The sequence below is a fragment of the Stenotrophomonas sp. SMYL41 genome (genome assembly GCF_036319965.1).
Lineage (GTDB): Bacteria > Pseudomonadota > Gammaproteobacteria > Xanthomonadales > Xanthomonadaceae > Stenotrophomonas > Stenotrophomonas maltophilia_R.
On record NZ_JAWIRX010000015.1, the window covers coordinates 1 to 54,181 of the forward strand.

59 protein-coding genes and 4 tRNA genes (1 of these 63 cut by a window edge) are annotated in these 54,181 nt (G+C 66.8%); 37 read left to right on the forward strand and 26 right to left on the reverse strand.

What is annotated here, in order from left to right; translation table 11 throughout:
- Positions 1 to 280: 280 nt before the first annotated feature.
- The 10 genes from V3B30_RS16320 to V3B30_RS16365 all read right to left on the reverse strand — a co-directional run bounded on the left by V3B30_RS16320 (position 281) and on the right by V3B30_RS16365 (position 6,200).
- A tRNA-Arg gene (locus V3B30_RS16320) sits at positions 281 to 357 on the reverse strand.
- Positions 358 to 389: 32 nt separating this feature from the next.
- A tRNA-Arg gene (locus tag V3B30_RS16325) sits at positions 390 to 466 on the reverse strand.
- Between the two features lie 69 nt (positions 467 to 535).
- Positions 536 to 612: transfer RNA gene (locus V3B30_RS16330), tRNA-Arg, on the reverse strand.
- Positions 603 to 1,529 carry an alpha/beta fold hydrolase gene (locus tag V3B30_RS16335; RefSeq protein ID WP_262083931.1) on the reverse strand — a complete coding sequence of 309 codons (927 nt, stop codon included), beginning with the start codon at positions 1,527 to 1,529 and terminating at the stop codon, positions 603 to 605. Before V3B30_RS16335 ends, V3B30_RS16330 begins: the two co-directional genes overlap by 10 nt.
- A complete protein-coding gene (gene thiD, locus V3B30_RS16340; RefSeq protein ID WP_262083930.1) occupies positions 1,526 to 2,335 on the reverse strand; it encodes a bifunctional hydroxymethylpyrimidine kinase/phosphomethylpyrimidine kinase in 810 nt (269 codons plus the stop codon). The genes V3B30_RS16335 and thiD overlap by 4 nt, the downstream gene beginning before the upstream one ends.
- A gap of 64 nt (positions 2,336 to 2,399) precedes the next feature.
- A complete protein-coding gene (locus V3B30_RS16345) occupies positions 2,400 to 3,068 on the reverse strand; it encodes a YoaK family protein (RefSeq protein WP_049447181.1) in 669 nt (222 codons plus the stop codon).
- A gap of 12 nt (positions 3,069 to 3,080) precedes the next feature.
- On the reverse strand, positions 3,081 to 3,587 hold the full coding sequence (locus V3B30_RS16350) for a hypothetical protein (protein ID WP_262083929.1): 507 nt from the start codon (positions 3,585 to 3,587) through the stop codon (positions 3,081 to 3,083).
- The gene (locus tag V3B30_RS16355; protein ID WP_014646742.1) at positions 3,584 to 4,984 is read right to left on the reverse strand and encodes a PhoH family protein; all 1,401 of its coding nucleotides are present in this window, start codon (positions 4,982 to 4,984) and stop codon (positions 3,584 to 3,586) included. The genes V3B30_RS16350 and V3B30_RS16355 overlap by 4 nt, the downstream gene beginning before the upstream one ends.
- Before the next feature lie 84 nt (positions 4,985 to 5,068).
- Entirely contained in the window at positions 5,069 to 5,548 is a 480-nt protein-coding gene (locus V3B30_RS16360; protein ID WP_100471945.1) for a peroxiredoxin, read from the reverse strand.
- A gap of 91 nt (positions 5,549 to 5,639) precedes the next feature.
- Positions 5,640 to 6,200: a glycine cleavage system protein R gene (locus V3B30_RS16365; protein ID WP_005409051.1), complete on the reverse strand. Its 561-nt coding sequence runs from the start codon at positions 6,198 to 6,200 to the stop codon at positions 5,640 to 5,642.
- A 163-nt stretch (positions 6,201 to 6,363) separates the two neighbouring features.
- On the opposite strand from V3B30_RS16365, the gene dapA reads away from it, so the two are divergent.
- Positions 6,364 to 7,257, forward strand: a complete 894-nt coding sequence (dapA, locus tag V3B30_RS16370; RefSeq protein ID WP_100471946.1) for a 4-hydroxy-tetrahydrodipicolinate synthase — start codon at positions 6,364 to 6,366, stop codon at positions 7,255 to 7,257.
- A 32-nt stretch (positions 7,258 to 7,289) separates the two neighbouring features.
- On the forward strand, positions 7,290 to 7,805 hold the full coding sequence (locus tag V3B30_RS16375; RefSeq protein WP_100471947.1) for a hypothetical protein: 516 nt from the start codon (positions 7,290 to 7,292) through the stop codon (positions 7,803 to 7,805).
- A gap of 119 nt (positions 7,806 to 7,924) precedes the next feature.
- On the opposite strand, the gene fdxA is transcribed toward V3B30_RS16375, so the two are convergent.
- On the reverse strand, positions 7,925 to 8,248 hold the full coding sequence (fdxA, locus tag V3B30_RS16380; RefSeq protein ID WP_005409054.1) for a ferredoxin FdxA: 324 nt from the start codon (positions 8,246 to 8,248) through the stop codon (positions 7,925 to 7,927).
- Between the two features lie 188 nt (positions 8,249 to 8,436).
- On the opposite strand from fdxA, the gene V3B30_RS16385 reads away from it, so the two are divergent.
- Positions 8,437 to 9,861 (forward strand): sugar porter family MFS transporter, encoded by a 1,425-nt coding sequence (locus tag V3B30_RS16385; RefSeq protein WP_100471948.1) that lies wholly within the window; start codon positions 8,437 to 8,439, stop codon positions 9,859 to 9,861.
- Positions 9,862 to 10,141: 280 nt separating this feature from the next.
- Here V3B30_RS16385 and V3B30_RS16390 read toward each other — a convergent pair.
- A tRNA-Glu gene (locus tag V3B30_RS16390) sits at positions 10,142 to 10,216 on the reverse strand.
- A gap of 52 nt (positions 10,217 to 10,268) precedes the next feature.
- On the opposite strand from V3B30_RS16390, the gene pcnB reads away from it, so the two are divergent.
- From pcnB to pgi, 8 genes are all read left to right on the forward strand, one after another.
- On the forward strand, positions 10,269 to 11,648 hold the full coding sequence (pcnB, locus tag V3B30_RS16395) for a polynucleotide adenylyltransferase PcnB (protein WP_262083952.1): 1,380 nt from the start codon (positions 10,269 to 10,271) through the stop codon (positions 11,646 to 11,648).
- 3 nt (positions 11,649 to 11,651) lie between these two features.
- Complete coding sequence (folK, locus tag V3B30_RS16400) at positions 11,652 to 12,137, forward strand: 2-amino-4-hydroxy-6-hydroxymethyldihydropteridine diphosphokinase (RefSeq protein WP_100471950.1); 486 nt, start codon at positions 11,652 to 11,654, stop codon at positions 12,135 to 12,137.
- 34 nt (positions 12,138 to 12,171) lie between these two features.
- A complete protein-coding gene (panB, locus tag V3B30_RS16405) occupies positions 12,172 to 12,987 on the forward strand; it encodes a 3-methyl-2-oxobutanoate hydroxymethyltransferase (RefSeq protein WP_004153072.1) in 816 nt (271 codons plus the stop codon).
- Complete coding sequence (panC, locus tag V3B30_RS16410) at positions 12,984 to 13,823, forward strand: pantoate--beta-alanine ligase (protein WP_087922225.1); 840 nt, start codon at positions 12,984 to 12,986, stop codon at positions 13,821 to 13,823. Before panB ends, panC begins: the two co-directional genes overlap by 4 nt.
- A gap of 66 nt (positions 13,824 to 13,889) precedes the next feature.
- Positions 13,890 to 14,123 (forward strand): hypothetical protein, encoded by a 234-nt coding sequence (locus V3B30_RS16415; protein WP_262083928.1) that lies wholly within the window; start codon positions 13,890 to 13,892, stop codon positions 14,121 to 14,123.
- Positions 14,120 to 14,260, forward strand: coding sequence for a hypothetical protein (locus tag V3B30_RS16420; protein ID WP_262083927.1), 141 nt, complete (start codon positions 14,120 to 14,122; stop codon positions 14,258 to 14,260). The genes V3B30_RS16415 and V3B30_RS16420 overlap by 4 nt, the downstream gene beginning before the upstream one ends.
- 87 nt (positions 14,261 to 14,347) lie before the next feature.
- Positions 14,348 to 14,728, forward strand: coding sequence for an aspartate 1-decarboxylase (gene panD, locus V3B30_RS16425; RefSeq protein ID WP_006432456.1), 381 nt, complete (start codon positions 14,348 to 14,350; stop codon positions 14,726 to 14,728).
- On the forward strand, positions 14,725 to 16,239 hold the full coding sequence (pgi, locus tag V3B30_RS16430; protein ID WP_262083926.1) for a glucose-6-phosphate isomerase: 1,515 nt from the start codon (positions 14,725 to 14,727) through the stop codon (positions 16,237 to 16,239). The genes panD and pgi overlap by 4 nt, the downstream gene beginning before the upstream one ends.
- Positions 16,240 to 16,274: 35 nt before the next feature.
- On the opposite strand, the gene V3B30_RS16435 is transcribed toward pgi, so the two are convergent.
- Entirely contained in the window at positions 16,275 to 16,844 is a 570-nt protein-coding gene (locus tag V3B30_RS16435) for a response regulator transcription factor (protein WP_100471954.1), read from the reverse strand.
- The gene (locus V3B30_RS16440) at positions 16,841 to 18,067 is read right to left on the reverse strand and encodes an ATP-binding protein (protein WP_100471955.1); all 1,227 of its coding nucleotides are present in this window, start codon (positions 18,065 to 18,067) and stop codon (positions 16,841 to 16,843) included. The genes V3B30_RS16435 and V3B30_RS16440 overlap by 4 nt, the downstream gene beginning before the upstream one ends.
- Positions 18,068 to 18,181: 114 nt before the next feature.
- Here V3B30_RS16440 and ispG point away from each other — a divergent pair, with 114 nt between their 5' ends.
- The 3 genes from ispG to V3B30_RS16455 all read left to right on the forward strand — a co-directional run bounded on the left by ispG (position 18,182) and on the right by V3B30_RS16455 (position 21,026).
- Positions 18,182 to 19,447, forward strand: a complete 1,266-nt coding sequence (gene ispG / locus V3B30_RS16445) for a flavodoxin-dependent (E)-4-hydroxy-3-methylbut-2-enyl-diphosphate synthase (protein WP_087922229.1) — start codon at positions 18,182 to 18,184, stop codon at positions 19,445 to 19,447.
- A complete protein-coding gene (locus V3B30_RS16450; RefSeq protein ID WP_262083925.1) occupies positions 19,428 to 20,177 on the forward strand; it encodes a phosphatase PAP2 family protein in 750 nt (249 codons plus the stop codon). The genes ispG and V3B30_RS16450 overlap by 20 nt, the downstream gene beginning before the upstream one ends.
- A gap of 201 nt (positions 20,178 to 20,378) precedes the next feature.
- Positions 20,379 to 21,026 (forward strand): response regulator, encoded by a 648-nt coding sequence (locus tag V3B30_RS16455; RefSeq protein ID WP_005416124.1) that lies wholly within the window; start codon positions 20,379 to 20,381, stop codon positions 21,024 to 21,026.
- Between the two features lie 324 nt (positions 21,027 to 21,350).
- Here V3B30_RS16455 and V3B30_RS16460 read toward each other — a convergent pair whose 3' ends face one another.
- The 5 genes from V3B30_RS16460 to zwf form a co-directional block, all read right to left on the reverse strand.
- Positions 21,351 to 22,010: a bifunctional 4-hydroxy-2-oxoglutarate aldolase/2-dehydro-3-deoxy-phosphogluconate aldolase gene (locus tag V3B30_RS16460; RefSeq protein ID WP_100471957.1), complete on the reverse strand. Its 660-nt coding sequence runs from the start codon at positions 22,008 to 22,010 to the stop codon at positions 21,351 to 21,353.
- Positions 22,011 to 22,244: 234 nt separating this feature from the next.
- Complete coding sequence (edd, locus tag V3B30_RS16465; protein ID WP_262083924.1) at positions 22,245 to 24,161, reverse strand: phosphogluconate dehydratase; 1,917 nt, start codon at positions 24,159 to 24,161, stop codon at positions 22,245 to 22,247.
- 58 nt (positions 24,162 to 24,219) lie between these two features.
- Positions 24,220 to 24,945 (reverse strand): 6-phosphogluconolactonase, encoded by a 726-nt coding sequence (gene pgl / locus V3B30_RS16470; protein WP_100471959.1) that lies wholly within the window; start codon positions 24,943 to 24,945, stop codon positions 24,220 to 24,222.
- Positions 24,942 to 25,949, reverse strand: a complete 1,008-nt coding sequence (gene glk / locus V3B30_RS16475) for a glucokinase (RefSeq protein WP_100471960.1) — start codon at positions 25,947 to 25,949, stop codon at positions 24,942 to 24,944. Before glk ends, pgl begins: the two co-directional genes overlap by 4 nt.
- A complete protein-coding gene (gene zwf / locus V3B30_RS16480) occupies positions 25,946 to 27,382 on the reverse strand; it encodes a glucose-6-phosphate dehydrogenase (protein WP_049423530.1) in 1,437 nt (478 codons plus the stop codon). The genes glk and zwf overlap by 4 nt, the downstream gene beginning before the upstream one ends.
- Before the next feature lie 352 nt (positions 27,383 to 27,734).
- On the opposite strand from zwf, the gene ugpC reads away from it, so the two are divergent.
- A complete protein-coding gene (gene ugpC / locus V3B30_RS16485; RefSeq protein WP_100471961.1) occupies positions 27,735 to 28,817 on the forward strand; it encodes a sn-glycerol-3-phosphate ABC transporter ATP-binding protein UgpC in 1,083 nt (360 codons plus the stop codon).
- 119 nt (positions 28,818 to 28,936) lie between these two features.
- Here the strand turns inward: ugpC and V3B30_RS16490 are convergent, their stop codons facing one another.
- Positions 28,937 to 29,812: a folate-binding protein YgfZ gene (locus tag V3B30_RS16490; protein ID WP_100471962.1), complete on the reverse strand. Its 876-nt coding sequence runs from the start codon at positions 29,810 to 29,812 to the stop codon at positions 28,937 to 28,939.
- A gap of 39 nt (positions 29,813 to 29,851) precedes the next feature.
- Here V3B30_RS16490 and V3B30_RS16495 point away from each other — a divergent pair, with 39 nt between their 5' ends.
- From V3B30_RS16495 to V3B30_RS16540, 10 genes are all read left to right on the forward strand, one after another.
- Positions 29,852 to 30,022, forward strand: a complete 171-nt coding sequence (locus tag V3B30_RS16495; RefSeq protein ID WP_262083923.1) for a DUF1674 domain-containing protein — start codon at positions 29,852 to 29,854, stop codon at positions 30,020 to 30,022.
- Positions 30,023 to 30,078: 56 nt separating this feature from the next.
- On the forward strand, positions 30,079 to 30,471 hold the full coding sequence (gene sdhC / locus V3B30_RS16500; RefSeq protein WP_024958620.1) for a succinate dehydrogenase, cytochrome b556 subunit: 393 nt from the start codon (positions 30,079 to 30,081) through the stop codon (positions 30,469 to 30,471).
- On the forward strand, positions 30,468 to 30,854 hold the full coding sequence (gene sdhD / locus V3B30_RS16505; RefSeq protein ID WP_005409077.1) for a succinate dehydrogenase, hydrophobic membrane anchor protein: 387 nt from the start codon (positions 30,468 to 30,470) through the stop codon (positions 30,852 to 30,854). The genes sdhC and sdhD overlap by 4 nt, the downstream gene beginning before the upstream one ends.
- Before the next feature lie 31 nt (positions 30,855 to 30,885).
- On the forward strand, positions 30,886 to 32,676 hold the full coding sequence (sdhA, locus tag V3B30_RS16510) for a succinate dehydrogenase flavoprotein subunit (protein ID WP_087922237.1): 1,791 nt from the start codon (positions 30,886 to 30,888) through the stop codon (positions 32,674 to 32,676).
- Between the two features lie 66 nt (positions 32,677 to 32,742).
- Positions 32,743 to 33,528, forward strand: coding sequence for a succinate dehydrogenase iron-sulfur subunit (locus V3B30_RS16515; protein ID WP_005409079.1), 786 nt, complete (start codon positions 32,743 to 32,745; stop codon positions 33,526 to 33,528).
- A 98-nt stretch (positions 33,529 to 33,626) separates the two neighbouring features.
- Positions 33,627 to 33,875: a succinate dehydrogenase assembly factor 2 gene (locus V3B30_RS16520; RefSeq protein WP_005409080.1), complete on the forward strand. Its 249-nt coding sequence runs from the start codon at positions 33,627 to 33,629 to the stop codon at positions 33,873 to 33,875.
- Positions 33,826 to 34,275, forward strand: coding sequence for a hypothetical protein (locus tag V3B30_RS16525; protein ID WP_262083922.1), 450 nt, complete (start codon positions 33,826 to 33,828; stop codon positions 34,273 to 34,275). The genes V3B30_RS16520 and V3B30_RS16525 overlap by 50 nt, the downstream gene beginning before the upstream one ends.
- Positions 34,276 to 34,298: 23 nt before the next feature.
- Complete coding sequence (locus V3B30_RS16530; RefSeq protein ID WP_087922239.1) at positions 34,299 to 35,540, forward strand: lipoprotein-releasing ABC transporter permease subunit; 1,242 nt, start codon at positions 34,299 to 34,301, stop codon at positions 35,538 to 35,540.
- The gene (lolD, locus tag V3B30_RS16535) at positions 35,533 to 36,246 is read left to right on the forward strand and encodes a lipoprotein-releasing ABC transporter ATP-binding protein LolD (RefSeq protein WP_005409083.1); all 714 of its coding nucleotides are present in this window, start codon (positions 35,533 to 35,535) and stop codon (positions 36,244 to 36,246) included. Before V3B30_RS16530 ends, lolD begins: the two co-directional genes overlap by 8 nt.
- A gap of 107 nt (positions 36,247 to 36,353) precedes the next feature.
- Complete coding sequence (locus V3B30_RS16540; protein ID WP_100471966.1) at positions 36,354 to 36,812, forward strand: DUF6491 family protein; 459 nt, start codon at positions 36,354 to 36,356, stop codon at positions 36,810 to 36,812.
- A gap of 75 nt (positions 36,813 to 36,887) precedes the next feature.
- Here V3B30_RS16540 and V3B30_RS16545 read toward each other — a convergent pair whose 3' ends face one another.
- The 3 genes from V3B30_RS16545 to ftsY all read right to left on the reverse strand — a co-directional run bounded on the left by V3B30_RS16545 (position 36,888) and on the right by ftsY (position 39,683).
- Positions 36,888 to 37,157, reverse strand: a complete 270-nt coding sequence (locus tag V3B30_RS16545) for an oxidative damage protection protein (RefSeq protein WP_262083921.1) — start codon at positions 37,155 to 37,157, stop codon at positions 36,888 to 36,890.
- A gap of 5 nt (positions 37,158 to 37,162) precedes the next feature.
- Positions 37,163 to 38,287, reverse strand: a complete 1,125-nt coding sequence (mutY, locus tag V3B30_RS16550) for an A/G-specific adenine glycosylase (protein ID WP_262083920.1) — start codon at positions 38,285 to 38,287, stop codon at positions 37,163 to 37,165.
- Between the two features lie 82 nt (positions 38,288 to 38,369).
- Entirely contained in the window at positions 38,370 to 39,683 is a 1,314-nt protein-coding gene (ftsY, locus tag V3B30_RS16555) for a signal recognition particle-docking protein FtsY (protein WP_262083919.1), read from the reverse strand.
- A gap of 129 nt (positions 39,684 to 39,812) precedes the next feature.
- On the opposite strand from ftsY, the gene V3B30_RS16560 reads away from it, so the two are divergent.
- On the forward strand, positions 39,813 to 40,112 hold the full coding sequence (locus V3B30_RS16560; protein WP_262083918.1) for a flagellar basal body protein: 300 nt from the start codon (positions 39,813 to 39,815) through the stop codon (positions 40,110 to 40,112).
- Positions 40,113 to 40,252: 140 nt separating this feature from the next.
- Here V3B30_RS16560 and htpG read toward each other — a convergent pair whose 3' ends face one another.
- Positions 40,253 to 42,145: a molecular chaperone HtpG gene (htpG, locus tag V3B30_RS16565; protein ID WP_262083917.1), complete on the reverse strand. Its 1,893-nt coding sequence runs from the start codon at positions 42,143 to 42,145 to the stop codon at positions 40,253 to 40,255.
- A gap of 605 nt (positions 42,146 to 42,750) precedes the next feature.
- Between htpG and rsmD the strand changes: the two genes are divergently transcribed.
- The 6 genes from rsmD to V3B30_RS16595 all read left to right on the forward strand — a co-directional run bounded on the left by rsmD (position 42,751) and on the right by V3B30_RS16595 (position 47,563).
- Positions 42,751 to 43,329 (forward strand): 16S rRNA (guanine(966)-N(2))-methyltransferase RsmD, encoded by a 579-nt coding sequence (rsmD, locus tag V3B30_RS16570; protein WP_262083916.1) that lies wholly within the window; start codon positions 42,751 to 42,753, stop codon positions 43,327 to 43,329.
- A gap of 26 nt (positions 43,330 to 43,355) precedes the next feature.
- A complete protein-coding gene (gene coaD / locus V3B30_RS16575; protein ID WP_005416145.1) occupies positions 43,356 to 43,865 on the forward strand; it encodes a pantetheine-phosphate adenylyltransferase in 510 nt (169 codons plus the stop codon).
- Positions 43,866 to 43,924: 59 nt separating this feature from the next.
- Positions 43,925 to 44,416 (forward strand): hypothetical protein, encoded by a 492-nt coding sequence (locus V3B30_RS16580; protein WP_100471973.1) that lies wholly within the window; start codon positions 43,925 to 43,927, stop codon positions 44,414 to 44,416.
- Between the two features lie 132 nt (positions 44,417 to 44,548).
- Positions 44,549 to 44,830, forward strand: a complete 282-nt coding sequence (locus V3B30_RS16585; protein ID WP_004153175.1) for a YfhL family 4Fe-4S dicluster ferredoxin — start codon at positions 44,549 to 44,551, stop codon at positions 44,828 to 44,830.
- The gene (gene ggt, locus V3B30_RS16590; RefSeq protein WP_262083915.1) at positions 44,827 to 46,557 is read left to right on the forward strand and encodes a gamma-glutamyltransferase; all 1,731 of its coding nucleotides are present in this window, start codon (positions 44,827 to 44,829) and stop codon (positions 46,555 to 46,557) included. Before V3B30_RS16585 ends, ggt begins: the two co-directional genes overlap by 4 nt.
- Before the next feature lie 118 nt (positions 46,558 to 46,675).
- Positions 46,676 to 47,563, forward strand: coding sequence for an MBL fold metallo-hydrolase (locus tag V3B30_RS16595; protein WP_100471975.1), 888 nt, complete (start codon positions 46,676 to 46,678; stop codon positions 47,561 to 47,563).
- Positions 47,564 to 47,646: 83 nt separating this feature from the next.
- Here V3B30_RS16595 and V3B30_RS16600 read toward each other — a convergent pair whose 3' ends face one another.
- Complete coding sequence (locus V3B30_RS16600) at positions 47,647 to 47,940, reverse strand: PsiF family protein (protein ID WP_262083914.1); 294 nt, start codon at positions 47,938 to 47,940, stop codon at positions 47,647 to 47,649.
- 124 nt (positions 47,941 to 48,064) lie between these two features.
- Here V3B30_RS16600 and V3B30_RS16605 point away from each other — a divergent pair, with 124 nt between their 5' ends.
- Positions 48,065 to 48,433 carry a metalloregulator ArsR/SmtB family transcription factor gene (locus V3B30_RS16605; protein WP_315973635.1) on the forward strand — a complete coding sequence of 123 codons (369 nt, stop codon included), beginning with the start codon at positions 48,065 to 48,067 and terminating at the stop codon, positions 48,431 to 48,433.
- Positions 48,405 to 48,884: an SRPBCC family protein gene (locus V3B30_RS16610; protein WP_100471977.1), complete on the forward strand. Its 480-nt coding sequence runs from the start codon at positions 48,405 to 48,407 to the stop codon at positions 48,882 to 48,884. The genes V3B30_RS16605 and V3B30_RS16610 overlap by 29 nt, the downstream gene beginning before the upstream one ends.
- Positions 48,885 to 48,993: 109 nt before the next feature.
- Here the strand turns inward: V3B30_RS16610 and upp are convergent, their stop codons facing one another.
- Positions 48,994 to 49,626, reverse strand: a complete 633-nt coding sequence (upp, locus tag V3B30_RS16615; RefSeq protein ID WP_005409099.1) for a uracil phosphoribosyltransferase — start codon at positions 49,624 to 49,626, stop codon at positions 48,994 to 48,996.
- Between the two features lie 170 nt (positions 49,627 to 49,796).
- Here upp and V3B30_RS16620 point away from each other — a divergent pair, with 170 nt between their 5' ends.
- The 3 genes in view from V3B30_RS16620 to V3B30_RS16630 are tightly spaced (at most 14 nt apart) and all read left to right on the forward strand, a layout consistent with a single transcriptional unit that may run on beyond the window.
- A complete protein-coding gene (locus V3B30_RS16620) occupies positions 49,797 to 52,358 on the forward strand; it encodes a TonB-dependent receptor (protein ID WP_100471978.1) in 2,562 nt (853 codons plus the stop codon).
- Positions 52,358 to 53,473: a phytase gene (locus tag V3B30_RS16625; protein ID WP_262083912.1), complete on the forward strand. Its 1,116-nt coding sequence runs from the start codon at positions 52,358 to 52,360 to the stop codon at positions 53,471 to 53,473. The genes V3B30_RS16620 and V3B30_RS16625 overlap by 1 nt, the downstream gene beginning before the upstream one ends.
- A gap of 14 nt (positions 53,474 to 53,487) precedes the next feature.
- A protein-coding gene (locus V3B30_RS16630) for a metallophosphoesterase family protein (protein WP_262083951.1) crosses the window boundary here: on the forward strand, positions 53,488 to 54,181 show its 5' portion. 656 nt of this gene lie beyond the right edge of the window; the window shows 694 of its 1,350 coding nt (coding positions 1-694); its start codon is at positions 53,488 to 53,490; its stop codon lies off the right edge, out of view.

Consider the following 54,181-nt stretch of genomic DNA (forward strand, 5'->3'; position numbering starts at 1 on the left):
AGCCGCATGGGCCGGAGGCATGCCTCGGGCGGGTTGGGCAGGACGCCCAACCCCGGTCTTGCCGTGTGCGCAGGACTGCGCACACGAGCAAGCGGCTGCCAAGCCTACAGGGGCGTACTTGCGGCGTCCCCGCACTCCGACACCGCCCCACCAACCCACGGAATGCCAGCTTTTGCTGCTGCCGTTGCCTTGGCTTGAGGCATCTGCGGGTGCAGGGCGCAGCCCTGCCGAAAAACACACATAAAAAAACAGCAGGCCGGGGCCTGCTGTTTCGGTGTAATGGTGCGCCCGGAGAGATTCGAACTCCCGACCGCCTGGTTCGTAGCCAGGTACTCTATCCAACTGAGCTACGGGCGCCAATTACATAAACTTGTTGTGCTGACTGTGTATGGTGCGCCCGGAGAGATTCGAACTCCCGACCGCCTGGTTCGTAGCCAGGTACTCTATCCAACTGAGCTACGGGCGCGCGGTACACAATCAACGTGTTGCCAAATTTTACTGCATTCCCAGCGGCGGATGCTGGAAACCTGTCGAGTGGTGCGCCCGGAGAGATTCGAACTCCCGACCGCCTGGTTCGTAGCCAGGTACTCTATCCAACTGAGCTACGGGCGCCCTGCGACAGGAGCGGAATTATGCGGATGTCGGCGCGCATCGTCAACAGTTTTGTGAAAATTTTCATCCAACTGAATGAAAAAACTGTCAGCCACGGCGTCCGGGGCCTTCAGCCAGGCGAAATGATCCGCGCGCGTGCCCAGTTCCTGCGCGGACAGCACGCGCAGCTGCGCGTCCACATTCGGCAGCTTCGCCAGCAACGTCTGCATCGATCCGGTCGGTGCCAACCAGTCGTGCTCCATCAGCACCGCCTGCGCGCTGCCATGCACGCGCGCCATCTGCGCATCGAGGTCTTCGTCCATTCCGACTGCGGTGTAGTGATTGTTCAGGCCCACGCGCGCCCAGTCGGCGATCAGTCCGCGCGCTTCGGTGCCACCGAAGCCGAGGCGCCGACCATGCAGCACGCCCTGGCGCTGCGCGATCCACGGCAGGAAGCGGTAGACCAGCGGCAGCAGCCAGCCGCGCGGTGGCGGGAAGCCGCGCCAGAACGGTGAGCCGCTGGCCGCCAGCCACAGCCGGTTGAAATGCTGCGCATTGCGGCCGGCATGCACGCAGGCCAGCTGACCGCCGAGGCTGTGGCCACCGATGATCCAGGGCAGGGCGCCCGCCTCATCATCCGCCGCGGCAAGGACCGCCTGGCTGGCCGGCAGATCCTGTTCGAGTACTTCGCGATAGCCCCAGTCCTGCATGCGCGATGGGCGTAGCGAGCTGCTGCCATTGCCCCGCCACTCATGCAGGTACACCGCCACGCCTTTCGCCGCCAGCGCCAGCGCCAGCGGCAGGTAGTGGCGCGCGGCCACGCCCAGCGCCGGCAGCCACAGCAGGCGCGCGATGGGCTGTGCAGGCACGCACGCGATCACTTCGTAGCGATGGCCATCGTCGCACTGCACGGCAAGGAGGGTCGGTGCCAGGCTCATGCGTGCGGTGCCGCGCCGAAGTGATCGAGCACCAGCACCTCGCTGCGGCCGGGGGCATAGCCCTGCTGCAGGCCGCGTGCAACATAGTCGATGCCGGCTTCGCAGGCGTTGGCCAGGCTCAGGCCGTTGCACAGCTGCGCGGCGATGGCCGAGGCCAGCGTGCAGCCGGTGCCATGTGCATCCAGTGGCAGGCGGGCGTGGATGAATTCTTCGCTGCTGACGCCGTCGAAGTAGCGGTCGATCACACGGTTGCCTTCCTGCAGATGGCCACCTTTCAGCAGCACCGCACCGGCGCCCAGGTCGAGCAGGGCGGAAGCGGCGCGCTCCGCGTCATCGCCGTTGCCGATCTTCCGTCCAACCAGCAGCTCTGCTTCCGGCGTGTTCGGGGTGATCAGCGTGGCCAGCGGGATCAGGCGCTCGCGCATCGCCTGCAGGGCGCTGTCTTCCAGCAGGCGTGCGCCGCTGGTGGCGACCATCACCGGGTCCAGCACCACGTGCGGCGGACGATGGCGCTCCAGGACGTCGGCGACGGTGTTGATCACCTCGGCGTTGGCCAGCATGCCGAGCTTCACCGCGTGGATGTCGAAGTCGTCGAAGCAGGCGTCCAGTTGCGCGCGCAGGAAATCGATCGGCGGCACATGCACTGCGATGACGCCTCGGGTGTTCTGTGCAGTCAGCGCGGCGATCGCGGAGAGGCCGTGCACGCGATGTGCTGCAAACGCCTTCAGGTCGGCCTGGATGCCTGCGCCGCCGCCGGAGTCGGAGCCGGCGATGGTGAGGGCGGAGACGGGAGTGGTCGGGCTCATCCAGCGATTGTGCCGTGGTCCCGCTGGGGAAGGTAGATCCACGCCATGCGTGGATGTCCTTGATTCAATGCCGCCAACGCGCCCATTGCTGGTACAGCACATAGCCCAGCCCGGTCAGGCCGGTCAGCAGGGCCGGGGCGAGCAGGGCGTCGTACTGCCAGCGCATGAACAGCCAGGCACCGATCATGCCGCCGGCGAGGAAGCCGCTGATGATCAGGCCGCTGAGGGTCAGTCGTCGGACCTGCAGCGGCAGTCCGCGCAGCAGGTGGCCCAGGCCGATGCCGAGATCGGTGAACATGCCGCTGAGGTGGGTGGTGCGCACCACCGCGCCGCTGAAGGTGGTGGCCATCGCATTCTGCAGGCCGCAGGCCATGGCGGCGGCCAGTGCGCCCCAGATCTGGTGCCGTTCGAACAGCGGAATGGCCACCAGCAACAATGCCGATTCCAGCGCCAGCGCCACGCCGTAGCGGCGGCCCAGCTGCAGGGTGCTGTCCTGGATCAGCAGGCCGCTGAGCATCGCGCCCAGCGAGAACGCGATCAGCAGGCCCCACAGGTGGCCGACCGCGCGCCAGTCCCCCTGCGCCAGTGCCATGCCGAGCTGGCTGGTACTGCCGGTCATGTGGCTGACCGCCTGGTGCTCGAAACCGAGGAAGCCGACCACGTTGACCATGCCGGCCACGCACGAGAGCGCGACCGCGCCGATCCAGACCCAGGTGGGCAGGCGTATTCCCATCGGCGGGGCCCCTCAGGGCCCGCCGAAGCCGCCGTTGAACTGCAGCTCGCTGAAGGTGTTGCTGGCCGGGTCGAACACCGCGCCCCAGAACTGCGTGCCGCCATCGCAGACGCGGATCGCTTCCCGTGCTGGATTGATGCCGCTGTCGTCGGGTAGATGGAAGGCGTTGATGTAGATCAGCCGCTGGCCGGCGCTTTCGATACCGACGTACTGGCGGTCAAAGTCGAGCACCTTCGGCACCTGGGCTTCCAGCGAAGACAGTTTCGCTTCCAGTTGGTCGACCTGCTGCCGGCTGGGCGCCCAGTAGCCGCTGACCCGCCCGGCCTGGCGGCCGGGGCTGGGCCGCGAGCAGGTGTCGAGCACCTGCGCGGCGATGATCGGGCGGGTGACCACCCAGGACTGGCCGGTACGCTCGGCGGTCGGCACGCTGGCCGGGCCGCGCGTGGTGGTGCAGGCACCCAGGGCGGCTGCGAGCGCGATCGCAGCCGTGGGCAGCAGCAGGCGGGTGCAGCGGTTCACAACACCTCCGAAGCGTAATCGGCCAGGCGCGAGCGTTCGCCACGGCGCAGGGTGATATGCGCACTATGCGGCCAGTTCTTGAAGCGATCCACCGCGTAGGTCAGGCCCGAGGTGGTCTCGGTCAGGTAGGGGGTGTCGATCTGCTCGACGTTGCCCAGGCACACGATCTTGGTGCCTGGGCCGGCACGGGTGATCAGCGTCTTCATCTGCTTCGGGGTGAGGTTCTGTGCCTCGTCCAGGATCAGGTAGCGCGACAGGAACGTGCGGCCACGCATGAAGTTCATCGAACGGATCTTGATGCGGCTGGCAAGCAGGTCGTTGGTAGCCTGGCGCCCCCACGTGCCGCCTTCCTGATTGTGCGTGAGCACCTCCAGGTTGTCGGTCAATGCGCCCATCCACGGCGTCATCTTCTCTTCTTCGGTGCCGGGCAGGAAACCGATGTCCTCGCCGACGCTGACCGTGGCGCGGGTCATGATGATTTCGCGGTAGCGCTGCTGGTCCATCGTCTGCGCCAGGCCGGCGGCCAGCGCCAGCAGGGTCTTGCCGGTACCGGCGGTACCCAGCAGGGTCACGAAGTCGATCTCCGGATCCATCAGCGCGTTGAGCGCGAAGTTCTGCTCGCGGTTGCGTGCACTGATGCCCCACACGGCGTGGCTGCCATGGCGGAAATCATCGACCAGCGACAGCACCACCTTGCCGTCGCCGACCACACGGCTGACGCGCAGCTCGACTTCATCTTCGCCGGGCAGGTACACGTACTGGTTCGGGTACCACTCCTCACCGTCCTGCGCCTGGATCTCGTAATGGGTACGACCCTTGTCGCTCCAGCTGCGCAGGTCATCGCCGTGGCGCTTCCAGAAGTCTTCCGGCAGCTCGGTGGCACCGGTGTAGAGCAGGCTGAAATCGTCCAGCGCGCGGTCGTTCTCGTAGTCCTCGGACACGATGCCGGCGATGGCGGCCTTGATCCGCAGGTTGATGTCCTTGGAAACGAACACCACCGGCAGGTCCGGGGTTTCTTCCTTCAGCGCCAGGATCGCGCCAAGGATGGCGTTGTCCGGGATCACCTTGCCGAAGCTCTTGCCGGCGTCGAAATGGCTGGTCTGGAAGCGCAGCTTGCCGGCGCTCTGCTTGCCGCGCAGCTGCAGCCCATTGGGGCGCTGCAGCGGAATGCCGTCGGCAAGGTTGTCCAGGCCGGAGGCCTGCACCAGCTCGTTGAGGAAGCGGCTCACCTGGCGGGCGTTGCGGCTCGCTTCGGAGGTGCCCTTCTTGCCGTTGTCCAGCTCCTCGATCACCTGCATGGGCAGGTAAACGTCGTGCTCCTCGAATTTGAACAGCGCGGTGGGATCGTGCATCAGCACGTTGGTATCCAGCACGTAGATGCGCTTGCCTCGGGTCATCGTCGATTCCTGGTTACGGACAGGGAAAAACCACCACGGCCTGCTGCGGGGCAGGGTGATGGCAGACACAGTAGGCAGTGGGACTCACTTGGACTGGGAGGCCTTCAGTTCGGCGAGAACGGCATCGGCATGGCCGGCGACCTTGACCTTGCGCCAGGACTGCACGATGCGGCTGTCGGGGGAAATCAGGAAGGTGCTGCGTTCGATGCCACGTACCTGCTTGCCGTACATGTTCTTCATCTTGATCACGTCGAAGGCGGTGCACAGCGCTTCGTCGCCATCGCTGACCAGCGGGAAGCTGAAGCCCTGCTTGGCGCAGAAGTTGTCGTGCGACTTCACCGAATCGCGCGAGACGCCCAGCACGACCGCGCCGGCCTTCTTGAACTTCGGCAGCAGCGCGTTGAAGTCGATGCCCTCGGTGGTGCAGCCCGGGGTGCTGTCCTTGGGGTAGAAGTACAGCACCAGCCAGTGGCCGGCGTAGTCGCCGAGAGTGGCCTGGTCGCCACCGGACAGCGCCAGTGGCAGGGAAAGGGTGGTGCTGTCCAGGGTATCGCCGTTGTTCATGAGGTCCTTCTGTCGAGCCTGGGTTCTTTCCAAGACAATTGCATGAAACGCCACGCGCCCGTGAGAGGCGCGCGAAAAATCAGTAATTCATTCAGAACTTCATCGGGTCCATGATCGCGTCCAGGTTCAGGTGGTCGCAGAACTCAAGGAAATCGTCGCGCAGCGCGGCGATGTGCATGTTGGCCGGCACGCCGATGGTGACCTGTGCACTGAACATCTCCGCACCGGTCTGCATGGCGCGGTAGCGCGTGCTCTGCAGGTTCTCGATGGTGATGCCCTGGCGGTCGAAGAAATCGGCCAGCTGGAACAGGATGCCCGGCTTGTCGGCGGCGATCACTTCAACGATGTACGGCAGCAGGTTGGACTGCGCCTGCTTGGCGGCAGTGCGGTACCAGACCAGCTTCAGGCCTTCCTCGCGTTCCAGCCGGGTCAGCATCGCCTCGAGCTTGGCCACCGAGTCCCAGGAGCCGGTGGCCAGGGCGGTGACCGAGACATCGCGGCCGACCGTGGCCAGGCGTGCGTCCACCAAGTTGCAACCGCTGTCGGCGATGCGGCGGGTGACGGACAGCAGGGGGGACTCCGGATGCGTCGTATAGGCGTTGATCAGGAGGTGGTTTTCGCTCGGCGCGGGGCGCGGGGTGGTGTCGGTCAAGGCGATTCCGGGTAATGCATGCGTTAGTCTGAATGCCCGCCAGAGGCGGGGATCCACCGGTGTCCAGCATACTTGCCCGTGCTTTCGCGCCGCAAGTAACATTCAGGTCGCCCCCAGCCTTTCGTGGCGGGCGTTTCCCTTCCCAGCCAAGAGCAGCACGTCCTTGTCCCTTTCAGGCCTCATCACCGCGCTGGCGACCCCGTTCCGGGCCGACGGCGCCCTCGATCCCGATGGTTGGCAGCGCCTGCTGCACCTGCAACTGGAGGGTGGCGTCCATGGCGTTGTCGTGGCTGGCTCGACCGGCGAAGCGGCGACCCTGACCGATGCCGAGTACGACCTGCTGCTGGCCAGCGCGGTCGAACGCATCGGCGGCCGCATTCCGGTCATGGCCGGCACCGGCCTGTCCGGTACTGCCAAGACCATCGAACAGACCCGTCGTGCCGCTGTCCTTGGCGCCAGCCACGCGTTGGTGGTCACTCCGCCGTACGTGCGGCCGACCCAGGCCGGTCTGATCGCGCACTACCGCGCGGTTGCCGACCAGGGCGGGCTGCCGGTCGTGCTGTACAACGTGCCCGGCCGCACCGGCTGCGACATGCAGCCGGAGACCGTGGCCGAGCTGGCCAGCCATCCCAACATCGTCGGCATCAAGGAAGCGGTGGGCGACACCGGCCGGGTGCAGGCACTGCTGGCGCTGCGCAGCCCGCAGTTCGCGGTGCTCAGTGGTGACGACGGCACCGCCGCGCGTTCGATCCGGGCCGGTATCGATGGCCTGATCTCGGTCGGTTCCAACGTTCTTCCAGGCGCCTATCGCCGGATGTGCGAACTGGCCGCCGCGCAGGACCACGAAGCCACCGAGTCGTGGGATGCGCGCCTGCATCCGTTCCATGATTTCTGTGGCGTCGAACCCAACCCGATCCCGGTCAAGGCGCTGCTGCGCCGCATCGGCATCGGTCATGACCTGCGCCTGCCGCTGCTGCCGCTGTCGGCGGCACATCATCCGGCGGCCGACCATCTTGCCGGCGACATCGCCGCCCTCGAAGCCCTTTCCAGCCACTGACCTTCCGTCTTGGTCTGACCCAGGAGATTCACATGCGTCAATCCGTTTCCACCGTCCGCGTGCTGTCCTGCGCCCTGCTTGCCGTGGCCGTCGCCGCCGGTACCACCGGCTGCTTCAAGCGCGGCGTCAAGGGCGACTACGCTCTGGCCCCGGAAATGCGTCCGCTGGAAGTGCCGCCGGACCTGAACCTGCCCAACGCCACCACCGACAACAAGGTGCCGACACTGGCTTCGGCCACCAAGCCGGCAGCCCCGGTTGCTGCAGCGCCGGCGGCGGGCAACACCGGTTTCACCATTGCCGGTGGCAAGGATGAAGCCTTTGCCAAGGTGGGTACCGCGCTGGAAGGCATTGCGGGCGTGACCATCGCCAGTCGTGCTCAGCTGCTGGGCTCGTACGATGTGGCCTACGAAGGCAGCAACTTCCTGGTTCGCGTGGTCGCTGTTGATGCCGGTGCCTACATCTCCGCGGTCGACCCGCGTGGCCTGCCGGCCACCGCCGAAGCGCCGGTGAAGCTGATCGCCGCGCTGAAGGCGAAGCTGGCCCAGTAAGGACCGGTCGGGTAGAGGCCGACCTTTGTCGGCGCTTCTGTGCCAACCAAGGTTGGCACCTGCCGAAAACAGAAAAGGGCGCCGATGGCGCCCTTTTCCGTTGCCACAGCAGGTGCCTCTCAGCGCTCCAGCAGCTTCAGCTTGTCCGGCTTGCCGTCCCATTCGCCGGCGTCGGCGGGTGGGTCCTTGCGCACGGTCAGCACCGGCCATTCCTTCGCCAGCTCGGCATTGAGGGCGACGAAGCCTTCCTGGCCGGCGGGCACATCGTCCTCCGGGAAGATCGCATTGACCGGGCACTCCGGCTCGCAGAGGGTGCAGTCGATGCACTCATCCGGGTCGATCACCAGGAAGTTCGGGCCTTCGTGGAAGCAATCCACGGGGCACACTTCCACGCAATCGGTGTGTTTGCACTTGATGCAGTTTTCGGTGACGACAAAGGGCATGGGCTGGGGGTGGATCGATTCCTGAACCCGCCAATTCTAGAACAGGTTGGCCCCCGGTGTCGGCGCGGGGCGGAAATCGGGCGTCTGGCAGGCGCGGCCGTGCCGTCATTGGCGGCACGGCAGGGCCTGTGCGACGCTGCGGGGTAACCGGTCCTGATGGCCGGGCTCCCTTCCCAGCAGGATCATCCATGTCCCAAGCCCAGCCCGGTACCGTCTCTCGCGGCGGTGAAAACACGGTGTTCATTGTTCTGGTCAGCTGTGTGGCCACCCTTGGTGGATTCCTGTTCGGCTTCGACAGTGGTGTCATCAATGGCACGGTCGATGGCCTGCGCCAGGCGTTCAACTCCAGCGAGGCAGCGCTCGGTTTTGAAGTCGCGTCGATGCTGCTGGGCTGCGCGATCGGTGCCTTCCTCGCCGGCTGGCTGGGCGATCGCCTGGGCCGTCGCGGTGTGCTGATCGCTTCGGCATTGATGTTCCTGGTCTCGGCGCTGGGCGCCGGCGCCGCTCACGCCTCGTGGCTGTTCATCGCCGCACGCGTGCTCGGCGGCTTCGCGGTGGGTGCGGCCAGTGTGATGTCGCCGGCCTACATCGCCGAAGTTGCCTCGGCGCGGTATCGCGGACGGCTGGCCACAGTGCAGCAGATGGCGATCATCTGCGGCCTGTTCGCCGCCTTCCTCAGCAATTACCTGCTGGCCCGTGCCGCCGGGGCGTCTACCGAGCCGCTATGGCTGGGCCATGAGGCCTGGCGCTGGATGTTCTGGATGCAGGCGCTGCCGTCGGCGCTGTTCCTGCTCTTGTTGCTGGTGATCCCGGAAAGCCCGCGTTTCCTGGTGTTGAAGGGACGGCAGGGGCAGGCGAGGGCGGTGCTGGTGCGGCTGTACGGCGAGGCCGCAGCGACGGCCAAGCAGGCCGAAATCGAAGCCAGCCTGGCCCGGGACCAGCACAAGCCGCGCTTCAGTGATCTGCGCGACACGGTCAGCGGCAGGCTGCGCCCGATCCTGTGGGTGGGCATCGGCCTGGCCATGTTCCAGCAGCTGGTCGGCATCAACGTGGTGTTCTACTACGGCGCGGTGCTGTGGCAGGCGGTGGGCTTCTCTGAAGGCGACGCGCTGCTGATCAATGTGCTGTCCGGCGCGCTGAGCATCGGCGCCTGCCTGCTGACCGTACTGTTGATCGATCGCATCGGGCGCAAGCCGCTGCTGTGGGTCGGCTCAGTCGGCATGTCGGTGGCGCTGGTGCTGATGGTGGTCGCCTTTGCCAGTGGCAGCCTGGCCGACGGCCGCCTGCAGCTGTCCGATGGCATGGGGCGGTTGGCGCTGGTCGCGGCCAACGTCTACGTGGTGTTCTTCAACATGTCCTGGGGCCCGGTGATGTGGGTCATGCTGGGCGAGATGTTCCCCAACCAGATCCGTGGCCCGGCGCTGGCGGTGGCGGGTGCCGCGCAATGGACCTCGAACTTCGCGATCACCGTGACCTTCCCGATGCTGCTGGCCGGCATCGGCCTCGCGGGCGCCTATGGCATCTACACGGTCGCGGCGATCCTCTCGATCTTCTTCGTGGTGCGCTACGTACGCGAGACCAAGGGCAAGGAGCTGGAGCAGATGGAAGGCTGACGGCCGGCCTGTGTGTCTGCGCCTCCTTTCTTCGTGGGGAGGCGGCGGGCCAGCCGATCCAGGACACGTCGCAAGCCCATCCAAGGGGGCTTACGGCGCCAAGGATGGCGCCATGGAGCAGCATGGATGGGCTTTTGCGTGCCCAGGCCAGGGTGGCCCGCCCCCTCCCACGCAGGAACAGGAAGGCGCTGCTGCGACCAGGCCGACCGATGCCAATGCAAACCCCGGAAAACAGAAAAGCCCGCACAAGGCGGGCTTTTTCGGTTCCTGCTGCGGCGACTGGCGCTCCCTAGGGGACTCGAACCCCTGTTTTAGCCTTGAGAGGGCCACGTCCTAACCACTAGACGAAGGGAGCGTAACTGTGTCGCTGCCGAGGCAGGAGCGCTAGTATATGCACCTCGATGCCATTGGGCAATCCCGAAACTTCAACCGGAAGCGCCAACATCATTTCCTCTGCTACATCACCGTTCAGCCTGCGCGTCATCCCGCGCGACCAGCACACGATCTCCCGCAAGGACATCAGCCCTAACGCCCTGCGCGTGCTTTATCGCCTGCGCGATGCCGGCTTCGGCGCCTACCTTGTCGGCGGCGCGGTGCGTGATCTGCTGGTCAATGGCCAACCCAAGGATTTCGACGTGGCCACCGACGCCACGCCCGAGCAGGTCAAGCAGCTGTTCCGCAACTGCCGCCTGATCGGCCGCCGGTTCCGCCTCGCCCACGTTGTCTTCGGCCGCGAGGTCATCGAAGTCGCCACCTTCCGTGCCAACAGCGATGACGGCAGCGGCGACCGCGAGATGGAAAACGGCATGCTCGTGCGCGACAACGTGTACGGCACCATCGAAGACGACGCCATCCGCCGCGACTTCACCTGCAACGCCCTGTACTACGCCATCGAGGACTTCTCGGTGCGCGACTACACCGGTGGCTTCGAGGACGTGCAGGCGCGCCTGATGAAGCTGATCGGTGATCCCGAGCAGCGTTACCGCGAGGATCCGGTGCGCATGCTGCGTGCGGTGCGCCTGGCGGCCAAGCTTGGCTTCCAGATCGAAGAGGGCACCGCCGCGCCGATCCCGCATCTGGCCGGCCTGCTCAACGAAGCTGCGCCGGCACGCCTGTTCGAGGAAGTGCTCAAGCTGTTCCTGTCCGGGCACGGTGTGGCCAGCTTCGAAGGCCTGGAGCGCTACGGCCTGCTCGACGTCCTGTTCCCGGAAAGTGCCAGGGCGCTGAAGGCCAACCGCACCGGCGCGTTGCGCCGCATGCTGGTCGAGGGCCTGGCCAATACCGATGCGCGGGTGGCCAACGACGAACCGGTCTCGCCGGCGTTCCTGTTCGCGCTGCTGCTGTGGCCGGCGTTCTGCCGTGCTCAGGCGACCCTGCTCAAGCAGGGCGTGGCACCGGAAGAAGCGCAGCGCCGCGCCGCCGACCGCGTCACCGTGCAGCAGCTCAGCACCATCGCGCTGCCGCGCCGCTTCTCGCTGCCGATGCAGGAAATCTGGCTGCTGCAGTCGCGCTTCAGTTCGCGCCAGCGCAAGCGCGTGTTCCGCACCCTGACCCATCCGCGCTTCCGCGCCGCGTTCGATTTCCTCAGCCTGCGCCAGGTGGCCTCGTCCGAACACGCCGCCGATGTCGAGTTCTGGCGCGAAGCGCAGGCACAGTCCGGTCGCGAGCTGGAGTCGTCGCTGGATGCGATGCACGGCGAAGATGGCGAAGACGAGAGCGGGGCGCCGCGCAAGCGCCGCCGCCGCCGCCGTCGCCCGGGTGCCCCGGCCGGTGCAACGGGCGAGTAAGCAATGACCCTTGCCTGGATCGGCCTCGGCGCCAACCTCGGCGACGCGGCCGCCACCGTCGGCGCGGCGATTGCCGCGCTCGACGGCCTGCCTTCGACCCGTCTGCACCAGGCGTCGCGCCTGTATGCCACGCCGGCCTGGGGCAATGAAGACCAGCCGCCGTTCGTCAACGCGGTGGCATCGGTCGAAACCACCTTGCAGGCCGATGAGCTGTTGCAGGCCATGCTGGCGTTGGAGCAGCGCTTCGGCCGCGTGCGCGATCCGGCGGTGCACTGGGGCCCGCGCGCGCTGGACCTGGACCTGTTGCTGTATGGCACGCAGGAACTTGACCAGCCCGGGCTGCGGGTGCCGCATCCGTACCTGCACGAGCGTGCCTTCGTGCTGGTGCCGCTGGCTGAAATCGCGCCGGAACTGACAATTCCTGGCCATGGACGCGTGCAGGATGCAGTGATGCGGGTCGATGCCTGCGGGATCGCGCCGATAGGGTGATAATGCCCGGGTTATCTCCCCCGGTTATCAGCACATGAGCACCCACGCAGACAGCAAGCCCTGGACCGTTCCCGCCCTGGCCGAGGCCAAGCGCAATGGCCAGAAGCTGGTCATGTTGACCGCCTACGACGCCGGCTTCGCCCGCACCTTCGATGCCAACGGCGTCGACCTGATCCTGATCGGCGATTCGCTGGGCATGGTGGTGCAGGGCCATGATTCGACCCTGCCGGTGACCGTGGCCGACATGGTCTACCACACCCGCGCCGTGGCCCGCGTGCTGCAGCGTGCGCTGCTGGTGGCCGACCTGCCGTTCGGCGCCGATGCCACCCCGGAGCGCGCGCTGGATGCCTCGCTGCAGCTGCTGCAGGCCGGTGCCGAGATGGTCAAGATCGAAGGTGCCGGCTTCAAGGTCGACATCATCCGCTACCTGGTCGAGCGCGAGATTCCTGTCTGCGCGCATCTGGGCCTGACCCCGCAATCGGTGCTGCGCCTGGGGGGCTTCAAGATCCAGGGCCGTGGCGATGCCGCGCGCCAGCTGGTGGAGGACGCCAGGGCCGTGGCCGCCGCCGGCGCCAGCATCATGGTGCTCGAATGCGTGCCGACCCCGGTCGCCGCCGAAGTGACCGCCGCGGTCGATGTGCCGACCATCGGCATCGGTGCCGGCCCGCAGTGCGATGGCCAGGTGCTGGTGCTGCATGATTTCCTGGGCCTGGACAGCGGCCATCGCCGTCCCAAGTTCGTCAAGGATTTCCTTGCCGAAGGCGGTTCGGTGGCCGGTGCCACCCGCGCCTATGCCGACGCGGTGCGCGACGGCAGCTTCCCCGACGAACAGCACGCCTACGCCCAATGATCCAGACCTTCAACGAACTCGGCGCACTGCGCGAGCAGATCGCCCAGTGGAAGCGCGAGGGCCTGCGCGTGGCGCTGGTGCCGACCATGGGCAACCTGCATGGGGGTCACCATTCGCTGGTGACCCTGGCCCGCCAGTACGCGGACAAGGTGGTAGCGAGCATCTTCGTCAACCCCACCCAGTTCGGCCCCAACGAGGATTTCAGCCGCTACCCGCGCACGCCCGAGGCCGACGTGGCCGGGCTGGAGCAGGTCGGCTGCGATGCCGTGTGGCTACCCAGCGTGGAGGCGATGTATCCGCTGGGCGTGGACAGGACCACGCGCATGCACGCGCCGGGTGTCAGTGAAGTGCTGGAAGGCGCCAGCCGTCCGGGTCACTTCGATGGCGTGTGCACGGTGGTGGCGCGCCTGTTCCTGCAGGTGCAGCCGGACGTGGCCGTATTCGGCCGCAAGGACTACCAGCAGCTTGCCGTGATCAAGCAGATGGTGGCCGAGTTGTCGTTCCCGATCCAGATCGTCGGTGCGGAGATCGTGCGGGACGAGGATGGCCTGGCCAAGAGTTCGCGCAACCAGTACCTGAGCGCCGAACAGCGCCCGGTCGCGACCACCATCCACCGCACGCTGCTGGGCATGCGCGAGGGCTACGTCGCCGGGCAGGCGCGCGAGCGCATCGAGGCCGATGCCACCGCTGCGCTGCAGGCCGCTGGTTTCCAGGTCGACTATGCCGTGCTGCGCACGCCGGAACTGGCCGAGCCGACCTTCGACGGCGGTGGCCGCGTGGCGCTGATTGCCGCGCGCCTGGGCACCACCCGCCTGATCGACAACCTGGAGTTCTGAGCCGCATGCGGCTCCGGGGCGCCCGCATGCGGCGCCTCTCACCATCCCACGGACGGGAGACTGGACATGGTGCCCTCCGCCACTGACGCCGCCCGCCTTGCCCAGGCGTCGGTCTGCAATGCCATTGCCGTGCTGTTGCCGATGGCGCTGATCCTGCAGTCTCAGCAGCGCCTGCGCCGGGTCGGTTTCGTCCTTGTGGGGTTCGGCCTGGGCGGGCTGGCCATGGCGGCCTGCACCTGGCCGGGTGACGACGGCGGCCCGCTGCTGCGCGCCTGCGCTACGTCGACACTTTCGATGTGATCAGCTACGGCCTGTCAGTGCTGGCCGCAGGCGGTTTCGGTGCGGTGGCCGGCTGGGCGTTCCATGCGGTGTTCCGCCTATCGCTGGCAGGCATCGCTGGCCCAGCGCCGCCGGTGCTGCCGGGCGCACGCGCCTGAACGGCCTTCAGCGTCCTGCTGCAGCCCCCTGATGACGGCCAAGCGGGTGCTAGAATCCGCTCTTTCCTTTGCCGTTGCAGCGCCCCCATGCACCTGTCCCTGCTCAAGACCAAGATCCACCGCGCCACCGTCACCCATTCCGAGCTGAACTACGAAGGCTCGATCGCCATCGATGACAACCTGCTGGCTGCCACTGGCATCCGCGAGTTCGAGCAGGTGCACATCTGGGACGTGACCAATGGTGCGCGTTTCTCGACCTACGCCATCCGCGCCGAAGCCGGCAGCGGTGTTGTCTCGCTCAATGGTGGCGCCGCGCGCCACGTGCAGGTCGGTGACATCATCATCATCGCCGCGTTCGCCAGCATGACCGAGCAGGAAGCTGACAGCTTCAAGCCGAAGCTGGTGTACGTTGATGGCAACAACCAGATCACCCACACCAACGACACGATCCCGACCCAGGCCGCATGACAACGAACAACGGATTCGACTCGCTGCATTCCCACGCCCAGCGCCTGAAGGGCGCAAGCATTCCCAGCCTGCTCGCCGCCGAACCCGGCCGCGTCCAGGGCCTGGCGCTGCGGGTCGGTCCGTTGTATGTCAATTTCGCCCGGCAGAAATACGATGCCGCGGCGTTGCAGGCGTTGCTGGCGCTGGCTGCGGAGCGTGACGTCGGCGGTGCGATCATGCGCTTGTTCCGCGGCGAGCAGGTCAATCTGACCGAAGGCCGCGCCGCGCTGCATACCGCGCTGCGTGGCGACGTGGTGGACGCACCGGTGGCGGCCGAGGCCTATGCAACCGCGCGCGAAATCCGCCAGCGCATGGGCGTGCTGGTGCGCGCGCTGGAAGACAGTGGCGTGACCGATGTGGTCAGCGTCGGCATCGGTGGTTCCGACCTCGGCCCGCGCCTGGTCGCCGATGCGCTGCGTCCGGTCACCGGTGCACGCCTGCGCGTGCATTTCGTGTCGAACGTGGACGGCGCCGCCATGCAGCGCACGCTGGCCACGCTGGATCCGACGAAGACGGCCGGTATCCTGATTTCCAAGACCTTCGGTACCCAGGAAACCCTGCTCAACGGCCAGATCCTGCACGATTGGCTGGGCGGCAGCGAGCGCCTGTACGCGGTCAGTGCCAATCCGGAACGCGCCGGCAAGGCCTTCGCGATTGCCGCCGATCGCGTACTGCCGATGTGGGACTGGGTCGGCGGTCGTTATTCGTTGTGGTCGGCGGTCGGTTTCCCGATCGCGCTGGCGATCGGCTTCGAGCGTTTTGAACAACTGCTGGAAGGCGCGGCGCAGATGGATGCGCACGCGCTGGATGCGCCGCTGGAGCGCAACCTGCCGGTACTGCATGGCCTGACCGACATCTGGAACCGCAACCTGCTGGGCCATGCCACGCACGCGGTGATGACCTACGACCAGCGCCTGGCGCTGCTGCCGGCCTACCTGCAGCAGCTGGTGATGGAGAGCCTGGGCAAGCGCGTGCAGCGCGATGGCCAGCCGGTCACCACCGACACCGTGCCGGTGTGGTGGGGCGGGGCGGGCACCGACGTGCAGCACAGTTTCTTCCAGGCGCTGCACCAGGGCACCAGCATCGTTCCGGCCGACTTCATCGGCTGCGTGCACAACGACGATCCCTACACCGTCAATCACCAGGCGCTGCTGGCCAACCTGCTGGCGCAGACCGAGGCGCTGGCCAATGGCCAGAGCAGCGATGATCCGCACCGTGATTACCCCGGCGGCCGCCCGAGCACGCTGATCCTGCTCGACGCGCTGACCCCGCAGGCACTGGGTGCGCTGATCGCCATGTACGAACATGCCGTGTACGTGCAGTCGGTGATCTGGAACATCAACGCGTTCGACCAGTTCGGTGTCGAGCTGGGCAAGCAGCTGGCCAGTGGCCTGTTGCCGGCGCTGCAGGGCGAGGATGTGGCGATTGCCGATCCGATGACCCGTGAGATCCTGGCGCAGCTGAAGGGCTGAGGTTCTGGTGCCGGCCAGCGGCCGGCACTGCCGCGTCACCTGCTCGGGTCGCGCTCCGGGCTCGGCCGCTTGGCCAGCTTGCGTTGCAGCGAACGTCGGTGCATGCCGAGCAGGCGCGCCGCCGCCGAGACATTGCCGCCGGTCTCGTGCATCGCCTGCTGGATGTGTTCCCACTGCAGGCGGCTGATCGGCGTCATCGCATCGGGTACTTCCATTTCACTATCGTCTGCCGGGCCGTCATCCTCTTCGCCCAGTGCGCGCAGGATCATCGGCACGGTGGCCGGCTTGGGCAGGTAGTCGTCGGCCCCGAGCTTGATCGCCTCCACAGCGGTGGCGATGCTGGCGTATCCGGTCACCAGCAGGATGCGCATGTCCGCGCGCAGCGCGCGCAACGGCTGGATCAGGGCCAGGCCGGAATCGCTGCCCAGTTTCAGGTCGATCAGCGCGAAGGCCGGCGGATGCTGCCGGGCCAGTGCCAGTGCGCTGGCGGCATCCTGTGCGGTCTGCGTTTCAAGCCCCTTGCGAGCCAGGCTGCGTTGCAGGGTGCGCAGGTACAGCTCGTCGTCGTCGACCAGCAGGCCCAGGGTGGAGTGGTGAAGGCTCATGGGGTGTCCTCGCGTGGGGCCAGCGGCAGGCGGAAGCCGACGCGGCTGCCGGCCCCTTGGGCCGGGCGCATCCACATCTCGCCGTCGAGGCGTTCGATGGTGGCATGGGACAGGGCCAGGCCGACGCCCATGCCCTCGCTCTTGCTGCTGCCGAACAGCCTGCCCGGCAGCACCGCGGCACGGGCGTCGAAGCCGTGGCCGTAGTCGCGGACTTCGCCGATCAGGTCGTCGCCTTCGATGCGCAGGTCCAGGTCCACGCGCGGCCGGCCGGCCTGTTCGCCGGCATCGGCGGCATTGTTGAGCAGGACCATCAGCAGATGGCCCACGCCCGGGTCCAGTGGCAGCCGCAACGGTGCATCGTCGTTGCGATGCAGGTCGATGGTCGGCCGCACCAATCGCCATTGCTCCAGTACCTGCTGGGCGCTGGAGTGGCTGCGCCCCGGGGCGTCGGCCGAGGCCGGTGCGGCCAGCGCCAGCACACGCTCGCGGCACTGCACCAGCAGCTCGCGCAGGGTTTCCATGTCCTCGCGCACCTCCGGCTCTTCGCTGCGCTCGGCCACATCGTCGGCTAGCAGGGTCATGGTCGCCAGCGGTGTGTTCAGTTCATGCGCCACCGAGGCGGCATGGGTAGCCAGCGCGACGATGCCCTCGTTGCGGGCGAAGCGCTCGCGTAGTGCCGACAGTTCCAGTTCGCGCTCGCGCAGGGCAAGCGCCAGCCGGGTGGAGAAGGCCAGTACCACCGCGGCGGAAATCAGGAAGTTGGCGACCACGCCCCAGCGGTTGAGGTCCCGCGCGCGGAAATAGCCGTCCGGCAGTGGCTGCCCGAAGATGCCGCTGGCGGCGTAGCCGAGCAGGCAGGCCAGCGCGACCGCCAGCGCCCAGCGCAGGGGCAGGGCGAACGCGGCCAGCGCGATCAGGATCAGGAACAGCGAGCTGAACGGGTTGGCCATGCCGCCGCTCCATCCGACCATCCAGGTCAGGATGATCACGTCCACCAGGATGTGGCCGAACGCGGTCAGCGGCGCGGTGTCGGCCGCTTCCGGACGCAACTGGGTATAGATGTTGAACAGGGCCAGCACGGCCACGCCGGCCCATAGCGGCAGCTGCGGCAACGGCAGGCCCAGCACCCAGGTGGCAACCAGGATGGTGGCGGCCTGGCCGCCTACGGCAAGCCACCGCAGGCTGCACAGGGTACGGAGAAACGGGGCGTCGGGACCGGTCATTCACGCTCATCGTATGCGTTCACGGGCGGGTGTGCCTGCGACAATCGGCCGCAGCCGTGCCGCCGGCTGAATGCGAGTCACCCGGAATGCGGGGGCGGGCGGTAGAATGCGCCCATGCACGACGCCGTCACCCGCCCGACTCCTCCCTCCGATGCCACCTCCTGGCCCCGCCGCCAGACCCATGCCGTGCAGATCGGCGGGGTCACCGTAGGCGGAGGCAAGCCGGTGGTGGTGCAGTCGATGACCAACACCGACACGTCCGACGTGGCCTCCAGCGTGAAGCAGGTGGCCGAGCTGTGGCGGGCCGGTTCGGAAATGGTGCGCTTGACCGTCAACACCGTGGAAGCCGCTGCAGCGATCCCGCGCATCGTCGACAAGCTGGCGATGATGGGCATCGACGTGCCGCTGATCGGCGACTTCCATTACAACGGCCACCAGCTGCTGACCGCCGAACCGGCGTGTGCCGAGGCGCTGGCCAAGTACCGCATCAACCCGGGCAACGTCGGTTTCGGCAAGAAGAAGGACCTGCAGTTCGCCCAGTTGATCGAGTTCGCGATCCGCTACAACAAGCCGGTGCGCATCGGTGCCAACTGGGGTTCACTGGACCAGGCCCTGGCAGCGAAGCTGATGGACGAGAACAACCTGCGTGAGCAGCCCTGGGATGCCGGTCGCGTGCTGCGCGAGGCGCTGATCCGCTCGGCGCTGGATTCGGCCGAGCAGGCGGTGGAGCTCGGCCTGCCGCGTGATCGTATCGTGCTGTCGGCCAAGGTCAGTGGCGTGCAGGAGCTGATCGCGGTGTACCGTGACCTGGCCCAGCGTTCCGACTTTGCCCTGCACCTGGGCCTGACCGAGGCCGGTATCGGCAGCAAGGGCATCGTTGCCTCGTCGGCAGCACTGAGCGTGCTGCTGCAGGAAGGCATCGGTGACACCATCCGCATCTCGCTGACCCCGGAACCGGGCCAGTCGCGCACGCAGGAAGTGATCGTCGCCCAGGAACTGCTGCAGACCACCGGCCAGCGCGCCTTCACGCCGCTGGTCACGGCCTGTCCGGGGTGCGGCCGCACTACCTCCGAGTTCTTCCAGGAACTGGCCAAGGTGGTGCAGAACCACGTGCGCGAGAAGATGCCGCTGTGGAAGATCCACCACCCGGGTGCGGAAAACATGACCCTGGCGGTGATGGGCTGCATCGTCAACGGGCCGGGTGAGTCGCGGCACGCCAACATCGGTATTTCGTTGCCGGGCACCGGCGAAACCCCGGCTGCGCCCGTGTTCGTCGATGGCGAGAAGAAGGTGACCCTGCGTGGCGAGAACATCGCCCAGGAGTTCGTCGCCCTGATCGACGATTACGTCGAACACAAATATGTCCGAAGCGCCGGATAAGCCCGCGATCCTCGCTGCGCCGGAGTCCGCTTCCGGTTTCCGCCACTGGATGGCCCTCAATGCCTGGCGCCTGGTGCTGCTGTTCGGTGGCGTGCTGCTGCCGTTGGCCGGTTTCGTCGCCCTGGCCGACGAGGTGCACGAGTTTGAATCGTTCCATTTCGATGCGCCGCTGCTGTGGCAGATGCATGGCCTGCATTCGCCCCTGTTGGACCGCTTCTTCGTGCTCATTTCCAAACTGGGCTACGAATGGTTCCTGATTCCGGCCGATGTGCTGATCATTGGCGTGCTGCTGGGCTACCGGCGTTGGCGCGAGGCCACGTTCGTGGCGGTCAGCTTCGTCGGCTCGGCGTTGCTGAACATGGGCAGCAAGCAGTTCTTCCAGCGCCAGCGCCCCAACCTGTGGGAGTCGATCGCGCCGGAATCGACGTTCAGCTTTCCCAGCGGCCACGCGATGGGTTCGATGACCCTGGCCGTGACCCTGGTCCTGCTGGCCTGGAACACCCGCTGGCGCTGGCCGGTGCTGCTGCTGGCGCCCTCGTTCAGCCTGCTGGTCAGCGTCTCACGGGTCTATCTGGGCGTGCATTATCCCTCCGACATCCTGGCCGGATGGTGTGCCGCGCTGGTTTGGGTGGTAGGGTGCTATCTGGTCATGTTCAGTCGCCGGCATCCTTGGCGACGTCATGATTCGCCGCCAGCGACGGCCAGCGAAGCATCATCACAGGGGGATTGACGTGGATGACCCCTCCGGGGCGTCTACGTAATAGTTCAGTTGTTTCGTTGCAGCAGGTTCTGCAAGACAGGGGGCAAGCACAACGCGCGGTACTGTGATGCGCAAGGCAGAATGCCTGCGTCGCATCTCGAACGCGCTTGCAGGGGTACCGGCGCCCTGCCTAGCTTGACCTGCAATGGCCGCATTCGAAGAGGTACGTGAATGACGATTCGAGTCTACCTGGTGGATGACCACGCACTGGTCCGCACGGGGATGAAGATGATCCTGTCGGGGGAGACCGACATCGAGGTGGTGGGCGAAGCCGAGACCGGCGAAGATGCGCTGCGCGACGTCCGCCAGCTGCTGCCGGACGTGGTGCTGTGCGACCTGCACCTGCCCGGCGTGAGCGGCATGGAAGTGACCGAGCGCATCGTCCGCAGTCACCGCAACACCCGTGTGGTGATCGTGTCGGTGCTGGAAGACGGGCCGCTGCCGAAGCGGTTGCTGGAAGCGGGGGCTGCCGGCTACATCGGCAAGGGCTGTGATGCACAGGAGTTGCTGCGCGCGGTGCGCGACGTGGCCATGGGCCGGCGCTACCTGGGCACCAGCATCGCGCAGAACCTGGCCTTGTCGACCGTGGAAGGCAACGGTTCGCCGTTCGACAGCCTGTCGCCGCGCGAGCTGGAAGTGGCGTTGCTGCTGACCCAGGGCCTGCGCCAGGAGGACATCGCCCGGCGCCTGAGCCTGAGCGCGAAGACGGTGAACACGCACAAGGCGCGGCTGTTCGAGAAGATGGGGATCCACGACAACATCGCGCTGGCACGCATGGCCAGCCAGTACGGGCTGGTGGATCCGGCGCGGCCGCTGTAAGGGTTTCGGCCAACGGCTGAGCCCCTCACGGTGTGCGGCAGGATTCGTGGGGTTGGCCCTGCGGAGGGATTGCGCAGGGGACGCCGTGAATCCATCCCTGGAGGCTCGGGCGCGCCATCCATGGCGCTTACGCCCCTGTGCAATCCCTCCGCAGGGCCACGGACAGGTTCCGTGCGTCCACCGCGGAATGAAGAAGGAAGAGCAGGAGGGGGTCGCGCGCTGTGCGCGCTCTTAGCCTGGGATCGGATCCCTTTCCCTGCGGGAAAGGGCTCTGACCCCGTGTCGCGGAGCCGAGCATGGGCTCGGCTCTACACCTGCATCGGCTCAGTGGCCGCGCACGCGCTTGATGATCTTGGCGGCGTCGGCGGCGCTGGCGCGCACCTTGTCCCATTCGCCGTTGGCGATCCAGTTGCCCGGCACCATCCACGAACCGCCGATGCAGACCACGTTCTTCTGCTCGAGGTACTCGGCCGCGGTGTTTTCGGTGATGCCGCCGGTCGGGCACAGCTTGAGGTCGGCGATCGGGCCGGCCAGTCCCTTGATCATCGCCAGGCCACCCACGGCCGTGGCCGGGAACAGCTTGCAGACGCGGAAGCCGCGCGCATACAGCGACAGCAGCTCGGTCGGCGTGGCCGCGCCCGGCACCACCGGCAGCGGTGCGGCGGCCAGCGCATCGGCCAGCGCCGGCGGCGTACCCGGAGTCACCAGGAAGTCCGCACCCGCATCGATGGACTGCTGCATCTGCTCCACGGTCAGCACCGTGCCCGCGCCCACCACCACATCCGGCAGCTCGCGCTTGAGCATCGACAGCGCTTCCATCGCCACCGGCGTACGCAGCGTCAGCTCGATGGCCGGCAGGCCACCTTCCAGCAGCGCCGCACTGACCGCACGCGCCTGGTCCAGCGTATGAATCGTCACCACCGGCAGGATGCCCGCCGCACGCAACAGCTCCGCCGCCTTCACCTGATGTTGTTCGATACCCATAGCTCTGCTTCTGCCTTTGCTTTCGCTCTTGTTGTGCTTTTCAGTGATCACTTCGCGGCGTTGATGCGCCGGAGAGTGTGATACGGCGGAGGGCAGGCCGTCGTCAGGACCGTTCGCGCCATGGATGGCGCGACCGAGCCTACAGGGATGCATTTACGGCGTGTCCTGGCGACGGCCTGCCCTCCGCCGCCAGCAGACTCACCGCCGCAACAAGCCCGCAACGCTCTTCAACCCTCAGGCGTCCTTCGCCTCATGCGGCGCCGCCGCCGCAGCGGCATCGTGCCCCAGCTCATACTCCGCGTCGTACTCCCACGGCCCGCCATCGGCCGCCGCAGGCCCGCACGAAATCGAAATCGCACCCTGGTCGGCCGGGCCAACCACGCGACGGTTGATCGCGAACAGGTTGCGGCCCAGGTCATGCGCGGCAGGCGCGGTGTTCGGCGCCAGCGGGCGTGCGGCCCATTCGGCCGCGTCCACCAGCACTTGCAGCGTACCGGCCTCGCCATCAAGGCGGATCATGTCACCCTCGCGGACCTTGGCCAGCGGACCGCCGCGCGCCGCTTCCGGCGTCACATGGATCGCTGCCGGAATCTTGCCCGAAGCACCGGACAGGCGACCGTCGGTGACCAGCGCCACGCGCCGGCCCTGGTTCTGCAGCAGGCCCAGCAGCGGCGCCAGCGAATGCAGTTCCGGCATGCCGTTCGCGCGCGGGCCCTGGTAACGCACCACCGCGACGAAATGCTCGGGCAGCAGCCCACCGGCGTGCAGCTTGTTCAGCACCTGCGGCGCATCGACGACCACCGCCGGTGCTTCGATCGTGCGGTACTGCGGCTTCACCGCTGACAGCTTGATCAGCGACTTGCCCAGGTTGCCGCGCAGCAGGCGCAGGCCGCCCTGGTGCTCGAACGGGTTGTCGACGCCACGCACCACTTCGTCATCGGCGCTGCGTTCCAGGCCGGGCAGGTAGACCAGCTGACCATCGCGCAGCTGCGGTTCGCGTGCATAGTCGGCCATGCCGCCGCGCGCCACGCTGACCAGATCGCCGTGCATCAGGCCGGCCCTGATCAGCTCGCCGAACACGAAGGCCGGGCCGCCGGCGGCCGCGAAACGATTCACGTCGGCGTCGCCGTTCGGATAGACGCGGGCCAGCAGCGGAACCAGCTGCGACAGTTCGTCGAAGTCGTCCCAGGTCAGCACGATGCCGGCCGCACGCGCCACCGCGATCCAGTGGATGGTGTGGTTGGTCGAACCGCCGGTAGCCATCAGCGCGATGACCGCGTTGATGATCGCGCGCTCGTCGATGATCCGGCCCAACGGGCGGAAGTCGTCGCCGAGTGCGGTGATGTCGAGCGCTCGCTCGGTGGCTTCGCGGGTGAGGGCATCGCGCAGCGGCGTACCCGGATTAACGAACGATGCGCCCGGCAGCTGTACGCCCATTGCTTCCAGCAGTACCTGGTTGGAATTGGCGGTTCCGTAGAAGGTGCAGGTGCCGGCGCCGTGGTACGACGCGGACTCCGCTTCCAGCAGTTCCTCGCGGGTGGCTTCGCCGGCAGCGTAGCGCTCGCGCACTTCGGCCTTCTGCTTGTTCGGAATACCCGGGGTCATCGGACCGGCCGGCACGAACACCGCCGGCAGATGGCCGAAGGCCAGCGCACCGATCAGCAGGCCCGGCACGATCTTGTCGCACACGCCGAGGTAGACGGTGGTGTCGAACATGTCGTGGCTGAGCCCGATCGCGGTGGCCTGTGCAATCACATCGCGCGAGAACAGCGACAGTTCCATGCCGCCACGGCCCTGGGTGACGCCGTCGCACATCGCCGGCACGCCGCCGGCCACCTGTGCGGTGGCGCCCAGCTCGCGGGCGATCTCGCGGATCTGCTCGGGATAGGTCTCGAACGGCTGGTGCGCCGACAACATGTCGTTGTAGGCGGTGATGATGCCGAGATTCGGCGTCACGCCGCCGCGCAGGCGGCTCTTGTCGGTGCCGCCGCAGGCGGCGAATCCGTGGGCGAGGTTGCCGCAGCTCAGGCGGCTGCGGAACGGGCCCTCACGCAGGGAGGCGTCGATCGCGGCCAGGTAAGCGGCGCGCGAAGCGGCGCTGCGGCGGATGACGCGCTCAGTGATGGCTTGCAGTTGCGGATGGAGGCTCATTGGCTACCGGCGTTCGAGGTGGCGAGAGGCAAGCGGCGGCACGGCGCCGCCGCCGACATCAATCAGCCCAGTGGACGCGCAGGCGCGCGCCGTCCAGGTTGATCGCATTGAGGATCGGGTACTGCTGGGCATCGTTGCTGTCCAGCGCCTGGCGCAGCACCTGCAGCTTCTGCTTGCCGCGCAGCAGCAGCAGGCGCTGGCGGCACTGGCGCAGGCCGTGCGGGGTCAGGGTGATGCGCAGCGGCCACTGGTTCGCGCCTGGGCAGCCGGTGGCATCCAGCGCCGCGTAGGGCAGGGTGCTTTCCAGTGCACGGGCCAGGTCCTTCGAGCCCGGGAACAGCGAGGCGGTGTGGCCGTCGTTGCCCATGCCCAGTGCCACCAGGCTCGGCGGCTGGCTGTGCTGGGCCTGCAGGTTGGCGGTGTACACGCACTCGGGCAGTGGCTTGCCGATGCGCACCAGCGGATCGAAATGCGCACCTTCGGCGCGCTTGAGCAGGTGTTCGCGCACCAGCCAGGCGTTGCTGTCGCGATCCTGCGGCGACAGCCAGCGCTCATCGGCCAGGCTCACTTCCACGCGGTCCCAGTGCACGTCCAGTTCGGCCAGCGCCTGGTAGACCGGTGCCGGCGTGGTGCCGCCAGACAACAGGATGCGGGCGCGGCCCACTTCGTTGATGTCGTGGTTGAGGGTCTGCGCCATCTCGGCGGCCACCGCCTCGATCCAGCCATCGGCATCGCCGTGCTGGATGAACTCGATGCGGTCGTCGTGGAAAGTGGTGGGGCTCATGCGGCAACTCCTGGTGCGTCACGTTCGGCGTCGGCGGCATAGGCGGCGGCGCCCAGCAATCCAGCGTGGGGATGCATCACCGCCAACGATGGCACGCGCGCCATGATCGAAGAGAAGCGGCCCTTATGTTCGAAGCGCTGGCGGAAACCGGAGTGCTGCAGCGAATCGAGCATCTTCGGGGTCAGTCCGCCGGTCAGGAACACGCCGTCCCAGGCGCCCTGGGTCAGCACCAGGTCACCGGCGATGGCGCCGAACACAGCGCAGAACACGTCGACGGTGCGCATTGCCTGCGGGTCGCCATGCAGTGCTCGGGCCGTCACGTCCACCGGCTGCAGCTGGCCCGGGTCGATACCGGCCATTTCGCATACCGCACGATGGATGTTGACCAGGCCGGGGCCGCAGATCAGGCGCTCGTTGGAAACGCGACCGAACTGCTCGGACAGGATCTCCAGGATGCGGATCTCCTCCGGGGTCCCCGGCGGGAAGCTGACATGGCCGCCCTCTGTTTCCAGCGGATAGCAGCGGCCGTGACGCAGGATCAGGCCACCGACACCCAGGCCGGTACCGGGGCCGATCACCGCGTAGTTGCGCGGCTGGCCCGGCTTGCCCGGGACCCAGGCGGCACCACCGACCTGGACCACGTCCTCGGGCTGCAGCAGTGAAATGGCCATCGCCTGTGCGGCGAAGTCGTTGATCAGGTGCAGTTCGTCGAAACCGAGCATGGCGGCGGTGCGGCTGCGCGAGATCACCCACGGATGGTTGGTGATGCGTGCTTCGTCACCATCCACGCGACCGGCCACTGCGAACACGCCGCGGCTGGCCGTGGCGCCGATCTGTTCCAGATGGTGGCGCGCGGCATCACCCAGCGACGGGAACTCCGCCACCGCGTACTCACGGATGCTGTCCTTCTGCAGTGGCGCGTCCTGGGAGGTGTCCGCCAGGGCGAAGCGAGCGTTGGTGCCACCGATGTCGGCGACCAGCACCGGCTGCGAGCTGGCACTCATGCCGACGCTCCGCTGTCCGGCGCATCCACGCCCTGCGGCAGGAACTCGCCCGCGTTGGCCGGACCCCACTGGCCAGCGGGGTAGGGCTCCAGCGGCAGCTTGGCGTCCTTCCAGGCGTCGGCGACGCTGTCGATCCACGCCCAGGCGGCACGCACTTCATCGTCGCGCACGAACAGCGTGTGGTTGCCGTTGAAGGCATCCAGGAACAGGCGTTCGTAGGCGATGCGGCGGTGCAGGCCGGTCGGCACCGACAGTTCCAGTTCCAGCGGGTGCAGTTCCAGCGCGCCCCATTCCGGGCCGGCCAGGCTGCTCATCAGGCCCAGTTCGATGTTCTCCTGCGGCTGCAGCTGGAACACCAGGCGGTTCGGTGCGGCCTGCGCGCGCTGCGGGCGCTCGAACAGCCAGTGGGTGACCGGCTTCAGCGTGACCACCACGCGGGTGGTGCGTTCGGGCAGGCGCTTGCCGGTGACCAGGTGGAACGGCACGCCGCTCCAGCGCCAGTTGTCGATGTGCGCGGTGACACCGGCGAAGGTTTCCACGTCGCTGCCTTCCGGCGGCTGGTAGGCCTGCGCGGGCTGGCCATTGATGGTGCCAGCGGTGTAGCGGCCACGGATGCTGTCACGCGCGGCGTGCTTGGCATCGAGCGGGCGCAGGGCGCGCAGCACCTTGACCTTCTCGTCGCGGATGCGATCGGCTTCCAGCGAGGCCGGCGGTTCCATCGCCACCATGCACAGCAGCTGGAGGATGTGGCTCTGCACCATGTCGCGCAGCGCGCCGGAGCGGGCGTAATAGGCATCGCGGCCATCCACGCCTTCGCTTTCGGCCACCAGGATGTGCACCGATTCGATGTAGTTGCGGTTCCACACCGCTTCCAGCAGCGTGTTGCCGAAGCGCAGCGCGATCAGGTTCTGCACCGCTGCCTTGCCCAGATAATGGTCGAGGCGGAACACGCGGTCCTCGTCGATCCACTGGCCGATGGTGCTGATGATTTCCTCGGCGCTCTCGCTGTCGCTGCCGATCGGCTTTTCCAGCATCAGGCGTGCCGGTGCGGCGAGGGCGCCGCCCTTGGCCAGGCCTTCGCAGGTGGAGATGTACAGGCCCGGCGGAATGGCCAGGTAGCTGACGCACTTGCGGTGCACCAGGTCGGCGACCGCGGCGGCCACCGAGTCGACGTCGCGCAGGTCCACCGAACGGTAGTCGATGCGGCGCAGCAGGGCGCCGATGTCTTCCTGCGTGGCCATCGGCATGGCCTGTTGCAGTCGCGGCCGCAGGATGTCATGGAAGGCTTCGGTGTCATGCCCGGACAGGGCCAGCGCGCGGATGCGGAAATCCTCCGGCAGCAGGCCGTCGCCAAGCAGGCGAAGCAGCGAAGGGAACAGGTAGCGCTGGGCCAGATCACCTGTGGCACCGAACAGGAAAAGGGTGTCGTGCATCGCTCGAGTTTCAGATCCGGGTGACATCGTTGTCAATCGCTTCATGGCTGGGTTCGGGGGACATCCGCGCAACTGCCTGTCCGAGGTTCGTCAGGGGCGTTTTCCGGGGTGCCGGAAGACGGTTCCATTCGAAACCACTGCCTCGGCGGAACCTTCGTTCAACCGCCGACGCAGATCGGTGCGCACCGATCATCGGATAGTGCCACGTGAAAACGTTTACATGGCAGAATGGGCAACTGTATTCGATTGCAGTGCTCGCCGTCATGCGGCAGGCGCGCAATCATCACTGCCATCGGGAGGGCCGAGGCAGTCCCAAAAGACAGCCCGGCTTCGGGCGGACCGGATAGGTGATATGGCAAAAGTGCAGTTGCAGGGTGTGCGCAAGGTCTATGACAACGGCCAGGTCGCGGTGAAGGACGCCAGCTTCGAAGTCGCCGATGGCGAACTGATGGTGCTGGTCGGTCCATCCGGCTGTGGCAAGTCGACCCTGCTGCGGATGGTGGCTGGCCTGGAGGAGATCAGCGGCGGCACGCTGACCATCGGTGATCGCGTGGTCAACGACGTGGCGCCGAAGGATCGCGACATCGCGATGGTGTTCCAGAGCTACGCGCTGTACCCGCACATGACCGTGGCCGAGAACCTGGCCTTCGGGTTGAAGCTGCGTGGTCATGACAAGGCGACCATCGACAGGCGCATCGCTGAGGCGGCGCAGACGCTGGGCCTGACCGAGATGATGGACAAGCTGCCCAAGGCGATGTCCGGCGGCCAGCGCCAGCGTGTTGCGCTGGGCCGCGCACTGGTGCGCGAGCCGGCGGTGTTCCTGCTCGACGAGCCGCTGTCCAACCTCGACGCCAAGCTGCGCCACAGCGTGCGCACCGAGATCGCGCAGCTGCACCGCAAGCTCGGCACCACCATGATCTACGTGACGCACGACCAGGTCGAAGCGATGACCCTGGGCCAGCGCATCGTGGTGCTGAAGGATGGCGTCATCCAGCAGATCGATACGCCGATGGCGCTGTACGACCGCCCGGCCAACCTGTTCGTGGCCGGCTTCCTCGGCAGCCCGGCGATGAACGTGCTGCGCGGCACGCTGCAGGGCGATGCTGGTGGCGTGACCGTGGTCGACGGCGAGTGGCGTGCACCGCTGGGCCAGGCCAAGATCGATCCGGCGTGGCTGCAGAAGCCGATCGCGGTGGGTGTGCGCCCGGAACACCTGCAGCCGGCGGGCGCCGATGACGCGCACGCGTTCGTCGCACGCATCGAAGGCATCGAGCCGGTCGGCAACGAGATCTTCGTCAACCTGAGCAGTGGCCAGCACGCGCTGACCATGCGCGTGGCGCCGCAGGCGCTGCCCGCGGTGGGCCAGGACATCCGCGTGGCGATCCAGCCGCAGGGCCTGCATTTCTTCAACGCCGAGAGCGGCGTGCGCCTGTAACGGGTAGTGCCGGCCAGCGGCCGGCACTATCACTTCTTCGCCGGAGGCGTGCGGACCAACGGTCCGCCCCACCGGGTTCAGTTAGATCCACGCCATGCGTGGATGAGAACCCGACAGATTCAGCGCGCCAGGCCATCCAGCAGCGGCATGCGCTGCGCCACCGCATCATCCACCTGCAGATCAGCATCGCTGGCTTCCAGCGGCAGCACCGCCAGTGCCAGGTCACCGGCCACGCAGGCGATCGTGCCCAGCGCCGCGCCGTCCTGCTGGACGCCGTCGCCGGCCTGTGCCGGTGTGGCGGTATGCAGCAGCTGCACCGCACGCTTGGCTTTCCCGAGGAAGTGGGTGCGGGCGACGATTTCCTGGCCGGGATAGCAGCCCTTCTTCACGCTGTAGCCGTTCAGGCGGTCCAGGCCCAGCTGCTGCGGGGTCCACACTTCGCGCTGGCTTTCTTCCAGTCGCGGCAGGCCGTAGCGCAGGTCGGCCTGGCGCCAGGCCAGGGCGAAGGTGGCCTCATCGGCTTCGCTGCTGCCGGCGAAGGCGTCGGCAGCACCAATGCACAGGGTGCGCGGCAGGGCATCGCTGCCCAGGTCCAGCTCCCAACCGTCACCTGAGGTCTGCGCAATCGCGGCGCCGCTGGCGGCCTCGGGTGCGGTGAACGCGCCGGCCACGGCCAGGTCGTTGCGCAGCAGTACCTTCACCTTGCGGCGGAACACGAAGCGCTGCAGTTGCGACGCAATTGCATCGGCGTCGCCGTCGGCCAGCACCAGCATCACATGGTCTTGCGCCAGCCGAAGCAGCTGGAACACCGCCAGGGTGCGGCCCTTGGCGCTCAGCCAGGCACTCCATTGCCAGTGCTGCGGGGGCAGGGCGGTGACATCGCTGCTGAACTGGGCGTGGGCGAAGACGGCCGCATCCGGGCCTTGCAGGCTCAGCAGCTGGTGGCCGGACAGGCGCGGATATCCGACGAAAGCAGGGGGCAGGTTGTCAGGCACGTGAACGAGGTCTAAAATTTGTGCGTTGCGAGACCGAACATGATAGGCCAAACAACCCCCACTCCCGACGACGAATCTGAAGCCCCGCTGGTCCTTGCGGCACCCGTGCCCGTGGAACAGGAAAAAGCAGAGGAATTCGGCGGCCGCGGCGGACTCGATCCGGTGCGGTATGGCGATTGGGAGAAAAACGGACGCTGCATCGATTTCTGATCAGCATTGAGCCAACGCGGCCACGTGCCGCCCAGCCGAGACAACGAGCCCAGCGAATGGCGACCAGACAACGCCCACTTTCCCCGCACCTTCAGGTGTATCGCTGGCAGATTCAGATGGCCACCTCGATCCTGCATCGAGCCACTGGCGTCTTTCTGTCTGTTGGTGCCCTCATCATCGCTGCCGGCCTGCTGGCCCTGATGATGGGGCCCGAGTCCTGGAACTGCTTCACCGGCCATGCCGGGGCCTGGTATGGCCGCGTGTTCCTGTTCGCGTGGACATGGTCGTTCGCCTATCACCTGTGCAATGGCATCCGCCACGTGGTGCAGGACTTCGCCATCGGCTTCAGCATCCCCGCCTTCATCCGCAGCAGCTGGCTTTCGGTCATCGGCAGCCTGGTGATCACCCTGCTGGTGTGGGCCTATGTGATGTTCGGAGGTGCCGCGTGAGCAAGTTCCGTACCCCGTTGAAGAACGTGCGCGGCCTCGGTTCGGCCAAGACCGGCACCGAGCACTTCGTGCACCAGCGCCTGACCGCCGCCGCCCTGGTGGTGCTGGGCATCTGGTTCCTGGTCTTCGTGCTGGGCCTGCTTGGCTCGGATTACGCGACTGCCGCCGCTGCCGTGGCCAAGCCGTGGAATGCGGTGCCGCTGATCGGCCTGCTGATCGCCATGTTCTGGCACGCGCAGCTCGGCATGCAGGTCGTGCTGGAAGACTACATCCACGAATCGCTGCTGGCCCTGGTGCTGCAGACCGCGGTGAAGTTCGTCGCCGTGCTCGGCATGATCGTCAGTGTGTTTGCGGTGGGCCGCATCGCCCTCGGCGTTGCCTGAGCCCAGGCACCAACACAGGAATCCAGATTAGATGTCCGCTTACAAGATCACCGAACACAAGTACGACATGGTCGTGGTCGGCGCCGGCGGCGCCGGCCTGCGCGCCACGTTCGGCCTGGCCGCCAAGGGCCTGCAGACCGTGTGCCTGACCAAGGTCTTCCCGACCCGTTCGCACACCGTTGCCGCCCAGGGCGGCATCTCGGCCGCACTCGCCAACATGGGTGAGGACGACTGGCGCTACCACTTCTTCGACACCATCAAGGGTTCGGACTGGCTGGGTGACCAGGACGCCATCGAATACATGTGCCGTGAGGCCATCCCGGCCATCATCGAGCTCGAGCACTACGGCGTGCCGTTCTCGCGCACCGCCGAAGGCAAGATCTACCAGCGTCCGTTCGGTGGCATGACCACCAAGTACGGCGAAGGCCCGGCGGCGCAGCGTACCTGCGCGGCGGCCGACCGTACCGGCCACGCCATGCTGCACACCCTGTACCAGCAGTCGCTGAAGCACGATGCGCGCTTCATGATCGAGTACTTCGCACTCGACCTGATCTTCGATGAAGAAGGCGCCTGCCGCGGTGTGCTGGCCCTGGACATGTCCGACGGCACGCTGCACCTGTTCCGCGCCCAGGGCGTGGTGCTGGCCACCGGCGGTTACGGCCGTGCCTACTTCAGCGCCACCTCGGCGCACACCTGCACCGGCGACGGTGGCGGCCTGGCCATGCGTGCCGGCATCGCCATGCAGGACATGGAGTTCGTGCAGTTCCACCCGACCGGCATCTACGGCGCCGGCTGCCTGATCACCGAGGGTGTCCGCGGTGAAGGCGGCATCCTGCGCAACAGCAGCGGCGAGCGCTTCATGGAGCGCTACGCACCGCACTACAAGGACCTGGCCTCGCGCGACGTGGTCAGCCGTTCGATGACCATCGAGATCCGCGAAGGCCGCGGCGTCGGCGAGCACAAGGATCACATCCTGCTCGACCTGACCCACCTCGGCCCGGGCGTGATCGACGAGAAGCTGCCGGGCATCGCCGAGAGCGCCCGCATCTTCGCTGGCGTCGACGTGCACAAGCAGCCGATCCCGGTCATCCCGACCGTGCACTACAACATGGGCGGCATCCCGACCAACTATCACGGTGAAGTGGTGCAGAAGGTCGGCGACAACGACAATGCGGTCGTGCCGGGCCTGTACGCCATCGGCGAAGCCGCCTGCGTATCCGTGCACGGCGCCAACCGCCTGGGTTCGAACTCGCTGCTGGACCTGGTGGTGTTCGGTCGTGCGGTGGCCAACCGCTGCGCCGAGACCATCAAGCCGGGCGCATCGCACAAGCCGCTGCCGGCCGACGCCTGCGACAAGGCGCTGGGCCTGCTGGACAAGCTGCGCCACGCCAACGGCGATACCCCGACCTCGGTCATCCGCGATCGCATGCAGCGCACCATGCAGGCCGACGCGGCGGTCTTCCGCACCAGCCAGACGCTGAAGGAAGGCTGCGAGAAGATGGACAAGATCTTCGACTCGTTCCAGGACGTGAAGGTCTCCGACCGTTCGCTGGTCTGGAACTCGGACCTGATCGAGACCTACGAGCTGAACAACCTGCTGCTCAACGCGGTGGCGACGATCAACTCGGCCGAACAGCGCAAGGAAAGCCGCGGCGCGCATGCGCACGAGGACTTCCCGGACCGCGACGACGTCAACTGGCAGAAGCACACCCTGGTCAGCGTCGACGAGAAGGGCAAGTGCAGCTTCGACTACCGTCCGGTGCACATGTACACGTTGACCGACGACGTGTCCGTGGTGCCGCCGAAGCCGCGCGTGTACTGATCCGACCCCGCCTACCATGCAATCCGCGCCCACGGGCGCGGGCCGCCTGAGCCAACGAGAGCAGCCATGGCCGAGTTTTCACTCCCCAAGAATTCCAAGATCACGAAGGGCAAGCACTTCCCCGTCAAGAACGGCGGCAAGAACGTGCGCACCTTCAAGATCTACCGCTGGAGTCCGGACGACGACAGCAACCCGCGCACCGATACCTATGAAGTCGATCTGGACGCCTGTGGCCCGATGGTCTTGGACGCCCTGATCAAGATCAAGAACGAGATCGACCCGACCCTGACCTTCCGCCGCTCGTGCCGCGAAGGTATCTGTGGTTCGTGCGCGATGAACATCGACGGCACCAACACGCTGGCCTGCACCCGAGCCATCTCGGACTGCGGCAAGAAGGAAGTGCCGATCTACCCGCTGCCGCACATGAACGTGGTCAAGGATCTGGTTCCGGACCTGACCCACTTCTACGCGCAGTACGCCTCGATCAAGCCGTGGATCCGCACCCAGACCCCGGCACCGCCGGACCGTGAGCGCCTGCAGTCGCCGGAAGACCGCAAGAAGCTGGACGGCCTGTACGAGTGCATCCTGTGCGCCTGCTGCTCGACCAGCTGCCCGAGCTACTGGTGGAACGGCGAGCGTTACCTGGGCCCGGCGATCCTGCTGCAGGCCTACCGCTGGATCATCGACTCGCGCGATGAGGACACCGGTGCGCGCCTGGACGATCTGGAGGATCCGTTCAAGCTGTACCGCTGCCACACCATCATGAACTGCGCCCGGACCTGCCCGAAGGGCCTGAACCCGGCGCTGGCGATCGCCGAGATCAAGAAGCTGATGATGGAACGCCGCGCCTGATCGGGCCTGGCTGTACCTGGTGGAGCCACGCCATGCGTGGCTGTGCCATCCCAGTAGAGCCACGCCATGCGTGGCTTTGCTGTATCTGGAGAAGCACGATGGAAGAAGACGTTCTGCTGAAGAAGCTGCGCTGGCGCTGCCGCCGCGGCATGCGCGAGCTGGACCAGCTGTTCGGCCGTTACCTGGACCACGAGTGGAGCACTGCGCCGACCGAAGAACGCGAGGTTTTCCTGTTCCTGCTCGACTGCGAGGACGATAAGTTGTGGCGCTGGTTCATGGGCTATGAGGCCTGCCCGCATGCGCACGCGATCCCCCTCATGCAGAAGATCCTCGCGCTCAAGCCTTGAGTGGCGCCCCTCGCGGCTGCAGGCCGCCGCCCAGCTGGCGGTGCTGCTGGCCGCGCCCTGGCTGCTGCGCGCCTCTGACCTGCCGCCAAGGCTGCTGGTCCCCGCGGTGGTACTGGCCTGGTGCGTAGGCCTGGCCGAACTGGCCTGGCGCCAACGCAGGCCGCGCGTGCCGGTGCTCCTGCCTCCGCTTCCCGAGCCGCTGCGGGTGGCCGGGCAGGATGTCGAGGCACCCCGGCTGGTGGTGCGCGGGCCGTGGCTGCTGTTGCACTGGCATCAGGGTCGGCGCCGCCAACGCCTGCTGTTCTGGCCCGATGTGCTGGATTCGGGGCAGCGACGTGAACTGCGACTGGCCGTGGCCGCACGCGCCGTTTCCCGTCGGCCCCGTACGATGGCACCATAAGCTGAATTGACCGGCGTGCCTGCATGTTCAAACCCATTCCCGTGGCCATCGGCCTGCGCTACCTGCGCGCCAAGCGCCGCAACGGCTTCATCTCCTTCATCTCGATGGCATCGATCCTGGGCATCGCGCTCGGGGTTACGGTGCTGATCACCACCCTGGCCGTGATGAGCGGTTTCCAGAAGGAAATCCGCAGCCGCCTGCTGCAGATGACCGCGCACACCACCATCAGCCGCGACGGCGAGCCGATGCCGGACTGGATGCGCGTGGTCGACATCGCCGGCAAGGACCCGCGCGTGGCCGGTGCCGCGCCGTACATCGAGATCCAGTCGATGATCAGCGGCCCGCGCGTGCAGGGCGCGATCATCCAGGGCATCGATCCGGCGCTGGAGCCGAAGGTGTCGGTGATCGACAAGAAGGTCACCAAGGGCAGCTATGACAGCCTCAAGCCAGGCAGCTTCAACCTGCTGCTGGGCAAGGAGCTGGCGATCTGGCTGGGCGTGGACGTGGGCGACCAGGTGCTGGTGACCTTCGCCGAGGTGCAGGGCACGCCTGCCGGCGCAGTGCCGCGGATGAAACGCTTCACCGTCAGTGGCATCTTCGAGGCCGGCTACAACGAGGTCGACCGCGGCGTGGGCTTTGCCAACATGCAGGACCTGGAGCGCGTGCTGCGCAGCGACGGTGCCACCGGCGTGCGGCTGAAACTGCACGACATGGACCGCTCGCTGGAAGTGGGCGTGGACCTGGCGCAGAGCCTCGGCGGTGCGTACCGGGTGAGTGACTGGACCCAGCAGAACGCCAACCTCTACCACTCGCTGCGCATGGAAAAGGTGGTGATGGGCATCCTGCTGTCGCTGATCATCGCCATGGGTGCCTTCAACCTGGTGTCCTCGCAGGTGATGCTGGTGACCGACAAGCAGGCCGACATCGCCATCCTGCGCACGCTGGGCCTGACCCCGGGCGGGGTGATGCAGGTGTTCATGGTGCAGGGTTCGCTGATCGGCATCTTCGGCACGCTGGCCGGCCTGATCGGCGGCATCACCCTGACCCTCAACCTGGAGCGGATTCTCGGCGCCATCGAGAGCGTGTTCAACGTCAAGCTGCTGCCGGAGGACGTCTACTACATCACCGGCCTGCCGACCGACATGCAGACCGGCGACGTGGTGGCGATCACCGTGGTCGCACTGCTGATGAGTTTCCTGGCCACCCTGTATCCCGCCTGGCGGGCAGCACGCACCCAGCCGGCGGAGGCCCTGCGTTATGAATAAGGTCTTCAACCGCGGCGATGAAGTGATCCGCGCCGAAGCACTGGGCAAGACCTACGCCGAGGGGCGCATGCAGACCCCGGTGTTCGACGGCCTGGACCTGACCGTGACCGCCGGCGAAACGGTGGCGATCATCGGTGCGTCCGGTGCCGGCAAGAGCACGCTGCTGCATCTGCTGGGTGGCCTCGACATTCCGACTGCGGGTGAGGTCTACGTGACCGGCCAGCGCATGTCGGCGCTGTCGGATACCGCGCGCGGCCTGCTGCGCAACCAGGCGCTGGGCTTTGTGTACCAGTTCCACCATCTGCTTCCCGAGTTCACTGCGCTGGAAAACGTGATGATGCCGGTGCTGCTGGCCGGCACCGCCGTGGCCGAAGCGAGCAGCCGGGCCACCACGCTGCTGGAAGCGGTCGGCCTCGGCCATCGCCTGGACCACAAGCCGGGCGAGCTGTCCGGCGGTGAGCGCCAGCGTGCGGCCGTTGCGCGTGCGCTGGTGAACCATCCGGCCTGCGTGCTGGGTGATGAGCCGACCGGCAACCTGGATGACCGCACCGCTGCGACCGTGTTCGAGCTGATGCTGGAACTCAACCGCGCGCGCCATACCAGCCTGGTGCTGGTCACCCACGACCGCAGCCTGGCGCGCCGCCTCGATCGCGTGCTGGAGCTGCGCGAAGGTCGCCTGCACGCACTGGCCCACGCCGACGTCTGAGCGGCCGGCAACGGCCGCCTCCCGGCGCCTGAACGGGTTTACCTGCCATCGCGCCGGCCGCACGTCGGTCGGCGCATGATCGCAGCAGGTTCCCCGAGGAGATCGCCATGAAGACCCCGATCCTGATCGCCGGACTCTGCCTGGCGCTGGCCGCCTGCGCGACGACCGGCCGGCTCAGCAGTACCGAGAAACTGGATCTGTACCGTGCCCACGCCGGCGCGCCGCAGAGCGACATGCAGTTCTTCGGCAGCCTCAATGGCTGGACCGAGCTGGGTGACAGCGCGCTGGCGGTGTGGACGCGCCCCAGCGAAGCCTATCTGCTGGAGCTGAATGGTCCGTGCCAGGATCTGCCGTATGCCACCGCCATCGGCCTGACCAGTCGGATGAACCGGGTTTCGGCGCGCTTCGACAAGGTGCTGGTGCGCGACCCCACCGGCGGCCCGCGCCTGCCGTGCTTCATCAACAGCATCCGCAGGCTGGACGTGAAGGCACTGCGTGCCTCCGAGCAGGAACTGCGCCAGGCGCAGGTGCAGGAGCGCGAGGAAGGTGCCGCACCGGCGAAATGATCAGAAAAGGGGACGGAGAGGATCAAGTCGTTTGCGGCACAAGCGGCTTGATCCTCTCCGTACCCCTTTTTGTTGTCAGGCTACAGGGGTGAAGCCGGCAGGCTTTTCCGCGTCCTTCTCGAACAGAAACTTGACCAGCTCGCCCTCGAGGAACGCACGATGTTCAGGCGTGCGCGGTGACAGACGGTTCTCGTTGATCAGCATGGTCTGGTGCGCCAGCCACGCGGCCCAGGCCTGCTTGCCGATGTTGTTGAAGATGCGCTGGCCCAGCTCGCCGGGGTAGGGCACGAAGTCCAGGCCCTCGGCATCGCGTTGTTCGTACTGGCAGAAGACGTTTCGGGGCATGGCGCTCACTCGTGGTTGCGGGTTTTCGTGGATTTTCGTTTCGGCGCCTTGATCGTGGCGCCGTCGAGCAGTTTGCGGATCGGTGCCGGCAGGCCCAGCGCGGGCAGTTCGTCGGCGGCCACCCAGCGCAGCGTGGGTTCTTCCACGCGCAGGCCGTGTACCTGCCGCGACAGTACCTGCAGGTGCAGTTTGTAGTGGCTGAAGGTGTGCTGCAGCAACGGCAGCTCCTCGGCGTCTTCCAGAGAGCCTTCAACGTGCGCGTCGAACCAGTCCTGCAGCTCGCTGCCGGCCTCGGCCTGCGGCAGCGTCCACAGCTGCGCCCAGATGCCGCTGTCCGGTCGCTTCTGCAGAAGCACGCGCTGCTGTGCGTCGCGCAGCAGCAGCGCCACTGCTTCACGTTCGGGCAGGGTCTTGCTGGGCTTGGGCGTCGGCAGTTCGGCAGTGCGGCCTTCGCGCCGGGCCACGCAGTCATCCTGCAGCGGGCAGATCACGCAGGCGGGTTTGGCACGGCTGCACACGGTCGCGCCCAGGTCCATCTGTGCCTGGGTGTAATCGGCCATGCGCCCCTCCGGCACCTGTGCCACGTGTGCCTCGGCGATCGCCCACAGCCGCTTTTCAATGGTGGGAAGGCCGGGGAAGCCCTCGATGCCGTGGTAGCGGCTGAGCACGCGCTTGACGTTGCCATCGAGGATCGCGAACGGGTCATTCCAGGCCTGGCTGAGGATCGCGCCGGCGGTGCTGCGGCCGATTCCAGGCAGCGCATGCAATGCATCGAAGTCACGTGGCAGATCGCCGTCGTGCAGTTCCACGCAGCGCTTTGCAGCGGCATGCAGGTTGCGTGCACGGGCGTAGTAGCCGAGCCCGGCCCACTGCGCCATCACCGCGTCATTGCTAGCGGCGGCAAGGTCGGGCAGGGTCGGGAAGTGCTGCAGGAACCGCTGGAAGTACGGGATGACCGTGGTCACCTGGGTCTGCTGCAGCATGATTTCCGACAGCCAGACCCGGTAGGGGCTGCGCGGGTGCTGCCAGGGCAGGTCGTGGCGGCCGTGGTCGTCGAACCAGTGCAGCAGGCGGGCGACGAAACCATCGCGTTCTGCAGTCTCGGCGCTGGCGTGCGGCTGGCGGGGCATTGGCGTTCCAGAGAGGCAGCCACCGGTGGGGTGGCTCTACCAGGGTGCAGTAGAGCCACGCCATGCGTGGCTGCGCGGTGTATCAGGCACCCAGCGCTTCGGGCAGCAGGGCGTCGACGAAGGCTTCCGGGTCGAACACGCGCAGGTCTTCCGGGCGCTCGCCAATGCCGGCGAAGCGGATCGGAATGCCGAACTCGCGGGCCAGCGCGAACACCACGCCGCCCTTGGCAGTGCCGTCCAGCTTGGTCACTACCAGGCCGGTCACGTTCACTGCGGCATTGAACTGGCGCAGCTGCGACAGCGCGTTCTGGCCGGTGGTGCCGTCGATCACCATCAGCACTTCGTGGGGTGCGGTGGGGTCGATCTTGCCGAGCACGCGGCGGATCTTGCCCAGCTCGTTCATCAGGCCGGACTGGGTGTGCAGGCGGCCTGCGGTGTCGGCGATCAGCACCGAGGTGCCACGGGCCTTGCCGGCCTGCAACGCATCGAATGCCACCGAAGCAGCATCGGCGTTCTGCCCCTGCGCGACCACGGCCACGCCGTTGCGCTCGCCCCAGGCCTGCAGCTGGGCCACGGCGGCGGCACGGAAGGTATCGCCGGCGGCCAGCATCAGGCTGTGGCCGTCATCCTTGAAGCGCTTGGCCAGCTTGCCGATGGTGGTGGTCTTGCCGACGCCGTTGACGCCGACGGTCAGTACCACGAAAGGCTTGGCAGTGCGGTCGATCACCAGCGGCTTGGCCACCGGCTGCAGGATCGCGATCAGCTCGGCGCGCAGCGCGGCCAGCAGCGCATTGGCGTCAGCGAATTCGCGCGACTTCATGCGCTTGCGCAGGCCCTCGACCAGGTCGGTGGTGGCACCTACGCCGACGTCGGCGGTGATCAGTGCGGTTTCCAGCTCGTCCAGCAGGTCGTCGTCGAGCTTGGGGTTGCGCGAGAACAGGCCGCCGAAGCTGCGTGCGATGACGCTGTTGCGCAGGCGTTCGCGCCAGCCAGGCTTGCCGGCCGGGGCCGGGGCGGCATCGACCAGCACCGGCAGGTCAGTCGCAGGCGTGGCCGGCGCTTCGGCCGGGATGACCGGGGCCAGCGGTGCGAGCACGGCGGCCGCAGCCAGGGCCTCGGCTTCGAAGTCCTCCGCAGCGATGACGCGTTCCGCAGCCGGCGGTGCCGGTGCGGCGGCCGGCGCTTCGGGCACTGCGACGGGCGCCGGTGCAGGCGTCGGCGCGGGCGTGGCAGCCTCGGACGTGTTCGGAGCGGCTACCGGAGCGGCCGGGGCTTCTTCGACCGGGGCTGCGGACGGGAATGCCGCCGCCAGCTCTTCAGCCGAGTAGTGCTGGGTCTTGGGAGCCTCCGCTGCGGGGGCATCCTGGGGCTTCTTGCGGCGGAAAAAACTGAGCATTGGCAAAAGGCGCTGAAATCAGGGGGATATGCTACCACTCGGGCCTGTCGGGCCGATGTGGACTCAACATCGCGGCCTGCCCGCCGTTAACCGGTCCGGAGGGCTGCGCAGGGCGGCCCGGAGACCGCCATGAACAACGTGATGGGAATTGCTCTCAGTGGGATGCAGGCGGCCCAGCAGGGCGTCCAGGTGGCCGCGCACAACGTGGCCAACCTGGCGACCCCGGATGCCCAGCGCCTGCAGTTGCAGCGCGGTACTGCGGAGCAGGGCGGGGTACAGGCCGCGGCGTTCCCCGCCGGCACCGATCCTCGTGCGCCATTGGGGGATCTTTTGGCCGCGAAAGCAGAGGTGGTGGCCTTCGCCGCCAATGCTGCGGTGATCCGCCGCCAGGACCAGATGCTGGGATCGCTGCTGGATCGCGAGGCCTGAACCCCCTCGGCAGCTGCCAACCTTGGTTGGCACGCTTTTGGGGCGCCAACCAAGGTTGGTCTCTACCAGGGCAGCAGTGCCAACCAAGGTTGGCACCTGCCAAAGCAGCGCCGGGCCATGCCCGGCGACCACTGCCTCGATCAGGCCGACAGCTCCAGCAGCAGCTTGTTCAGGCGCGCCACGTAGGCACCCGGATCCTTCAGGCTGTCACCCGCGGCCAGTGCGGCCTGGTCGAACAGCACCCGGCCGAGGTCGTCGAAGCGCGCGCCATCGGCTTCGGCATCCAGCTTGGCGATCAGCGGGTGGCCCGGGTTGATCTCCAGGACCGGCTTGCTCTCCGGCACCTTCTGCCCGCTGGCTTCCAGGATCTGGCGCATCTGCAGGCCCAGGTCCTGTTCGCCGATGGCCAGCACCGCCGGCGAATCGGTCAGGCGGTGCGAGACGCGCACTTCGGCCACGTCATCGCCCAGCACCGTCTTCAGGCGCTCGACCAGGCCCTGCTTGTCCTTGGCCGCCGCTTCCTGTTCCTGCTTGTCCGCTTCGGTTTCCAGCGCGCCCAGGTCGAGGTCGCCACGGGCAATGTCGACGAAGCCCTTGCCGTCGAAATCGGTCAGGTAGCCCATCAGCCACTCGTCGATGCGGTCGGTCAGCAGCAGCACTTCCACGCCCTTCTTGCGGAACACTTCCAGGTGCGGGCTGTTGCGTACCTGGCTGTAGCTTTCGCCGGTCAGGTAATAGATCTTGTCCTGGCCTTCGGCCATGCGGCCGAGGTAATCGGCCAGCGACACGCTCTGTGCATCGCCGTCGCCACGGGTGGAGGCGAAGCGCAGCAGGCCGGCCACCTTCTCGCGGTTGTTGTAGTCCTCGGCCGGGCCTTCCTTCAGCACCTGGCCGAATTCCTTCCAGAACGTGGCGTACTGCTCCGGCTTGTCGGCGGCCAGCTTCTCCAGCATGTCCAGCGAGCGCTTGGTCAGCGCCGACTTCATCGAATCGATGACCGGACCAGACTGCAGGATCTCGCGCGAGACGTTCAGCGACAGGTCGTTGGAATCGACCACGCCCTTGATGAAGCGCAGGTACAGCGGCAGGAACTGCTCGGCCTGGTCCATCACGAACACGCGCTGCACGTACAACTTCAAGCCCTTGGGCGCATCGCGGTGGTACAGGTCGAACGGCGCGCGGCCCGGCACGTACAGCAGCGAGGTGTATTCCAGCTTGCCCTCGACCTTGTTGTGGCTCCACGCCAGCGGGTCGCTGTGGTCGTGCGCGACGTGCTTGTAGAACTCGGTGTACTCGGCATCGCTGATTTCAGTGCGCGGACGGGTCCACAGTGCGCTGGCGCGGTTGACCGTTTCCCACTCGACCGCTGCGCCTTCTTCGCCGCCCTCCTTGGGCATCTGGATCGGCAGGCCGATGTGGTCCGAGTACTTCTTGAGGATGCTGCGCAGGCGCCAGCCATCGGCGAAATCGTGCTCGCCGTCCTTCAGGTGCAGCACGATGCGGGTACCGCGTTCGGCCTTGTCGACGGTGGCCACTTCGAAATCGCCTTCGCCGCGCGAGGTCCAGCGCACGCCTTCGCCTGCAGCCAGGCCGGCGCGGCGCGAGGTCACTTCCACTTCGTCGGCGACGATGAAGGCGCTGTAGAAACCCACGCCGAACTGGCCGATCAGCTGCGAATCCTTCTTCTGGTCGCCGGACAGCTGGCGCAGGAAGTCGCCGGTGCCGGACTTGGCGATGGTGCCCAGGTGGGCGATGGCTTCGGCACGGCTCATGCCGATGCCGTTGTCTTCGATGGTGATGGTGTGGGCGGCAGGGTCGAAGCTGACGCGCACGCGCAGTTCGCTGTCGCCTTCCAGCAGGGCCGGCTGGGTCAGGGCCTCGAAGCGCAGCTTGTCGGCGGCGTCGGCGGCGTTGGAGACCAGCTCGCGCAGGAAGATCTCCTTGTTGGAATACAGCGAGTGGATCATCAGCTGCAGCAGCTGCTTGACTTCGGTCTGGAAGCCAAGGGTTTCGGTCTGGGGGGTCTCGGTCATCGATAAGGCTCCGTGTGCAATGCCGCGCCAGCGCGTGCGGCCTCGCCAAGGGGTATGGCTGATTGTCCCGAAATCAAGGGGTTGGTCGGCCGGGCTGCGCCCGGCACCCGCTCAGTGCAACTGCAACTGCCAAAGCCAGAGCCAGAGCGGCATTCCGTGGGATGGCGGGGCACTGTGGGTTCGCGGGGACGGCGCAAGTACGTCCATGTAGCCTTGGTCGCCGCATCCATGCGGCTCACACCCCGCGAACCCACAGTGCCCCGCCTCTGACAGGTTCACGCGGCTGTTGGTAGGTGTCGACCTTGGTCGACACATTTGTCAGATATCGATACATCAAATGGGGTCAGATCCGTTTTCCGCAGGAAAACGGATCTGACCCCACCTGTATGTCGGGCATCGGATCGCGTCTTGGGTAGAGCCCCCCTGAGTTAGGGGGCGGCCGCGAAGCGGCGGGGGTGTGGAAGATGGTAAGTGGGGCCCGCGTTTCGCGCAGCGAAGCGTGGGAGCGACAGCGCGCATGCGTTGGCGCGTCCCCGGGCGCCGCCCGGCCGAACTACAATCCCGCTCATGCTGAATTTCTCGAACAACCTCCGCCGGGGGCGCCGATGAGCGGCCGTGGGGGCAATGACGGCCAGGTCCGCATCATCGGCGGGCGCTGGCGCAATACCCGCCTGCCGGTGCCGACCCTGCTGGGCCTTCGGCCCAGCGGCGATCGCGTGCGCGAGACCCTTTTCAACTGGCTGATGCCCAGGCTCGGCGGTGCGCGGGTGCTGGACCTGTTCGCCGGCAGTGGCGCACTGGGCCTGGAGGCGGTCTCGCGCGGTGCCGCGCATGCCACCCTGGTCGAGCGCGATGCGCAGCTGGGCCGCAACCTGACCGCCGCGGTGGCCAAGCTGCAGGCCAGCGACCAGATCACCGTCGTGCAGGCCGATGCCCTGCGCTGGCTGCAGGGCGCGCCCGCGCAGCAGGCCGACCTGGTCTTCATCGACCCGCCGTTTGCCGATGGCCTGTGGCAGGACGTGCTGGCCCAGCTGCCCCGGCACCTGGCCGCCGATGCCTGGCTGTACCTGGAATCGCCGGCCGGCCACGTGCCGGTGCTGCCGCCGGACTGGCTGCTGCACCGCGAGGGCGGCACCCGCGAGGTGCGCTTTGCCCTGTACCGCCGCGCCACTGCTACACTTTGACCTCATCTGAACATCTGCATCCGCCCATGACCGTGGCCAACCGCCGCATCGCCGTCTATCCCGGCACGTTCGACCCGATCACCAATGGTCATATCGACCTGGTGAGCCGCGCCGCGCCGCTGTTTGAAAAGGTCGTGGTCGGCGTGGCGCAGAGCCCGTCCAAGGGCCCGGCGCTGCCGCTGGAGCAGCGCGTGCAGCTGGCGCGTGGCGCCTTGGCCCACCACGGCAATGTCGAAGTCATCGGCTTCGATACCCTGCTGGCCCATTTCGTACGTTCGGTCCAGGGCGGGGTGCTGCTGCGCGGCCTGCGCGCGGTGTCCGATTTCGAGTACGAGTTCCAGATGGCCAGCATGAACCGCCATCTGATCCCCGAGGTCGAGACCCTGTTCCTGACCCCGGCCGAGCAGCACAGCTTCATTTCGTCCTCGCTGGTCCGCGAGATCGCGCGCCTGGGCGGCGACGTGTCCGGTTTCGTGCCGGCCGCGGTGCTCGAAGCCCTGCGCAAGGTCCGCGAAGCGAAGGCAGCACAGTCGTAAGCCCGCTGTACCCGCACCCCATTACGTACAACACCACGCACCATTCCGGGAGGAAACCCATGAACACCACCACGCGCGCGATGCTGATCGCTTCGTTGGCCCTGGCCTTCACCGCCTGCAAGAAGGAAGAGGCCGCTCCGGTCGACGAGGCCAAGCAGGCCCTGGTCGCTCCGTCCAAGGACGACGATGCAGGCTGGAAGAAGTACCTGCAGGAAGTGGCCATCCAGAACATGGGCAACATCACCAACAGCCCGTTCCTGTACTACCTCTCGCCGGAATCGGACCCGGACTTCCAGGCCAAGTACGAGCGCCAGACCGAAAGCGCCACCCAGGCCGTGGCCCGTGGCGTGCAGCCGGGCAACATGCTGGCCTTCGGCTCGTCGGCCTCGGGCAAGATGGCTGACATGATCCAGGCCGTGTTCAAGGACGTGTCGCCGGATTCGATGAAGGGCGTGCGCGTCGTCTTCATCGGCCAGTCGGCCGACAACGCCCGCGTGCAGGCTGCGATCCAGCCGACCGGTGCCGAGTACATTTTTGTCGAAGCCAAGTAATACCCAGCCATGGCGGCCATGCTCCGGCATGGCCCGGGCGGCGCACCGCAAAGACGCCGCCGATGACCTGACCGGCCCGCGCGCCCGCGCTGGCCGGTCCTTTGTCCCAGGGCGCGGGCGAGGAGTATCGCCGTGTCGCTGAAAATCAATGAGCTCTGCGTCAACTGCGACGTATGCGAGCCGGCCTGCCCGAACCAGGCCATTGCGATGGGTGAAACCATCTACGTGATCGACCCTGCGCGCTGCACCGAATGCGTGGGTCATTTCGACGAACCACAGTGCGTGGTCGTCTGCCCGGTCGAGTGCATCGATCCGGATCCGGAGATCGTGGAAACGGAAGACCAGCTGCTGGCCAAGCTGCGCCAGCTGCAGCACGATCACCCCGAACTCTATGCGGAGCCCCCATCCGAATGAAGACGTTGATCGTCCGCCCCCTGCTGCTGCTCGGCCTGCTGCTGAGTCCGATCGCCTGGGCCGACAGCCCGGCCCGCGCCGAACGCCCCGATGGCGCGGCCATTGCCAGCGGCCACGCGCTGGCCACCCAGGCCGGCATCGACATCCTGGCGCAGGGCGGCAACGCCTTCGACGCCGCCGTGGCGGTGTCATCCACGCTGGCGGTGGTGGAGCCGATCAGCTCTGGGCTGGGCGGAGGTGGCTTCTTCCTGTTGCATGACGCTGCCACTGGCAAGGACCTGATGCTGGATGCGCGCGAGATCGCGCCGGCCTCGGCAACCCCGCAGGCGTTCCTCGACAAGCAGGGCAACCTCGACCGCGACCGCTCGGTCAACGGCGCCTGGTCAGCCGGTATCCCGGGCCTGCCCGCAGCGCTGGTCGAACTGTCGGCCAAGCACGGCAAGCTGCCGCTGTCGGCTTCGCTGCAGCCGGCGATCCGTGTCGCCCGTGAAGGCTTTCCGGTGTACGAGCGCATGGCCAAGGGCTATGCCTCGCGCCGCGAAGTGATGGAGCGCTACCCCGGCACGCGCGAGGTCTACCTGCGCAACGGCAAGCCGATCGCCAGCGGTGACCTGTTCAAGCAGCCGGAACTGGCGCAGGCGCTGGAGCGGCTGGCCGCAGGCGGCTTCGATGGCTTCTACAAGGGCCAGACCGGAAAGCTGTTGCTGGACGGCGTGAGGCAGGCCGGCGGCAAGTGGACCGCTGAAGAGCTGGCCGGCTACCGCGTGAAGCAGCGCGAACCGATCGTGTTCAACTACAACGGCTGGAAGATCACCACCGCGCCGCCGCCGTCGTCCGGTGGTATCGCGCTGGCCAGCATGCTGCAGATCCTGGAAGGTTGGGACATCAGGAAGATGGACCCGGCGCATCGCACCCACCTAGTGGTGGAGTCGATGCGTCGCGCCTACCGCGACCGAACCTTCTTCCTCGGCGACCCGGACTTCGTGCAGATCCCGCAGAAGGTGCTGACCAGCAAGGACTACGCACAGGGCCTGCGGGCCACCATCCATCCGGAGAAGGCCACGCCCAGCGACCTGTTGTCGGGCAACCCGACGCCGCTGGAAGACGACGAGACCACGCACTTCTCGATCATCGACCGTGATGGCAACCGTGTCGGCGCCACCCAGACCGTCAACCTGTTGTATGGCTCGGGGCTGATTCCCAAGGGCACCGGTGTGCTGCTGAACAACGAGATGGACGACTTCGCGCTGAAGCCGGGCACGCCCAATGCGTTCGGCGTGATGGGCTATGAGGCCAATGCGCCGAAGGCGGGCAAGCGCATGCTCAGCTCGATGACGCCGACCTTCATGGAGAACGCCGACAAGGTGGTGGTGCTGGGCACGCCGGGTGGCAGCCGCATCATTACCATGGTGCTGCTGGGCATCCTTGGTTACGACGCCGGCCTGGATGCGCAGCAGGTGGCGGCGCTCCCGCGCTATCACCACCAGTGGCTGCCGGACCTGATCGAAGCCGAGGACGATGCGTTCGACGCGGCGACCGTGAAGCAGTTGCAGGCGATGGGCCACAAGATCGACCTGCCGGGTGACGTCGCCGCAGGCGGCCGCGGTTCCAGTCATGTGTGGGGCAACCTGCAGACCGTGGAATGGGACCGCAAGGCGAACAAGCTGTACGGCGGTAGCGACCCACGCAACCCGGTGGGCAGTGCCCAGGTCGTGCCGGCACGCTGATCCGGTTGTGCTGGCCGCTGGCCGTCAATCAGGCAGATCCCCGAAATCCCGCCACACGGCGGGGTTTTCAGTTTCCTTTCTAGCGATTATTTAACGAGCAGGCGCCGATAATCGACGCATGAAACTCTGGTCTATTCGTGGAAATTCGCAGCGCCTTGATGGCGGCGCGATGTTCGGCAACGCACCGCGTGCGTTGTGGGAAAAATGGGCGGCACCGGACGAGCTCAATCGCATCGAGCTGGCCTGCCGTGCGCTGCTGGCCAGCCCGCTGGAAGGCAAGACGGTGCTGTTTGAAACCGGTATCGGGGCGTTCTTCGATCCGCGCATGCGTGAGCGCTATGGCGTGCAGGAAAGCCAGCACGTGCTGATCGATTCGTTGCGCGAAGCCGGCTTCGAACACGAGGACATCGATGTCGTGGTGCTCAGCCACCTGCACTTCGATCATGCCGGCGGCCTGCTGGCGGCATGGAGCGAAGGGCGTGAGCCCGAGTTGCTGTTCCCCAACGCAACCTATGTGGTCGGCGCACAGCATTGGCAGCGCGCCGTGCATCCGCACCCGCGTGACCGGGCCAGCTTCATTCCGGAACTGCCCGGCCTGCTGCAGGCAAGTGGCCGGCTGGAAGTGGTGGATGGGGAGTACTCGAAGGTACTCGGCCACAGCGTGCGCTTCAGCTACAGCGACGGGCATACGCCGGGGCTGATGCTGGCCGAGATCGTCGGTCACGCGCATGCAGGCGAGGGTGCGCACGGTGGCGTGGTGTTCTGTGCCGACCTGATTCCAGGGCGCTCATGGGTGCACGTGCCGATCACCATGGGCTACGACCGCAACGCCGAGCTGCTGATCGACGAGAAGCGGCAGTTCCTTGAAGACAAGCTGGCACGCAACGTGCGGCTGTTCTTCACCCATGACCCGCAGGTGGCGCTGGCGCAACTGGGGCGTGATGACAAGGGGCGTTTCGTGACCCTGCATGAGCAGGGCGAGCTGAAGGCGCGCGCCCTCGGTTGATGAAAAGGCCGGGCGATGCCCGGCCTTCCCGTGACGCATCAGATCCACGCCATGCGTGGATGGCGCCCTGCCAGAGACAGGCGTCAAGACGCCTTCAGGCAGCTGCTCATGAAGGTCTTGCGCGCATCACCGGCCAGCTTCCTGGCGCCCGCGTCAGCGTTGCACTTGCGCATGCGTTCCTGCTGCGCATTGGCCGGCTTGGCGTCGGCGGCGTGGCCACTGAGGCAGGAACTCTGCGCGGTCTTGTAGGCATCGCCCTTCAAGCCCTTGTTCTTGGCCGAGCATTCGGCCATGCGCTGTTGCTGCGGGGTGGTGGCGTTGACCGCCAGGGGCAGGCCGACCAGCAGGACGGCGGCCAGCAGGAAAGAGGCTTTCATCAGGTGCTCCAAGCGGGGGCGGGTGCGCGGAGCATTCGCTTCGGCATGGCAAGACCACGTGAATAATCATCACCCGGCCGCGCCTGCTTGCATCGGTATCCGGATCGGCGTATTGCTTAGCCTTATGGGTAAGTATTCTCCAGCCATTCAACAAGTCTTCCAGGCGTTGGCCGACCCGACCCGTTGCGCGATCGTGGCCGCGCTGGGGCAGGGGCCGTGCACGGTGTCGATGCTGGCAGAGCCCTTCCAGATGGCCTTGCCCTCGCTGATGAAACACCTGGCCGTGCTGGAGCGCAGCGGCGTGGTGCGCAGCTACAAGCAAGGGCGCGTGCGCACCTGCGAACTGGTGCCGGCGCGGCTGCGCCAGGGCGAGCAGTGGCTGGCCGAACAGCGCGCGACGTGGGAAGCGCGCACCGACCGCATGGTCGAATTCGTCGAAACGCATCACCAACAGGAGCAGGCCCATGGCCGTAGACGCAGGCAACAACCCTGACACCGATCTGGTCATCAGCCGCGTGCTGGCTGCACCGCGCGCGGCCTTGTGGCGGGCCTGGACTGACCCCGAGCTGCTGCGCCAATGGTGGTGCCCGAAACCCTGGGCCACTGAGGTTCGCGCATTCGACCTGCGCCCCGGCGGGGCCTTCCACACCTTCATGCAGGGCCCGGATGGTGGCAGCAGTGACAATCCGGGCAGCTTCCTGGAGATCGTGCCGCAGCAGCGTTTGGTGTTCACCTCGATGCTGGGCGCAGGCTGGCGACCGCAGTCACCCTGGCTGGGCTTCACCGCCATCATCACCATGGAGGACGAGGGGCAGGGCTGCCGCTACACGGCGCGGGTAATGCACCCGGACAAGGCGCAGCGCGACCAGCATGAGCAGCTGGGCTTCTTCGATGGCTGGAACACCGTCATCGGACAGCTGGAAATCTTCGCGGCCGGGCTGTAGGCCGGAATGCGGGATGGGGTCAGAGCCCTTTCTGCGAAAGGGATCCGACCCCCGCGATGTTGGGGTCAGATCCCTTTCGCAGAAAGGGCTCTGACCCCGGTTCCCCGGATCAACCGACGCGGGTACCGAAGATACGGTCACCGGCGTCACCCAGGCCCGGCAGGATGTAACCCTTGTCGTTGAGCTGGGCATCGATGGCCGCAGTGTAGATCTCCACGTCCGGGTGCACGGCCTTGACCGCTTCGATGCCTTCAGGCGCGGCGACCAGGAAGATGCCCTTGATGCGGCGGGCGCCGGCGCGCTTGAGCATGTCGATGGTGGCGATCAGGGTGCCGCCGGTGGCCAGCATCGGGTCCAGGATCAGCGCATCGCGCTCTTCCAGGCGGCCGGTCAGGCGCTCGAAGTAGGGCACCGGCTGCAGGGTTTCCTCGTCGCGCTGCAGGCCGACCACGCTGACGCGGGCTGCCGGGATCAGCGACAGCACGCCGCTGAGCATGCCCAGGCCGGCACGCAGGATCGGCACCACGGTGATCTTGGCGCCGGCAATGCGCTGCACGGTGACCGGGCCGGCCCAGCCCGGCAGGGTGTGCGGCTCGGTGTCCAGGTCGGCGGTGGCCTCGTAGGCCAGCAGCGTACCCAGCTCGTTGGCCAGTTCGCGGAAATCCTTGGTGCTGAGCGCGGCGTTGCGCATCAGGCCGATCTTGTGCTGCACCAGCGGGTGGCGCACTTCGACGATCTTCATGGTCGGAAGGAGGGGAGAAGGAGAGAGGGCGCCATTTTGCCGGAATGGCGGGCCGAACCCCAAACCGTTCCCTGACCCACCGTACATGGAATGTGCAGGCGCATGTCACGGCCATGCAACCTTGCGGACATACCGTGCAGACCCATTCTTAACAGGAATGGGGATTCCCAGTGCATATCAAGACTCCGTTGGCCGTTGCCATCACGCTGACCCTGGCGATGGGGGCCGCAGCACCGCTGCGGGCCGCCGGGCAGCAGGCGGTAGCCGCCACCGGCGCCGTGGCGGCCGACGCGGTCGACCTGGACCGCATCGAAGTGCGTGCCCAGCTCGAATCGCAGATCCGTGCAGTCGACCTCAAGCGCAGCAGCGATGCCATCGAGGATGCGGTGTCCTCCGATGCCCTGGGCCAGTACCCGGACAAGAATGTCGCCGAATCACTGCAGCGCCTGCCGGGCGTCAGCGTGACCCGCGACCAGGGCGAGGGCCGATTCGTGGTCATCCGCGGCCTGGATGCCAATCTCAACAGTGTCAGCGTGGATGGAATTGCCGTCGGTACGCCGGAAGATTCCAGCCGTGCCGCGCCGCTGGACGTGATCCCCTCCGATTCCACCGAGCGCCTGCGCGTGGTCAAGTCGCCGACCCCGGACATGCCAGGTGATGCCATTGGCGGCGCCGTGCTGGTGGAATCTGCGTCGGCCTTCGACCGCGACGGTCGCAGCCTGCGTGGCAAGATCGAGGGCAGCCACCAGCAGCTGTCCGGCGAGACCAGCCCCAAGGCCGCCTTCAACTACAGCGAGGTGTTCAACGACACCTTCGGCATGGCGCTGGGCGTGAACTACCAGAAGCGCAGGTTCGAGTCGGACAACACCGAAGTGGAGTACGACGGCGAAGACGATGCCGCCCCCGGTGACGTGACCGCGATCAACCTGCAGCACCGCAAGTACGAGATCGAGCGCAAGCGCATCGGTGCCAACCTCAACCTCGACTGGCGTCCCAACGAAGACAGCAAATACTACCTGCGCGCGCTGTACAGCCAGTTCGACGATGCGGAGACCCGCCAGCGCGTGATCTTCAACTTCGACGACGCGAAGATGGTCAAGACCGGCACCGACCAGTACCGCTTGGACGGCATGCCGAAGGATTCCATCGACAAACGCATGCGCTACCGCACCAAGAAGGAAAACACCTTCGCGGCAAGCCTCGGCGGCGAGAACAAGCTGACCAGTGCAGTGGTCGATTACCGGATCGGCTACACCCGTACCGAAGAGCGCGTGAACGACGAGATGGAGGCGCGCTTCAAGCTCAACGGCAAGGCCTTCAACGGCACCCTGGACCAGAGCAGCCGCCTGCCCAGCTACAGCTTCGACAACCCGCAGTGGCTGGACAACAGCAACTACGCATTCGACCGCTTCGTGCTCTCGCCCAAGCAGGTGAACGACAAGGAGCACAGCGCGCAGGTCAACGTACGCTTCGACGGTGACAGCAGCAGCATCAAGTTCGGCCTGCTGGGCCGCTGGCGCGACCGCGACGTGAATGTGGACGAGCGCGAACTGCGCGTCGGCCCGAAGGTGGCGCTGTCGAGCTGGACCACTTCCTCGCCGGAGCACCGCCACGGCAACATGGGCGATGGCATGGACTCGGCCGCGATGCGCGCGTTCTGGGCGGCCAGCGGCAGCCAGTACAGCGCCCGCCCGCAGGACGCCGGTGCAAACGCGATGACGTCGCTGGAAGAAGACTACGTGGCCAGCGAAGACATCTTTGCCAGCTATGCCATGGGGACCTGGGACGTGGGCGCGCTGCGCATCATCGGTGGCGTGCGCGTGGAGAACACCCGCTTCAAGGCGGTCGGCAACCAGGTGGACGTGGCTGCGAACGGCCGTAGTTTCACCGTCACCCCGCGCGTGGCCAACAGCAGCTACACCAACGTGCTGCCGGGCCTGCACCTGCGCTATGACGCGGCCGATGACTGGGTGCTGCGTGCCTCGGCCAACAAGACCGTATCGCGCCCTTCGTTCGGCGACGTTTCGCCGCGCGTAGGTTACAGCCGGGGTGACGAGGAAGTGCGCCTGGGCAATCCGGAGCTGGACCCGTACGAGTCGAAGAACATCGACCTGTCGGTGGAGAAGTACATCGGCAGCACCGGCATCGTCTCGCTGGGCCTGTTCCACAAGTCGATCGATGGCTACATCGTGGAAACCGTGCGTACAAATGATCCGGCCTACGACGGTTTCGACGTGACCCAGCCGATCAACGGCCGCAAGGCCACCGTGCGTGGCGCGGAGTTCAATTGGCAACAGCAGCTGGCCTTCCTGCCGGACGGCCTGGATGGTCTGCTGGTCGGTGCCAGTGGTACCTGGCTGGATACGAAATTCGATGCAGGCATCAAGGACCGTGCAGGCGAGGACTTCACCCTGCCGCGCGCCTCCAAGCATGTCTACAGCGCACACATCGGCTATGAAAAGTACGGTGTCAGCACGCGCCTGGCGGCGGTGTATCGCAGCGAGTACCTGGACAGCATCGGCAAGGGGCGCGCGTTCGACATCTATGTGGCACCCAACACCCAGCTCGATTTTTCGCTGGACTACAAGTTCACCCCGCGCGTGAGCATGTACTTCGAAGCGCAGAACCTGCTGGACAAGCCGTTGGAGCTGTACCAGGGCACGCGTTCGCGCACCCTGCAGATGGAAGAATACGGTCGTACCTACGCGCTCGGCCTGAAGGTGGCACTGTGATGGGGCGTGGCGTCACCGTCCTGGCGGTCGCGCTCGCGGCGACCCTGGCCGTCGGCTGCACGCCGGCGACCGGCAATGACCCCGCCGCGGCCACCACGGCAGCGAAAGCCGGGGGCGAGCGCACGGTGACCACCATCGCCGAAGCCTTCCTGTCACCGATGACCCCGGCCGACAACATCGACTCGCCAGCGGCCTGGCGCGCGCCGGACGGCGCGCTGTGGCTGATCGCCACCGCCAAGGCCTCCGACAAGCTGGTGGTCTACGACGGCAGCACCGGCCAGCACCTGCGCGATGTGGGTACCAGCGGGACCGCGCCAGGGCAGTTCGATCGCCCAAACGGCATCGCGGTGACCGACGACCTGCTGTGGATCGTGGAGCGCGACAATCACCGCGTGCAGGTGCTGGGCCTGCCGGACTTCACGCCGCTGGCGACGTTCGCTGCGGACGACCTGCGCAAGCCGTACGGGCTGTGGGTCGACCGCCGTGCCGATGGCTACAGCGTCTACGTCACCGACTCCTGGGACAACGGCGAGGATGCGCAGGGGCGTGACATCCTGCCGCCGCTGGCCGAGCTGGACAAGCGCGTGCGCCAGTACCACGTGACCCGCGACGGCGCGAAGGTCGAGGCGAAGCTGGTGGCCAGCATCGGCGATACCACCGAGTCAGGAGCGCTGCGCGTGGTCGAGTCGATCTGGGGCGACCCCGGGAACGACCGGCTGCTGATCGCCGAAGAGGACGAGAGCTACGCCAGCGAGTTCAAGGTCTACACCCTGGCCGGACGCTTCACCGGCACCACCTTCGGCCGCGACGTGTTCAAGGCACAGGCCGAAGGCGTGACCCTGCGCACCTGCGGCAAGGACGGCTGGTGGATCACCACCGAGCAGGGCAAGCGGCGCAGCGTGTTCCACCTGTTCGACCGGCATACGCTGAAGCCGATCGGCGCGTTTCAGGGCAACACCGTGGCCAACACCGATGGCATCTGGATGATGCAGCAGCCCAGCGCGCGCTTCCCGCACGGTGCGCTGTATGCGGTGCATGACGACCAGGGCGTGGTGGCGTTCGACTGGGAGAGCATCGCCAAGCAGTTGGCATTGCCGCTGGAGTGTGGCGCATGAGCCGGCAGTACGTGATGCGCGCACTGGCGCTGGGCCTGCTGCTGGCGTTGCCGTCGCTGTCGTTCGCGGCGGCCGAACCGAATACCCAGGTGCCGGCGGGTAGCCGCCACTACGCAGCGACGACAGTGCCGGACCGCATCGTCGCCTCGCCGTCGGCCGATCCCAGCCGCGGTTTCGCCGTGGCCTGGCGTACCGATGGCAGCGTGCAGGCGCCGCTGCTGGAGATCGCGCTGGCCGCAGATTCGCCCGCCATCGAGGGCATCCGCCAGGTGCGTGCGACGACGCGCGTGCTGCAGACCGAGAACGGGCTGTCGCACCATCATCGTGCCGACATCGGCGGCCTGCAGCCGGACACCCAGTACGTCTACCGCGTGCAGGGCAATGGCAGCTGGAGCGCCTGGAATCAGCTGCGCACGCTGGCCGGCGCCGACCAGCCGCTGACCCTGCTGTACTTCGGCGATACCCAGAACAAGAACGTCAGCCATGTCAGCCGCGTGGTGCGTGCCGCGCAGAAGGCTGCGCCGCAGGCGCGCATGAGCCTGTTCGCCGGTGACCTGGTCAGCGGCGGCGACAACATGGACGACAGCGAATGGGGCGAGTGGTTTGCCGCCACCGGCTGGCTGGCGCAGGAAACGCTGGTGGCCCCGGCCATCGGCAACCACGAGTATTTCGAGGAGTTTGAGGACACCCCGCAGGAACGCCGCGTGC

Bases quoted from the DNA above. Each gene is read 5' to 3' on its own strand.
- V3B30_RS16335 (WP_262083931.1), bottom strand. From the start codon at position 1,529: ATGAGCCTGGCACCGACCCTCCTTGCCGTGCAGTGCGACGATGGCCAT.
- thiD (WP_262083930.1), bottom strand. From the start codon at position 2,335: ATGAGCCCGACCACTCCCGTCTCCGCCCTCACCATCGCCGGCTCCGAC.
- V3B30_RS16345 (WP_049447181.1), bottom strand. From the start codon at position 3,068: ATGGGAATACGCCTGCCCACCTGGGTCTGGATCGGCGCGGTCGCGCTC.
- V3B30_RS16355 (WP_014646742.1), bottom strand. From the start codon at position 4,984: ATGACCCGAGGCAAGCGCATCTACGTGCTGGATACCAACGTGCTGATG.
- V3B30_RS16360 (WP_100471945.1), bottom strand. From the start codon at position 5,548: ATGAACAACGGCGATACCCTGGACAGCACCACCCTTTCCCTGCCACTG.
- V3B30_RS16375 (WP_100471947.1), top strand. From the start codon at position 7,290: ATGCGTCAATCCGTTTCCACCGTCCGCGTGCTGTCCTGCGCCCTGCTT.
- fdxA (WP_005409054.1), bottom strand. From the start codon at position 8,248: ATGCCCTTTGTCGTCACCGAAAACTGCATCAAGTGCAAACACACCGAT.
- V3B30_RS16385 (WP_100471948.1), top strand. From the start codon at position 8,437: ATGTCCCAAGCCCAGCCCGGTACCGTCTCTCGCGGCGGTGAAAACACG.
- folK (WP_100471950.1), top strand. From the start codon at position 11,652: ATGACCCTTGCCTGGATCGGCCTCGGCGCCAACCTCGGCGACGCGGCC.
- panB (WP_004153072.1), top strand. From the start codon at position 12,172: ATGAGCACCCACGCAGACAGCAAGCCCTGGACCGTTCCCGCCCTGGCC.
- panC (WP_087922225.1), top strand. From the start codon at position 12,984: ATGATCCAGACCTTCAACGAACTCGGCGCACTGCGCGAGCAGATCGCC.
- V3B30_RS16415 (WP_262083928.1), top strand. From the start codon at position 13,890: ATGGTGCCCTCCGCCACTGACGCCGCCCGCCTTGCCCAGGCGTCGGTC.
- panD (WP_006432456.1), top strand. From the start codon at position 14,348: ATGCACCTGTCCCTGCTCAAGACCAAGATCCACCGCGCCACCGTCACC.
- pgi (WP_262083926.1), top strand. From the start codon at position 14,725: ATGACAACGAACAACGGATTCGACTCGCTGCATTCCCACGCCCAGCGC.
- V3B30_RS16435 (WP_100471954.1), bottom strand. From the start codon at position 16,844: ATGAGCCTTCACCACTCCACCCTGGGCCTGCTGGTCGACGACGACGAG.
- V3B30_RS16440 (WP_100471955.1), bottom strand. From the start codon at position 18,067: ATGACCGGTCCCGACGCCCCGTTTCTCCGTACCCTGTGCAGCCTGCGG.
- ispG (WP_087922229.1), top strand. From the start codon at position 18,182: ATGCACGACGCCGTCACCCGCCCGACTCCTCCCTCCGATGCCACCTCC.
- V3B30_RS16450 (WP_262083925.1), top strand. From the start codon at position 19,428: ATGTCCGAAGCGCCGGATAAGCCCGCGATCCTCGCTGCGCCGGAGTCC.
- V3B30_RS16455 (WP_005416124.1), top strand. From the start codon at position 20,379: ATGACGATTCGAGTCTACCTGGTGGATGACCACGCACTGGTCCGCACG.
- V3B30_RS16460 (WP_100471957.1), bottom strand. From the start codon at position 22,010: ATGGGTATCGAACAACATCAGGTGAAGGCGGCGGAGCTGTTGCGTGCG.
- edd (WP_262083924.1), bottom strand. From the start codon at position 24,161: ATGAGCCTCCATCCGCAACTGCAAGCCATCACTGAGCGCGTCATCCGC.
- pgl (WP_100471959.1), bottom strand. From the start codon at position 24,945: ATGAGCCCCACCACTTTCCACGACGACCGCATCGAGTTCATCCAGCAC.
- glk (WP_100471960.1), bottom strand. From the start codon at position 25,949: ATGAGTGCCAGCTCGCAGCCGGTGCTGGTCGCCGACATCGGTGGCACC.
- zwf (WP_049423530.1), bottom strand. From the start codon at position 27,382: ATGCACGACACCCTTTTCCTGTTCGGTGCCACAGGTGATCTGGCCCAG.
- ugpC (WP_100471961.1), top strand. From the start codon at position 27,735: ATGGCAAAAGTGCAGTTGCAGGGTGTGCGCAAGGTCTATGACAACGGC.
- V3B30_RS16495 (WP_262083923.1), top strand. From the start codon at position 29,852: ATGATAGGCCAAACAACCCCCACTCCCGACGACGAATCTGAAGCCCCG.
- sdhC (WP_024958620.1), top strand. From the start codon at position 30,079: ATGGCGACCAGACAACGCCCACTTTCCCCGCACCTTCAGGTGTATCGC.
- sdhA (WP_087922237.1), top strand. From the start codon at position 30,886: ATGTCCGCTTACAAGATCACCGAACACAAGTACGACATGGTCGTGGTC.
- V3B30_RS16515 (WP_005409079.1), top strand. From the start codon at position 32,743: ATGGCCGAGTTTTCACTCCCCAAGAATTCCAAGATCACGAAGGGCAAG.
- V3B30_RS16520 (WP_005409080.1), top strand. From the start codon at position 33,627: ATGGAAGAAGACGTTCTGCTGAAGAAGCTGCGCTGGCGCTGCCGCCGC.
- V3B30_RS16525 (WP_262083922.1), top strand. From the start codon at position 33,826: ATGCGCACGCGATCCCCCTCATGCAGAAGATCCTCGCGCTCAAGCCTT.
- V3B30_RS16530 (WP_087922239.1), top strand. From the start codon at position 34,299: ATGTTCAAACCCATTCCCGTGGCCATCGGCCTGCGCTACCTGCGCGCC.
- lolD (WP_005409083.1), top strand. From the start codon at position 35,533: ATGAATAAGGTCTTCAACCGCGGCGATGAAGTGATCCGCGCCGAAGCA.
- V3B30_RS16540 (WP_100471966.1), top strand. From the start codon at position 36,354: ATGAAGACCCCGATCCTGATCGCCGGACTCTGCCTGGCGCTGGCCGCC.
- V3B30_RS16545 (WP_262083921.1), bottom strand. From the start codon at position 37,157: ATGCCCCGAAACGTCTTCTGCCAGTACGAACAACGCGATGCCGAGGGC.
- mutY (WP_262083920.1), bottom strand. From the start codon at position 38,287: ATGCCCCGCCAGCCGCACGCCAGCGCCGAGACTGCAGAACGCGATGGT.
- ftsY (WP_262083919.1), bottom strand. From the start codon at position 39,683: ATGCTCAGTTTTTTCCGCCGCAAGAAGCCCCAGGATGCCCCCGCAGCG.
- V3B30_RS16560 (WP_262083918.1), top strand. From the start codon at position 39,813: ATGAACAACGTGATGGGAATTGCTCTCAGTGGGATGCAGGCGGCCCAG.
- htpG (WP_262083917.1), bottom strand. From the start codon at position 42,145: ATGACCGAGACCCCCCAGACCGAAACCCTTGGCTTCCAGACCGAAGTC.
- rsmD (WP_262083916.1), top strand. From the start codon at position 42,751: ATGAGCGGCCGTGGGGGCAATGACGGCCAGGTCCGCATCATCGGCGGG.
- coaD (WP_005416145.1), top strand. From the start codon at position 43,356: ATGACCGTGGCCAACCGCCGCATCGCCGTCTATCCCGGCACGTTCGAC.
- V3B30_RS16580 (WP_100471973.1), top strand. From the start codon at position 43,925: ATGAACACCACCACGCGCGCGATGCTGATCGCTTCGTTGGCCCTGGCC.
- ggt (WP_262083915.1), top strand. From the start codon at position 44,827: ATGAAGACGTTGATCGTCCGCCCCCTGCTGCTGCTCGGCCTGCTGCTG.
- V3B30_RS16595 (WP_100471975.1), top strand. From the start codon at position 46,676: ATGAAACTCTGGTCTATTCGTGGAAATTCGCAGCGCCTTGATGGCGGC.
- V3B30_RS16600 (WP_262083914.1), bottom strand. From the start codon at position 47,940: ATGAAAGCCTCTTTCCTGCTGGCCGCCGTCCTGCTGGTCGGCCTGCCC.
- V3B30_RS16605 (WP_315973635.1), top strand. From the start codon at position 48,065: ATGGGTAAGTATTCTCCAGCCATTCAACAAGTCTTCCAGGCGTTGGCC.
- V3B30_RS16610 (WP_100471977.1), top strand. From the start codon at position 48,405: ATGGCCGTAGACGCAGGCAACAACCCTGACACCGATCTGGTCATCAGC.
- upp (WP_005409099.1), bottom strand. From the start codon at position 49,626: ATGAAGATCGTCGAAGTGCGCCACCCGCTGGTGCAGCACAAGATCGGC.
- V3B30_RS16625 (WP_262083912.1), top strand. From the start codon at position 52,358: ATGGGGCGTGGCGTCACCGTCCTGGCGGTCGCGCTCGCGGCGACCCTG.